The organism is Duganella vulcania (genome assembly GCF_009857655.1).
In the GTDB taxonomy this organism is placed as follows: domain Bacteria; phylum Pseudomonadota; class Gammaproteobacteria; order Burkholderiales; family Burkholderiaceae_D; genus Rugamonas; species Rugamonas vulcania.
The window spans coordinates 1-57,671 of record NZ_WWCX01000038.1 but is presented as its reverse complement, the minus strand read 5'-3'; the positions used below and the strand labels follow the sequence as shown (position 1 = coordinate 57,671).

The following is a 57,671-nucleotide window of genomic DNA, read 5'->3' as shown; positions in this document are numbered from 1 at the left end:
TTGCGGCGCGCATACGCTTTGCCTTTTTTATATTCTTTGGAGTGTGATCCCATTCCAAGGTTTCTCGGCACAATTTTCCTTGAAAGCGGAATATAATCCGAATACTCTGTTTTGTTTTTCCTTGCCTGAGTTGAATTCCCTCAACTGATCCTTCGCTGGTGTTTTCTTCAATTTCTTTTTTGGCTTCTAACATCAAAAAATCCTTTCAATTCTTTTTTTCGGAGCGAACTGAACGTGTGCCCCATTTTTCTACCCATTCTTCTGCTGCCGCTAGATTGACCCAAAGATTGCGACCCTCAAGGACTTTGCAGTGAATTCCATCTATCCATTTGGCGTCTCTTCTTCTTGAATGAACGGCCAGTTCGGTATCACCAGTCAATTCTGCGTATTTTTTAACCTTGACCCACTTCAAGCTTATGCACATATTTTCCTCATTTCTTGAGTGCAGGTGAAAGTTGATTTATGTTATCAATCGAACTTTAACTCTGCAATTGTTTTCTTAATTCTTGTTTTTCACTCTAAGAAAAACTCAACACAAGAAAGATTAACAGGTCTAAGAATAGGATTTTTCGGTTTGGAGCTGTTTCCCCAAATTTTTTAACTTTTACGATGAATTATTTTTTAAAAAAGTCGAAGATGATGTGCGATTGCTAAGGAATATGAAGGATTTGTGTTAATTAATCATTAGTGGTTCAAATGATAGAAAAGCAGTCTCGTGAACTTGCTGAGATAGGTAACGATGGTCTGGCTCAAGTGAGCAGACCAGTACGTTATAGGAGGGGATTACTGCGGAGAGGGGAAGAACAGTTCTATTTACGGCCGTGCAACTGCACGTAGACTTGCAAGAATTGAACAGCAATAGTTTGTTGCTCGGGGCATAGCTGACGCAGAAGATTGAGCGCATTAATCTCAGTGGAGTCAGGCTCGTTTTCGTACTCATCAAAGAACTTTGATATTGGCACTCTGAACAAGCCGGCCAACTTTTCAAGATGCTCTAAAGTTGGAGAGCGCTCGCCGCGTTCAATTCGAGAAATGGTAATAGGGTCCAACTGGCATGCTTCGGCTAAGGAAACTTGAGTGTATCCCGCAGCCTTGCGTAGCTCTTTCACGCGTGCTCCGATTCGCTCGCTAGTATTGGCGGATGCTCGCTGTCTTTTTACCATGATTGACCTTCAAATGTGAGGCTGCATGGTTAAACAGACGTCGATTATCGTACATATCCGTATGGCTAAATTTTCTTGACTAAACAGACTAGTCATGAGAGAGTTGCCTTGTGACAATTAGTGTCTCGCCATCTACTGTTGGGTATTTGGCACTGCAGTTTTTTGGAGTCTAACTTGAGCATTTCGTTTTCCCGCGCCCGTTCTTTCCCCGCTAAGCGTATCTCAGTCCTCGCGCTCGCCTCTGCATTAGTTGCATGTGGCGGCGGCGGTACCGCAAGCACCCCGGTTACGTCTACGACGCCCACCATGCCTACGACGCCGGTGGTGACGCCAGGCGACACCCAGACCACCGTTCCGGCGCTGACTTACGCTGCTACCAGCGAGGAATATGCCTTCGTCACGGCACTGAATGACTTCCGTAGCAAGGTTGGGCTGGGTCTGCTGGCGCAGAACACCAAGCTGGACGCTGCATCGGCAAACCACCTGAGCTACCTGATCACTAACGATGTGAATAACGGCGGCACCGTGAACTTCAACACCTACGATTCGACCACGGGCCGCTCGATGTTGCACATTGAAAACGGCGCTCTGGCCAAGTTCACCGGCATTCAGGAAGCTGACCGTGCCAAGTTTGCTAAGTACGACGGTAGCTACGTTGGCGAAGAAGTGACCTTCGGCGGTAAGCAGGGCGGCGCAGTGGCCTTTGCAACGCTGGCGCAGACCGTATACCACCGTGCTGGCCTGATGATGCAAAACGTGCGTGAAATCGGAGTGGCTGTGGGCACTGACCAATCGCAAACCGTTGTTATGGAAATGGGCCTAAAAACCAACCAGTCGGTCGCGTCTGACTATGTTGGCGTGTACCCAGCAAACGGTCAGACCGGCGTGTCTCTGCACGCTTATGTGGAAGCACCTAACCCGTTCCCTGACCTGTCCACGGCCAACTCGGACTTCCCGACTAAGACCAGCTATCCAATCAGCGTCTCGGTTGTGACCGGCAACACCATCGCCGTGACCACTTTCACTGTGACCGAAGCAGGGCGGGCGGCGCCGATGGATGCCCGTCTGTTGACTCGCTCGAACGATCCAAACGCCTACCTGAGCAGCAACGTGGCCTTCCTGATCGCGAAGGCACCGTTCAAGGCCAGTACTACCTACAACGTGAAGTTCGCTGGCACCAACAACGGCGCTGCTTTCACCAAGGATTGGTCTTTCGCCACTAAGTAATTCGCAAGTTCACTGACCACGCATCGGGAGAAGATTATGATGGACGAAATTCGAGGTGCGGTGCTTTCCGCAAGCCGAGTTGGCTACGAAGTCGGGCGCCAAATGCAGGTTGATCGCGTCATCAATGAATGGGTGCAGCATGCGAACTCGTATAAGGCTCAGCGAGACGAAGCGTGGGATGAGATCCGTTCTTTAAAAGCCAAGCTGTCTGAGACTCAAGAAGAGCGGCGGGTATTGCAGGCGAAACTGAAAGATTCGGAGACTCAATGTAAAACTTTCCGCGCTAGTGCCAATACGCTAGAGCGGAAGAATGCCAGCCTGTCCGACGAAGTAGCGCGCCTTACCAAATGGAAGCGAGATGCGTTGGCCTCGGTACAGAAGCACCTTTCGGAAGTCGAAACGTCGAAGAAAACTGAGGAGGGCGAGCGAAAAAAACTAGTGGAGAAACTGAATCTGCAAACCGCGCGCCTCACTGCGACCTGGGCGCGCTTAACGGGCGCGGAGCGAGTTTTAGGGCGCTTGGTGTCTGAACTGCTGGATCGCGCGCCGACCGTTAAGTTGGAGATGCTTGATGATGGTCAGCGGCGGTCGGTGCTTGAGCGTGCCTGGACCGATGTGGTCAAATCCAAAGCGAAATACGAACCTGCATTGAGCTTTACGTTTGAGCCGCTTCCAATCTAATTCGGCGATGATAGGCGGGGGGGAAGGAAAATTGGCGGACTTATCCATTAATACGAGAGGCAAACATGGCTAGTCCAGACCGATTAGCGCTAAGCGCTGAAGAGCTTAAGAATTTGTTAGAAACTGTTCAGAAAAACGATCTACGTTTAAAGCAGTTAAACGAAGAGAGCAGGGTGGCCAATAACCTTGCCCCCAGATCTCATACTGCTTCTGACCTTCCAAACCCTAAAGAGTAGCGTTCGCAGAAGAGTCGAATGTTCTTCGCATCAGATGTCCTTGCGCGGTATAGTCCACGAACAAGTGCATATCCGGAAAATAAGATGAATGCTCTGATTAGCTTGGATGGCGAGAGGCTTGTTGCACGCCTTGATGATGGTCGAGAACTGAAGCACATTGATGCAGAGGCGCTCGCTAATTTGCTTTGGCAGATTGGCATCCGGGTCGCAGATGTTAAAGCCGTCGACTGGCACGTCGACTTTGAAAGTGCACCTACGTCGGGCCAAAAAATCGCGATTTATTCCCGCCTTCGGATACTGGAAGGGGCAGTGCACGACGATCAGTATCAATCGACCCGAAATCGAACTATTGGAAAGTTGTTGGCAATGCCGGTCTGGATTTCGCGCCAAGAGCTCTCGCAATCGCTGCATGAGCAAGACGGCCGCGAAAGCCAGATTGATCTCTGGTTGAGTGAGCGAAAAATTTTCGCTGTCGATCAATCTGGATACCAACTCTTCGCAGCTTTTCAATTTGACGATGCGCACCGTCCGCGCTGCATTGTTTCGGAAATACTAGCCATATTGGATAAAGACGATGCTTGGGCCGTCGCTAGTTGGTTTCTATTTCCGAATGGATGGATTACTCGTCTTCAAAAAGGCATCGAAATGCCAGTGCCACCAGCCGATGCGCTCGATGAAGAAGATGCAGTAAAAGACTCCGCGCGCAAAGAACGCCAAGGAACCTATTTCGCATAGGATTAGGTGACGCGCGTCAACAACGCGGTCTGATATACCAGTCAATTCCTACAACGGCTTCAAGACAACCTTCAGTATGCGGCCGGCGAAGTGGCAGGCCGCTCGGCAGCTGGACGGCATTTGGATATCGAATTGCAGAATACAGGTGGACCACTATGCATTGGCGTGTCGCGGAGGATCTGGCGAGGCTATATCCCCAAATAGAGGTCGAGCCCAATGTTCTATTCGTCGATGAAGGAAGAATTGTGACGTCAGCTGACCGCGAGTGAACGAGCTGGCGATTGTTGCATAGAGTCGCCGCTCATTTCTTGGAGGGGGACAGCGTGTCGACTCCTGAAAATGATCGGCTATCTCAATAATTACAGGACCACGATAGAATTAATCGAACTCGGCCGCGAGCATGCCTTGGCAGACCGATAGCAGCGAAGCGCTGTAAGCGGTCGCTCCTGCGCTCGAGTCTATACAGGGGGAATCACTAGGGCAACGTACCGAAGGCTTGGGTGTTGTCGAGAAGCCGATTGGCGAAGCCCCATTCATTGTCATACCAGGCATGGACGGTAGCATGCGTGCCCGCGATCACCTTGGTCAAGCTAAGATCTACGATAGCCGAAGCGCTATCGTGCACAAAGTCACTCGACACCAGCGACAACTCATTGGTTTTTAGGATGCCGGCGAGCGGCCCGGCTTGTGCTGCTTCGCGCATAAGTGCATTGATCTCGCTGGTCGAGGTCGGGCGCCCGGTGGCAAAGGAAAGTACTAGCAGGCACACATCAACCGTTGGTACCCGGATCGAAAATCCGTCCAGCCGGCCTTCGAGTTCGGGCAGTACAAGGCCAATCGCTGCAGCGGCGCCAGTCTTGGTTGGGATCATTGAGGCGAGCGCCGACCGGGCGCGCCGCATATCTTCGTGATAAACGTCGGTGAGCACTTGATCGTTGGTGACGGCATGGATTGTCGTCATACTCCCGGCAACGATACCGATCTGGTCGTTGAGTGGTTTCGCGATGACTCCGAGGCAATTGGTGGTACAAGAACCAATGGCGATGACGCGGTGTTCAGGGCGCAGCACTTCTTGATTGACACCATATACGATGGTCGCGTCGACTTCGGCACCTGCAGGCGCAGAGATCACCACACGGCGAGCGCCGGCAGCCAAGTGCGCTGATGCAAGGTGCCTGCTAGCGAAGCGCCCGGTGCATTCGAGCACGACGTCTATACCCAACGATTTCCACGGTAGACAAGCCGGATCACGCTCAGACAAAACGGCAATCCGATCACCTTCGACTATCATGGTGTCGCCATCGACGGCCACACTACCGGGAAACTTTCCGTGCGTGGTATCAAAGCGAGTCAGGTGGGCATTGATTTCTGCACTCCCAAGGTCGTTAATGGCGACGATTTCTATGTCGTGGCGCCGGCCGCCTTCATAAAACGCGCGGAGCGTGTTGCGGCCGATACGGCCATAGCCATTGATGGCAATTCTGATTGGCATGCGACTGTTCCCATCTCAAAAAACACGATCGTAAAGGACATTTGAAAAGTTCGACATGACGTTTATCCCTCCTTTTTAGACGTAATGTTGAGCCTGGAGATTCATATTCGGTAAACAAAAAAGGAACGTCTCCGTTTGATGAACGAGCTCCAGCCCTTGCATGTGCCGTAACTCTTCAGCCTAGCAAGCCGCAGTTTTACGGGGGAATGAGTGTTTCACGATGTTCTTTCTTTCGATTCGCCTGATAATAGAGTGCATACTCTCATCGAAAAAACACTGGCTCATATTTGAGAACGACACGAACTTAACGCCGAGTCGGCGGCTGTTTTTTGAACATGCGCTGGCATATAATCTGCCGATGATTTCTTTGACCAACCGACGAGTGTTGCACGTTTGGATTGCCTTGCTGGCCATCCTATTTGGTGCGCTCGCTCCGACGGTCTCGCGCTCAATTGCGGCGAATCTCCGATATGACACCGTTGAGGTGTGTACCGCAAGCGGCTACAAGGCCCTCAAGATACCTAAGGATGGTACTGCACCGTCGTCGAAGGTCAGCATTGATCATTGTGCATTCTGCGCTAACCACGCCGGCACCCACGCGTTACCGGGGATTTCGTCTGTCAGCACTCCGCTAGTTGCTGGTCGCGACTTCTACCCATCATTGTTTTATTCGGCACCGCGTTTAATGCATGCGTGGTCAGCAGCGAATCCACGCGCACCGCCTTTCGTTGCCTGACTTGCTGACGGCTGCGTTTCGCGCAGCTGAGCGGTCGTCCATTCAAGTCTCTAGTTCCGAGCCCCGGCTCGTCCGGCGCTAGATGCCGCGCATGTGCGGCGCTCTAGGACCTGTTTGGCGCAGATTGCCATATACCTGTCGTATATCGCTAATCGCAATACGCTATTTCTTGTGTTGAAAACTGTGCGCTGCTTTAACGCAGCTGCCTTTTGTCGCACTTTTTCTATTTGGCGTCTAACTGCTTGGCACCGCTGCGCTCCTCGGAAATCAGGCTTAATCCCTTTTGTCATCCCCGCTTTATACGGCTAGGGATGCGTCCATCCCAAACGAATATATAGCGCTGAAATTCACCGTAGTCCGGCCAGTCGCACACATTCCCTTTTGACCATCGTCTGGAACGGCACGGTTTTCACGCGTCCATGAGAAAGAGAACTATGGTTCACCCGAAATTTATCCGCTCAGCGATTGTAATCGCGATCGCGGGCCTAGCATCGATAGCGCAAGCGCAAATTGAACAGGACAGCACGTTGCATGACGAGGAAGCGAAGGCGCCAACATGGGCGCCGACGCAGGTCGTCATCACCGGCAGGCGCGGAAAATATGCGGCTGCGGAGACATCATCAGCCACACGCACTGACACGCCGCTGATCGAGGTGCCGCAGTCGGTGCAAGTAGTGACACGTGCGCTAATCGAGGAGCAGGACCGCCGCACGCTTGCCGATGCCCTGGTCAATGTTTCCGGCGTGGTTCCCACACGGTCCGAGGAGCAGCTACTAATCGCGCCGCTCTTGCGCGGTTTCCCCGCCGAGGTTTATCTGGATGGTCTGCCGATCTACGCGGGCAACCAGCAGGCATTCGATCCCACTAGCCTAGTGGGCGTCGAGCGGATCGACGTACTAAAAGGGCCGAGCGCTACGCTCTATGGCGGTGGTCTGGGTACTCCGCTGGGCGGCATCATCAACATTGAATCCGCTCGACCGAACGACAAGCTGGGTGGTTTTGTGGCGATGCGTGCGGGCAGTTTCTCAACTTGGGGAACTTCTGGAGACCTCAATGTACCGCTGGCGCCGGGCATAGCTGCGAGGATCGTGGGGGAATATCAGAACAACCAAAGCTGGATCGATCAGGTCCATGGGCGACGTTGGTCCTTGCAACCTAGCCTTTCGTTCCAGATCGATTCCCGGACCGATCTACTGTTTCAAGGCCAAGCCAACCACCGCAGCCAACTGGAATACTCAGGTCTTCCGGCTGGACAAACGCTGGCGGGACAGGTTGACCGCAATGCCTTTCCTGGTTCGCCGCTTGGACAGCCGCTGACCACGAATGATAACCGGATGGCGCAGGCCACGCTACGCCACACCTTCTCCGATGACGTCGTGCTGACTGTCAGCGACCGCTATTACAAGAGCACGATCCGGGAGTATGGAAGTTTCGTAGATCCAGACATGATGCCACCTGACTTGGCCACGCCGACCGTCTATCCAATCCTTCCAATTACCATGATCACAGATACGAAAGAGGCTACGTTTGACGCTAACCTCCAAGCCAAGGTGGAAATGCTTGGGGTACCGCACACCTTCCTCGCAGGTGTAGATTATGACTGGACTCGTTCTTCCAGCAAGATGGGATTATTCGTCAGCAATACCCCTGAAGGCACGATTGACCTCGCTAGACCGGTTTATGACGTGGTCTATACGCCGCAATTGCCGGTCAACTATCTGCAAACAGACCACTATCGCACTGTCGCGTTTTACCTGCAGGATCAGGCCACCTACGGCCGGCTACATGTGACGGGTGCGCTGCGGTACACGCAACTCAAATTCGAGGAAGTCAGCAATATCGGAGTCGCCAACGAGGACACCTATCATCGCGTTTCGCCGAAGGTCGGAGCGACCTTCGATGTCGCTCCCGGCGTAGCGATCTTCGCGGGCTACGCAACGGCGTTTCGTGCGGCATTTGGCTTTGTTGGGGTGAATTTGCCCAAGCCAGAGACCTCACGCAACGTCGAAGGAGGCATAAAGCTGGCGTTACCGACAGCCGGCCTATCGGGCACGATCTCGGTTTTCAACCAGACTCGCGACAATGTCGCTACGGCGGACCCGAACAACGTGGGGTTCAACATCCAGACCGGTCGGCAACGGGCGCGCGGGGTGGAAACCGACCTTATCTGGGAGCCTACTTCGGCGCTCTCGCTGCTCGCCAATTATGCCCACACGAACACCAGCGTGACAGCGGATAATGCGATCCCGGCCGGCAGCGAATTAACCCGCGTGCCTCGCAATAGCGGACGCGTCGCTGCACACTACCGCATCCTGCATGGAGCGGCGAAAGGCTTGTCTTTTGGTGCGGGGGTTACCGCGCTCGACGCCCGCCAGCTCACGCTTCCTAACACTCTACATGTACCTGGCTACGCCCTGATCGACGCTCAGGCAGCCTATGATTTCGGACGACTTACGATTCAAGCGTCGGTGGTAAACCTGGCCGGGAGGAAATCGTTCGACACATACCAGTATTTCGCAAGCCCTCTCGTGATGCCGGTCCAGCCACGGTCCGTTTTCATCACCCTAAAAACTAAATTCTGAAAGCCGACAATGTTCATGAACCAATTCTTCAGAAAATTCATTCCCGGTATAGCTGCAGTGCTTTTTTCGGTACCAGTAACTGCGCAGACATCCGAAGTAGGTGGGCTGATTATTTCGCTCTATTCTAAGGGGGCAATCCCCTCGCTCGCCTTCCCCGAAATTCGGGAAAAGCTAGACAAGACAGGGGCGACAATGATCCGTAACGTCAGTGAGCCCACGCTTGAGTTGTTCCGTCCCACCCCCGGCCACGCGAACGGCACGGCTGTGATCGTCGCACCAGGAGGCGGTTTCGTTGGGCTAGGATACGACACCGGCGGCACAGCGGTTGCGCGGCTATTGGCGCAGCGCGGCATGACAGCGTTCGTGCTCAAATACCGCACGATTCAGAGCGATCCTGATCCAATGAAAATGCCAGAGGTCCACATGAAGGAAATGGACACTGTCATGGCGAGGGCGACGAGCGGACTTCCCTCTGAGATGCCGCATTTTGCAGGAGAGCAGCATGCTGTTGAAGATGGCGCGCGCGCCATGAGTATTGTGCGACAACGTGCACCTGAATGGGGTGTCGATCCTGAGCGTGTTGGCTTTATTGGTTTCTCAGCAGGAGCTTATCTCGCCGCAGATCTTGCGATCGGAAATAAAGTTTCGAGACCGGACTTTGTCGCCTTTTTTTACGGCGGACTTCGAGCGCCTGTCCCCGCCGATGCGCCGCCGGCCTTCATCGCTGGTGCATCAGATGACGAGTATCAGCCGAACGATCCCTTACTGCTCTACACCGCGTGGCGTCAGGCGGGATTGGCGGCTGAACTCCACGTGTATGAGCGTGGCGGGCATGGGTTTGACCTCGAGCCGAAAGGCACGACGAGTGATCATTGGTTCGACGAATTGGTTTGGTGGATGCAGTCTCGTGGCTTCCTTAGACCGGCGACGGATTGACCAAGATAGGCAGGTTTGATCAAGCAACTGCCGAGTGCCTCGTCGGGTGCCAGATCACGGGGCATACGGTCAGAACTACGGTCGTTGCCTCCGACGTCTTTGCTGCGCTACACCGACTGCAATTCAGCGAGCGAAAATCGGCAATCGACCAAATATTCCGCCGAGCCTCGCGTCGAAGCGGGGCGATATTCGACCTGACACATGAAGTGGCGGTTTATGCCTGCGGATTCAATCGGTCAACGCAACACATCGGTCAAATCGTTGAGCCGGTGTCTGGTAGTCGAGCGTCTTCCTCGGGCGCTCGTTCAACCTTCTGGCTACTTCGTCTAGTTTATCCTGTGAATAGCTCGACAGGTCCAGTCTCTTCGGAAAATATTGCCGCAGCAACCCATTGGTATTTTCATTCGACCCGCGCTGCCAGGGATTTTGCGGATCACAAAAATACACCTGAATGTCGGTAGCCAGCGTGAACCGTTTGTGCGCAGCCATTTCTTTGCCGCGATCCCACGTCAGCGATTTATAGAGCTCGTGCGGCAATCTGCGAGCGTTCTCGATCAGTGCGTTGACGACTGTCTCGGTATCCTTACCTGTCACTTTCACCAGCATGACGTAACGTGTTTGGCGCTCAACGAGGGTGGCAATCTGGCTGTTGTGGCTGCCGAACAGTAGGTCGCCTTCCCAATGCCCAGGCACGGCGCGGTCCTCCGCCGTCGCAGGCCGTTCACTGATCGACACCGCATCCTTGATTCGGCCGTGATTGTCGGTCTTCTGAGTGTGATGGCGTGAGCGACGCATGGCCCGTGAGCGCCTTAAATGCTCCAGCAGCTCCTTCTTCAGGGCGCCGCGCGCCTGAATGTAAAGGCTGCGATAGATCGTCTCGTGCGACACGTGATACTCCTCGTAGACCGGGAACAGTTGCCTGAGCCATCCAGCAACCTGTTCCGGCGACCACTGCAATTGGAGCTTGCTGGTGACCATGTTGGCCAGCATCCGGTTCTCCGCCAGCTTACAGGGTTTGGGGCGACGCGCCTGATCCCAAGCATGCTGATCGGCTTGAACCGCGCGATAATGTGTGCGGCCGCCGTTGCGTTGGATTTCTCGGCTGATGGTCGATGGTGCGCGCCCGATGCGTGCGGCGATTGCCCGAATTGATGCGCCGGCAACCACTGCACGCGATATTTCCTCGCGTTCTATCAACGTCAAGGCCAACCTGGAGCGGCATCGGGGTGCCGGAGGTATGCCACCCGTCTCGGCCAGAATAGGTTGAATCGAGGAATGGTTCCGGTCGAACAACTGGGCTATCATCTGTAACGAGTCGCCTTGCTTCCAGCGCTCCCACATCAGCGCCTTCTGGCTTTCGGTGTAATGGATTCGAGGTCGCTGTTTCATCTTCAACACTCCTGAAACCTAATGGGTTTAGGTTAGAGTGTTGCGTCGACCGATTGAATCCGCACCACTTACGTGTCTATCGATGCAGGGGTTAAGCGGGCCAGCATTGTCCCGTGCTCGGACATATTAACGCGGGTACCGCAACATAGGGACGGCTGGCTGCTCATTTCCGAGTGTAGTCTGGCGAGACCAGAGGGCCTACCTTCGGCACCGGACTCGGTGCCATTAGCGCTCGGGAAGTCGTGCTGATTTAAGGTCTGCCTCAGGTTCAATCCTTCGACTGTGTATTATAAAAAGACTGCGTAAGCTAGCAAGTGTGCTATGAAGGTGCTACTGCATCATGTTGGGTGCCGAATAAGACGCATCACAGAGCCCCGCTGTTGTCCCACCTTGCCCTGTATGCTCGTGCAGTTTTTGTACGCTGTTCTGTGATTGCGCTCGCAAGTTCGGTCACTGCCTTAAGCACGTTGACCGGTGCCTTTTTCGGATGTCCGGCATTAAACGGCGGCGCGGGATCATAAGCCATATATAACTGCAATTCTTGAGCGACGTTCTCATCGCGTAATAGGGCAACCACAACCAGCGATCCGTCAATGCCAGCGGTAACTCCGCCTGCGCTGATCATCTTGCCATCGACAACAACTCGATCATCGCACGCGATTCCCCCAAAAAATGGCAGAATACTCAGCGCGGTCCAATGTGTTGTGGCGCGTTTTCCGTGAAGAAGGCCAGCTGCGCCGCAGAGCAACGCGCCAGTGCAGACCGAAAATACATAGCGGGCGGACTTTGCTTGGCTACGTATGAAAGCAAGGACTTCTTTGTCCTCCATCAGCTTCTCCTGGCCATAGCCTCCCGGCACTAGCAATAAATCCAGCTGAGGAGCTTCGGTGATCGTCGTATCGGGTACGATGCGCATATTGCGCATATCGACCACTGGCTGTTTATCCTTCCAAATTGTGTAGAAGGTGGAGTTGGGGATACGTGACAGCGCTTCGAACGGACCTGTAAAATCGGCCTGGCCCATCTGTGGGAAAATTAGCGCGCCCACCTTCAGGTGAACGGTCTCGGGAATTGCGCTCATGGAGTGTTCCTTTTAAAGTTCCAATCTTCTGAAATTTTCTCAGCCACCCTTGTTAGATTCCCATAGCTGCATTTTTTTCCCTTGATGTACGCTTGCTACCGGTGAAAGTCAGTAGAAGCGCAACAGTCATACATAGAGCGCTGACGTAGCCGAGGTTGGCAGGGCTGCTGTACGCGACTGTAAGTGAACCCGCTCCAGCTCCAAGCGAAAAACCCAGATACATAAACGAGGCGTTCAGTGATAACACCACCGGAGCAGATTTAATACCCGCCAAACTGACCAACGTGGTTTGCTGAGCTGGATAGAATGCCCAGTGTGCTATGCCCCAGGCTATAACCGCAACAAGAGCCGGTACGATCTCCCAGGTGCGGGATAGAAGATGAGCCGACGTCGACATCAAAATAAAGGCGAGAGTCGATGTAATTAGCGCTGGAGCGATCACTGCGCGTGGACCAAGTTTTTCAATGACTTTGCCACTGATGAGCAAGCCCAGCACCGCCGATGCACCCCAAGTGAATAGGATGTAACCAATTTGCGCCCCGTGCAGCTGAGTTGCCGTGCTAACGAACAACGATAGGTAGGTATAAGTTGTGTAGCTCGCCATAGCCCACATCGACGTCACCAACAGCCTCAGTAGAATTTTCGGTTGCAGCGCCGTCTTCACTCTGTCTTCTATTGTCGCTACCCTCAATCCTTGGCCTAAGCTTTTTGGTAGGAATAAGATTAGTGCCGTAGCAGCGACCCCAGACAGTAGTGCAACGACACCGAACGTTGAGCGCCATCCCAAGCTATCGCCCAGCATTGCTCCTAGCGGAACGCCAAAAGCAATTGCCAGCGACAGACCGCCATTCACGATGGCAATCGCCATACCCCGCCGTTCAGGTGTCACGACTGCACTGGCGAGCGCGTTCGCGCCAGGGACATATAGACCTGCAGCAAACGCGAGCAACACCCGCGCTGCCATCAGTTGCCAATAATCGCGGGCAGCCCACGCCATCGCGTTGCCTAGCGCGAAGAAACCCATCGCAAAAATCAACAGGGTGCGACGGCTGATATTACCGGTTACAACAGCCAGAATGGGAGCGCTGAGCGCATAGGCGAAGGCGAATGCGGTGACCAGTTGGCCGGCAGAGGCAATGCTAACCGAAAGGTCTGCAGCCATCCCCGGTAGCAGACCTGCAACCATGAAACTCTCGGTGCCGACGGCGAAAGTCCCTAGAGCCATCCAATACAGTGGAGCGTTATTTTTAATCTGATACGTAGTCAACTGTATTCTCCGGTACTTGGCGAGCCTTTACCGATCCATGAGTCGAGCGGAGAACTCAGGCGCGCATATATTTTTCTAGACTGTTTTGCTATCAGCGAAATGGCGATACTTCGAAGGAAGCCAGTGGCTGTGGCAGCTGCTGTTGGACGTGCCTATCAACGGTGTAATTAAGCTTGATAGTCATGTCCCGCCATCCGCCTTATGCTTTGGGGAGGATGACCTGTAACGCGGATGAACGCACGTCGCATCCGTTCAGGGTCAGCAAAGCCCGCCGTGCGAGCGATGATTTCGATCGGTTCGGTGCTGCGCTCCACTTTTAAACGCGCGATTTCAACCCGCAGCCGTTCGACTGCTTTCGCTGGTGTCTCACCTGTCTCAGCCAAAAATGTTCGACCAAACTGACGCGGGCTTAGGCACGCGATGCCAGCGAGATGCTCGGTCGACAGCTCCTCCGTCAGGTGCTCGCGCATATACGTTAGTACTTGCCTAATGCGGTCGGATTCCGGCTCCATCGCCGCTATGGCGGAGAACTGTGACTGGTTTCCTGGCCTGCGGTGATATACCACTAGCATTTGCGCCGTGTATCGCGCTACCTCACTGCCAAAATCTTCCTCAATCATAGCGAGTGCAAGGTCAATCCCTGAGGTCACTCCAGCTGAAGTCCAGATCCCTTGGTCCTTTGTGAAGATACGTTCACCTTCAACCTTTACTTTGGGAAAAAGGCGCTGAAGACGTGCCGCATATTTCCAATGTGTGGTAGCGCGTCGGCCGTCGAGCAGACCGGCAGCGGCCAATAAAAAGGCTCCGGTGCATACGCTGGCGATGCGCCGACCGCCGCGCGTGGCGGCGCGGCTTAATTGGCCCGACACTTGGGGCTGCGCATATGGATCGGTCAACGTCAAACCGCCCATTACCAACAGTGTGTCATAGGGCTTGGCGCGTATTTTTCGGGTCATTACCTCGAGCCCGGCCGAACTGTAAATCCCGCCGCCGGCCAGCGAGACGACATGACAACGGTACCGGCAGTTGTCGCCACTCATGCTTGCTACTTCGAACGCGGCAAGTGGTCCGCTTAGGTCCTGGATCTGGAAGCCCGGATAGACAAGAAATGCGATATCGCGAGTGATCCCATCCTCGTCTTGCGTAGTCGGGGCTATAGGGCTAGGGAGCGGAGCTGTCACATTCATAGTCTCAATGATCCGCCAGAATTGCATTGGCTGCAATGACATATTTCCCTCAAAAAACGTCACTTGAGAAAATTGGAGTCGAGTGGCTAAAAACGAGGGAACTGCGTCCTTTGCTATGTCCGGGTCTTGGCAGAGAATTTCGCCATTGTAACTACCTTAATGAATGTCTTATGCCAATTTCCCCTCTCTCTCGTCCCAAGACGGCATCGGCTTTGGTGCTGTTAGCTGCCGTAATCGGGGCGGGCGCTTACGGCGTCCTTCGAGCCAGTACTCCCCCGCAATCATCTCAACTGGCTTTGCCCGAAGTCGATGTTGCAGTTGTGTTACAACAAAATATCACTGACCTGCAAACCTATTCAGGTCGACTGGCGGCGGTGGAGCAGGTCGACATACGTCCACAAGTTTCTGGCGCCATCGTCGCGGTGAACATCCGTGACGGTGCGCTTGTACGAAAGGGCGATCTGCTTTTCGTCATCGATCCGCGCCCATATCAGGCGGAATTTGACCGCACCAAAGGTCTTCTTGCGGTAGCACAGGCGCGTGCCGATTACCTGCAACGCGACGGCGAGCGCGCCCAGCGTCTGATCGGTGACAACGCGATTGCCAGGCGTGATTACGAAGAGAAATTGAATGCTTCGCGCGAAGCAGCTGCAAACCTTCAAGCAGCCCGGGCCGCACTAGAGCAAGCAAGAATCAACTTGGACCACACGCGAATAGTCGCCCCGATTGCCGGTCGAGTGTCCCGCGCAGAAATCACGCTCGGAAATGTCGTTAGCGCAGGTCCTAGTGCCACGGCGCTTACGAAGATTGTGTCGGTGTCACCGATCTATGCAGAATTCGATGCGGACGAACCTACTTATCTGCTATATGCGGGGCGATCTAGGCAGGGCCGCAAGGTGGTTGCTGAGCTAGGACTGGGGGGGGAGAGGGGTTATTCCCGCCAAGGAGAAATTCAATCCGTGGACAATCGCCTCGATCCATCCTCCGGCACGATCCGTATGCGGGCGCGCTTTGACAACCGTGACGGAGTATTGGTACCCGGTCTCTACGCACGTATCCGCATGGGCGGTAGTGATCCGCACTCGGCACTGCTTATCGAGGATGCTGCCGTCGGTACTGATCAGGCTAAAAAGTTTGTATTCGTAGTCGATCAGCAGGACCGCGTGATCTATCGGGAGGTCCAACTGGGCGCGCTGCGCGGCAATCTACGCGTGATTAGTAATGGCTTACGGGCGGGAGAACGTATTGTTGTTGACGGTGCGCAACGCGTCCAGCCAGACACCAAAGTGCGCGCACATCTGGTAGCGATGGGGGGCACATCAAATTCGGACCACCAGGCTGAGAGCAAAACCCAATGAATATCTCAAAGTTTTTTATTGACCGGCCAATTTTTGCCGGCGTGCTGTCGGTCGTCATTCTATTGGCAGGGTTGGTGGCGATATTCCAGTTGCCAATCTCGGAATACCCAGAGGTAGTGCCGCCGTCTGTAATCGTGCATGCTCAGTACCCGGGCGCCAATCCCAAAGTAATTGCGGAAGCTGTGGCGGCGCCATTGGAAGAGCAAATCAACGGCGTGGAAAACATGCTGTACATGCAGTCTCAATCAACCAACGACGGCAACCTGACAGTGACTGTGACGTTCAAGTTGGGTACCAATCCAGACTTGGCCGCGCAATTGGTACAGAACCGGGTGAACCAAGCACTACCGCGCTTGCCGGAAGATGTGCAGCGCCTCGGCGTGACCACCGCGAAGAGCTCTCCGACAGTGACGATGTTCCTGCATCTCCTATCTCCGAACGGTCGCTACGACATCACCTACCTGCGCAACTACGCGCTTCTTAATGTGCGCGATCGGCTAGCGCGTATACGCGGCGTCGGCGAAGTACAGCTATGGGGCGCGGGCGATTACGCTATGCGAATCTGGCTCGACCCAGCCAAAATCGCTGAGCGCAAATTGACAGCAATGGAAGTGGTGGCCGCAATACGCGAGCAGAACGTACAAGTTGCTGCTGGAGTCGTGGGCTCCTCGCCATCGGTACCAGGCGCGCCGCTTGAATTATCGATCAATGCGCGCGGTCGGTTGACGACTGAAGAAGAATTCGGCGGCATTGTGGTCAAGACAGCCGATGGCGCAGTCACTTATCTACGGGACATCGCGCGTATAGAGTTGGCTGCTGCAGAATACGGCAGACGTTCAATGTTGGATAACAAGCCGGCGATTGCGCTGTCCATCAACCAGACACCGGGCGCCAATGCGCTGCAGATCGCTGACGACGTGCGCTCCGCGTTGAAAGAACTGAGCGCTGACTTCCCAGCGGGTGTTGAATACAGCATTGTGTATGATCCAACGCGGTTTGTTAAATCAAGCATTGAGGCCGTAATACACACACTGCTGGAAGCGATCGCTCTGGTGGTGATAGTTGTGATCGTGTTCCTGCAGACTTGGCGCACTTCAATCATCCCTCTGATTGCGGTGCCGGTATCAATCGTTGGGACTTTCGCCCTATTGCTGGCCTTCGGCTTCTCAATCAATGCGCTGTCTCTATTTGGTATGGTGCTAGCGATCGGCATCGTGGTAGATGACGCGATCGTTGTGGTGGAGAATGTGGAGCGCAATATCGCATCTGGCCTCAATGCGCGTGACGCGACCTACAAAGCGATGCAAGAGGTGAGTGGTCCCATCATTGCGATCGCGCTGACATTGGTGGCGGTATTCGTTCCATTGGCGTTTATGAACGGGCTTACCGGTCAGTTCTACAAGCAGTTCGCTATGACGATTGCCATTTCGACTGTCATTTCTGCATTCAATTCCCTGACCTTGTCCCCTGCGCTGTCGGCGTTGCTGTTACGCGGCCATGGTGCCAAAGAAGATGCGCTGACGAGAGCAATGAACCGCGTCTTAGGACCATTCTTCCAATGGTTTAACCGCTTGTTCCGGCGTGGCTCGGACAACTATGGGCGCGGCGTCCAAGGTGCTCTGAGGCACAAGGGCATGATGCTGGTGGTGTATGGGGCGCTACTCGGCATGACAATCCTCGTGACTCGCATGGTCCCAGGTGGGTTTGTGCCAGCGCAGGATAAGGAATATCTGATTTCCTTTGCACGCTTGCCTAACGGTGCCTCGCTGGATCGCAGCGAACAAGTGGCGCGCGCCATGGGCGAAATTATCATGAAGCAGCCTGGCGTCGCGCATGCGGTTGCGTTCCCAGGGTTGTCGGTGGACGGATTCACGAACATCTCCAATGCAGCTGCAGTTTTTGTGCCGCTAAAACCGTTCAGTGAGCGAAATGGGAAAGATTTGTCTGCCGCCGCTATCGCGGCGTCGCTTAACAAACAGTTCAGCTCTATCAAGGGTGCGTTCATTGCTGTGTTTCCACCGCCTCCGGTACTTGGCATCGGAACACTTGGCGGCTTCAAGATGGAACTTGAGGATCATGGCGCAGTGGGATATGAAGTGCTAAACCAAGCTAAGGCGGCGTTTATTAAGCGCGCATCCTCATCACCGGAACTTGGTCCGATCTTTTCGAACTACGAGATCAATGTTCCTCAATTGAATGTCGATTTAGATCGGATCAAGGCCAAGCAATTGGGTGTTCCGGTGACTGACGTCTTTAACACGATGCAAACATACTTGGGCTCAGTGTATGTGAACGACTTCAACCGTTTCGGCCGTGTCTATCAGGTGCGTGTGCAGGCCGATGCACCTTATCGTCAAAACGCTGAGGACCTCTTGCAACTAAAGACTCGTAATGCATCCGGTGAAATGGTTCCCCTCGCTTCCCTTGCCACTGTCACTCCAACATACGGTCCGGTATCAGTAGTGCGCTACAACGGCCATATTGCCGCCGATATCAATGGTGGTCCCGCTCCAGGTTATTCGTCTGGGGAAGCTCAGGCGGCAGCAGAGCGGATCGCCGCCGAGGTGTTGCCAAAAGGCGTCAAGTTTGAGTGGACCGACCTGACCTATCAACAGGTTTTAGCTGGCAACGCTGGCATGTGGATTTTCCCCATTAGCGTACTACTGGTATTCCTGGTACTGGCTGCTCTGTACGAGAGCTTGACCTTGCCGCTGGCTGTAATCCTAATCGTGCCGATGAGCGTGTTGTCCGCATTGGCGGGAGTCTGGTTGACAGGTGGGGATAACAACATCTTTACTCAGATTGGCATGATGGTTTTGGTAGGGTTGGCATCAAAGAACGCAATCTTGATTGTCGAGTTTGCGCGCGAACTCGAACACGACGGTCGCACACCAATGGCCGCAGCAATCGAAGCGAGCCGTCTGCGGTTACGCCCGATTTTGATGACATCGATCGCCTTCATTATGGGTGTGGTCCCTTTGGTTCTATCAAGCGGAGCTGGCTCCGAGATGCGTCAAGCAATGGGCGTAGCCGTTTTCTTCGGCATGCTGGGGGTAACTCTATTCGGCCTTATGTTGACGCCGGTGTTTTACGTGGTCCTACGGACTGTTGCGGGCGGAAAAATACATGTGGCACAAAAGGATGCGCCACACTCGACGGACTTTACGAAGGTTGCCTGATGAAGAAAAAAGAAATGACGAAAAGCTTGCCGTTGCCACGGTTGGCTATAGGCGGAATGTTGCTGTCGCTGATTTCGGCTTGCTCAGTAGAGCAACCATGGAAACGACCAGAGTTGAGTGTTCCGGTGTCTTTTAAGGAGGCACTGGCAGAAGGCGCGGGTAGCTGGAAGCCCGCCGAGCCATCCGAAGACGTAAAGCGCGGACAATGGTGGACCATATTTCGTGATCCGCTGCTTGACTCTCTTGAGCATCAAGCCATAGCCGCTAACCAAGATGTGAAAGCCGCCGCCGCGCGGTTACGCCAAGCGCGGGCATTGGCGCAGGCTGCGGATGCCGCACGCCTGCTAACACTCGATGCTGGATTCGGCGCGACACGGCAACGCGCATCACCCGCATCGCAGTCTCTATCCGATGACGCGAAGGTTCCCGCCCAGACCTTGTGGCGCGCTCAAGCTGCAGCTTCATATGAAGTGGATCTATTCGGGCGTGTTAGTAGCGGTATACATGCCGCTCAAGCAGATGCCGATCGCAGTATGGCACTGTTCCATTCAGTGCTGCTTGCATTGCAGGCTGATGTGGCGCAGCACTATTTTCATCTGCGTGAGCTTGACGCTCAGTTGAGCGTGTATCAACAGACCGTTGCTCTCCGCGAAGATGCGCTGAGGCTTGTCGAACGACGCTTCAGCGAGGGAGATACCGGAGAGCTGGATGCCGCGCGCGCACGCAATGCTTTGGAGAGTGCGCGCGCTGACGCTTTGGGAGTAGCGCGCCAGCGCACCGCCGCCGAGCACAGTCTAGCTGTGTTGTTGGGTAAGGCGCCGGCGGAATTCACCTTTGCAGCTATGCCGCTGGAGCCGGTGGTCGTACAGGTACCTGCGGGCCTGCCCTCGGCGCTACTGGAACGGCGGCCGGATATCGCGGCTGCAGAACGCACAATGTCAGCTGCAAATGCTCGTGTGGGCCTAGCTAAGTCGGCATTTTTCCCCAAGCTAGACCTGACCGCTGCATTCGGATACGAGTCGGCAACCCTCGGTAACTTGTTCCACTGGTCTAGTAGGACATTCCTGCTCGGGCCGCTTGTTGGTACTGCGTTCTCGGTGCCGTTGTTCGACGGTGGACGTCGTGATGCAGCGTTGGACAGCGCGCAAGCCAGTTTGGACGAGGACGTTGCACAGTATAGGCAGCAGGTGCTCGTGGCGTTTCGCGAAGTAGAGGACAGTTTGGCTGACTTGCACCTGCTGAATATCCAAACCGCCGCACAGACATCGGCAGTAACAGCCGCGCAGCGCGCTGGACATCTTTCCCAGATCCAGTATGACGAGGGACAAGTCAGCTACCTAGAGGTTATTGACGCGCAACGACAGATTCTGCAGGCGCGACTACAACTAAACCAACTGGCCGGGGCTCAAGCCGCCGCCACCGTAAGTTTAATACGCGCGCTCGGTGGCGGTTGGGATGAGACGGTGGGCCAAGTCGCGACGCGTTGACAAGTGCGTAGGGCGCGTCAATTCAAATTGCATGCAGTGACATCGCAGTGCTCATCACGGTGACCACTGCGATAGATGTGATGAAAACCTTGCGCGCCCATCGGGTATCGTCGCGAGTTGTGAGGCCGGCTATCGCTACCGCCAGCCATCCCGCACCAGCGACCAGCATGGATAGCATATAGAGACCTCCTGCGCCGAGTGCGCCCAGCGATAGCGAGGCAATCATAAATGCGATGATGTAAAGAATGATGTGTCGCTTAGCTGTAGCGTAACCTCTCACCATAGGCAATACCGGAATGGCAGCAGCACGGTAGTCAGCGTCGCGGAATATAGCAATGGCGTAAGAGTGCGGCATCTGCCATAGACTGAACATTACAAGCAGCATAAGCGCTGTAACGTCGAAACCGCCTTGCACCGCGCAGTAGCCAACCACGGGTGGCATTGCGCCGGAAATACTACCGATAAGTGTGCCATGCACGGATTGCCGCTTCAGACATAGCGTATACAAGCCCACGTAGACGGCGTAGCCCAGCAATACCAGCATAAGCGGCAGCAGTCGCTGGGTCGCCGTGTATAGCACTCCTACCCCAACTAATAACAGTAGCGCCGCATAGCCGAGTGCTGCCGGAATTGCGACGGCACCGCTAGCCATTGGCCTCCGTCGAGTTCGCAGCATGAGCCTGTCGATGTCGCGATCAATGACGTTGTTGACAGTACATCCTGAAGCCACAATTAGCGACACCCCGCTGGCTACCAGTGCTCCTTGTTTCCAGTCAACCTGGCCGTGTGTCGCCAACAAGAAGCCGCCGGTCACGGAAATCAGATTACCTAGAACGATACCGGGTTTGGTCAGCGAGAGATAAGCTCTGCTCATTTGTAAGGCCCAGCTCATTTAGGCTCGCAGCGCAGGAGTTGCGCGTGTATCAAGCTCAAGCTCGGCAATGACCGGTCTTGCGACTTCGGGCAGGACCATTCTGGCTCTGGTGTTAAGAAATTTTTGACGACTTTGATTGGGTTTCATATTAGGTCTATTCAATTGTAAGAGTGCTGGTCGCGCAAATTCTATGACGATTCCTTGGAATAAAAAGGACTTATTTCCCTTAGTTCCCGTCGTTCCAGATGTCAGTTTTTTTATGTCTGAAATAGAGGGAAATACGACGTTTGCGATATTCAAGGTCTGCGTTAACATGCGTTCTGTATCGACTAGAGGACTAGAAATGGACCAAGCAAAGCAATTCAGCGACGATCGGTCGCAGCTTCGCAAGATGCGCTACGCATCATTACTTGAAGGCACCACGCTGTTGTTACTGCTTGGTGTCGCGGTGCCGCTTAAGCATTTAGGCGGATGCAGCGGCCTAGTCTCCATCATGGGGCCCACGCACGGACTAGTCTTCCTACTATATTTCTGGATGTTAGTGCAGACTCTTTCCAATGGCGATTGGACACGCGGCGATGCGTTGCGCATGACATTGGCCGCTCTAGTTCCGTTTGGTGCCTTCGTCAACGAACGGGCACTGGCCCGGCGCGCAGTTACGCTCTCGACCTCTGCGTGATTGGAGCTAGCATGTTGTATCTTGTCTTGAAAGCGTTGCACGTTGCTTCAGTCATCACTTGGATAGGAGGCATGCTGACAGTTGCGATTATTCTGGCTTGCAATCGTCTGCAGCACAGTCAAGTTATTTACTGGCTCAGTGGTTTGCGGGCGTGGGACCGGCGGGTGACTACTCCAGCTATGTTGCTAGCATGGGTCCTTGGACTTGGGCTAGCATCGTTAGGACATTGGTTTCCGCAGGCTTGGCTGATGGCAAAATTGGGTCTCGTCCTGATCTTGTCAGGTTTCCATGGCATGCTTGTTGGGAGACTTCGCAGCCTCTCCTCACGTCCTCTGGCGGTTGCTTTACCTGGTGGTTTCGCGACTGCCATCGGTATTATCCTAGCGGCAGCCATCATTACTGTCGTTGTCATTACGAAGCCGCATGTCTATTGAATTAATTGAGCCGACGATGCTGCTGACAGGTGCCAGTCGGGGCATTGGGCACGCTACTGTTCGTCTATTTCACGAGAATGGGTGGCGAATAATTACCGTGGCACGTTCGCCGTTCTCGTCGGACTGCCCATGGATGGGCGGCCCAGACCAGCATATAGAGGCGGACTTATCCGACCCCGATTGCTATGGCCGGGTGGCGGATGAGGTACGCCGGCGCCTGCCGCAGGGGCGCCTCTCTGCCATTGTGAATAATGCGGGAGTGTCACCCAAGTTGGATGGTGGAGCACGAATGGGTATCAGTCAAACGCATTATGCAGACTGGCTCGACACCTTCAACATCAATCTATTCGCAGCGGCGGAACTGTCGCGTCATCTTCTTCCAGAACTAAAAGCGGCACGCGGCAGTATTGTAAATATCACCTCAATTGCTTCGGCTCGCGTGCATCCGTTTGCCGGCGCGGTGTATGCTTGTTCCAAGGCCGCACTCGCGGCGCTCACGCGCGAGCAAGCATCTGAGTTCGCTGCATTAGGAATACGTGCAAACGCGCTCTCTCCTGGGGAGATCGACACAGCCATCTTATCGCCCGGAACGGAAAAGATTGTTGAAACCCAGGTTCCAATGAACCGCCTCGGTGAGCCCGGTGAGGTAGCCGAAGCCGTGCTGTTTCTTTGCTCTGAGCGTTCTTCCTACATCAACGGCGCTGAAATCCAGATTAACGGAGGACAGCACGTTTGACGCGTGGATAATATTCAAGCGGTTGTTGCGGGCGACGCTTGGTGAAGAAGATCCATTGGAATTATTTCCGATAGCTCGATTCTAGGGAAACCGCGAACTAGATCTGGGGATTCGCCATACCTTCTTAATTTGGCGAACCCAGATCGACGAATGCGACATTCATCTTGAGCGCGGAGTGCTTGCCGTTGAGGCGGAGCTTGGTTGGCCTTTAACTCGATTTCAAGTTCTTGATTAAGTCGTCGGCCGGAGTATGAAATATGCTTCGGCCGGCGCATGCTTTTTAGCACTGTTACGCAATCGGCTTTTTCACTCTGTGGAACACATCTCTGTGCCCCTCCATTTCCTGTTTCACTTGCGCGAGAAAATCTTCCGGCCCAGCTACTGCGTGTTGATATCCCCATTTTTTATGTGCCAATGCCAAGGCAAACGGAACTCCATGGACACGATCGATAATCAACAACCGGTTGCCTTGATCGTGCAGAAGCTCCCGACCATTTTGGGAATACACGATGTCGCCGCTGATCAAGACCTCGCGTATGCAGCCGAATTCTGAGATCATTTTTTTGTCATCGATAATAGAGAGTGTGCCCTTGATGAAGCACGCATCGGGAAGGGTTGCGCGGGCGACGGCATGACGGCGCAACTCGGTTACGCACTGCTCATCGCCGCGTGACCGCAGAAATATCTGATAAAGCGCCCAATCTTTGATCTGCAGTGTCTCTTGCCTGAGTAAAAACTCTCTTTGCCGATCGCCGAACCGCTGACTTGTCCTGCGGGTTTGATATTCGCGCTCAACGTCTGCCAGAAATAGTTCCCTAAAGTGGCGAGGCATCTTGTTGAGGTAAAGGGCGAATCTTCGATAACTGTGCTCCTTATCAAGATCGGAGCGTTCTTCCTGGAGGCAGTCTCGCAAGCGTTGTAGCTCCAACCTATATTCTTCCAGAACGCGCATCCGAAGTGATCTTCGAGTCATCGTGAAACTTCGCCACAAAGTAGGTTCAGGACTGTACTTGTCAGGATTGCAGTTCGCTTCAAAATGGCTTTGACGTTCAACCGTATTCTTTAGTGTTGAGAGTGCTGCGCCGAATGGCATTCGCAATTCCTGTGTCAGGAAGTCGATGGCATTCAAGTGCCTATTGCCACAGCGAATCCGCCTTGACGGCACTGGCGGCCCGCCTGAACTATCTTGGCCTGCAATCTGATATTTGGATCGCACTAAGCCTACCTTGTCGACCATCTCCTGAAGGAGAAATTCTAAATCTACAACTTGGTTATAGCGCTCAACAAAGATTATATTTTCCGCACGTTGGCTCTTCGTGAACTCTTGTTTGTTCCGAACCTTCTGAGAGATCGCCGTGTCGTATCTCCGGCCCGTAGCTTTGGAAGGCGAGGGTAATTGAAGACGCGGTAAGCGAAGTGTCGCCCTTATATCGAGCTCGGACAGCTGTTTCTGAAAGGATAGGGAAGCTCCGATCTTATTGTAAAAGGCAATTTCTTTCTGTCTAAGCACGTTCAGCTTTTCTTCCCGCCCCATCGCCTTGTACGCTTTCGGCAATCCACCAGGGAAGTATTTGATCTCCTTCGCACGGATGGAATTCCAATCGGTTATTAGAGCCATGATCGAGTCATCAGTCCTCCTTGGACTTCCGATTGCTTTATAGCTATCGGTGTCTAGAGCGGATAGATATTCTTTCTTGTCATGGTGACTGAGCGCCAAGAAAGATTCTTTAAAGACATTGTGCCGTAAGTTTATGAAGTGGTCATGCCCAGGTGGTTTTATAGCCTCATATTCGTTTGCGCGGCCTAAATTCACTGTTTTATGATTCCCGATACTTTTAAGGTGTGCTCGAAATTCTGATGTTGTGGAAATGTTTCGATCCATTATGTGACATAGGAGGGTGCTTTTAAATTGAGCCGAGTCTCCAAGAAATACGTCGCCCTTGGAACGTTGCAATATGTTTGACTGCATTGTGAAGTCGTTTCTTCCGCTATCTCTAGGGGATATTGTTCCGTATTTCCTATTCAGATACTCCTGAATGGCGTCAAAGTAGGCTATGTTATGGTTGTAATTTCCCCAGGGATTAAAAGCCTGATTGCTTAGTAAGTTAAGATTGGGAGTTATTATGTGCATGTGCGGTAACCTAATTAAGGACTTTCCGTCAGCCGTTAAAATTCTCTTTTTTCTAGGCAAGTGAATCTCGGCATAAATGTTGTATTCGTCAGGGTGATATGCTGAAAATAAAATTTTCTTTATGTCTTCTAGCATTGAGGCAAATATGGATGCGTCCACCATATCTTCTTTTAAGGAAAGGGTCATATGATGATACTTGATTCTATTTGACTTTATGCTATTTATTATTTCATCCATTAGATCAATATTTCCAAAAGGGATTCTTTCATCAAGTTCGTCTCTTGTGCTTTCTCGTCCTTTTTTAGTTCCGAAAATTAAATAATTTTTAATTCCTTTTCGAGCGCCGGTAACACGTATTAATGTCATTTTGTTTCCTGTGTAATTGTATTGATAAAATTCAAAAATCTCCATGAAGCAACTGCTGCAGTTCTTCTAGGTAGTTTGTTAGATCATTGGCTTCTGATTTCTCATGCGGCTGTAGTAGTTGGGGTATGTTTTCGACAATGAAATCCAGCTTTTGATTTATGGAGCTCAAGTAAGCTAAACGACGCAAAATGTGTTCTGGTAGGCGTTTTTCTAGTTCTGTCTTTTTAATGATTTTTTCTGCCGCCCGTGCTCGTTTTTCTAAATCCTCTGTTGATTTCATATCGGAATTAATCGTCGATAGATCATGGTCAAAAACTTTCGATCTGAAATAATCTGAAGCATCCACGCCGTGTGCCAAGGCTAGTGCTTTAAATTGATCACGCTCTTCTTCTGTTAGTCTGATGTTGACTTGTTTTGTTTTCATGTTTTCTCCAGCCACGTCAGGGGCGTAATGGGATTCAAAGGCGCAGCCTTTGGCACATAACGTATAGCAGACACGTCAGTGTGTGCTATACGTTTGGCGTGCCTGGTTTTTAAAAAATTGCGTCTTGTAACCGTGCGCTATACACTTTATTTATTCTAGTCCTTAAATCTTTGATTTTTTTCGAAAATGGCGGCAATTTCTGGAATTTTGCTTTTTGATGAATTTATTTGTGAATGCGCATGTATTTGTTGATAAATGAGAATTGAATCGCCGTACTGATCCTATTTCAGTAATGAAAGGCGGTAGTAAATCTTCTGCACTATTAAGAAAATTTTGGAGTTGGGTATAGAGATGGCCGAATAGACGGATAAAGCGCCGAGCAGCCGACATAAGATCGGTCGGAAACTGACGTGGAAGCGGCGGGACTTGCGTTAGCTGTGGCCTGAGCGTACGTAGCAGGCGTGTTTAAGGCCGCGTTGCGAAAGCTATGACGGCACTTCGCTTCTGGATAGTCTTGAGATGTCGACTGGAGATGTTAATCGTAGCCAGAGCAACTAAATATAGTTCTGAGCGAACTACGCTTATAGAACCGTATACTCGAGTTGCGGTTTTCGCGTGGGGCGCGTGGGAGAGGGCCCTCTTACGGAGCGACAACCTCGGGCTGAAGCTCACGGAAGCATGACCAAAAAGGCTTAAGGCGGGGCGTTGGTAGGGCGTGTTTCGGCGTTCGCCCTGAAATTCCTCATTAAATATGTTCCTTCTCTTTCTCAATTTCGGCGCTAGATTCAGTTAGTATCATTCCTTGCCGCATCGCGTGAGCAACCCTCACCATCGCAGCTAGAGTCTTTTTTCCGGCAAGTAGATCCCTCTGCATCCCCTGATGTCTCATCTGCGTCTTAAGCGAGTTCCAATTACGTTCAAAGCTGAAAAATTTCTCATATCTGTCAAATCCTGATATTCGATAAATCCAAGGAAATACTCTTACTCCTTTCTTCCCTTTGAAGCTTTCCAATTCATATCCTTCCAATACTATGTCTCCTGGCAATAAATTTATAACAGGTTGATTTATAATTTTCCCAGGAATATTGTGGAAATTCTCTACACGGCTTGGTAGCGGCAATGCGACGCCGTCAGAAATTAGCTTCATCCAACTTCTCTTGATCAAAAAAGAACTGCGTACCTTCCTTAGACTGAATTCGCCGTGTTCTGTAACGTAAATGTCAAAAATATATTGGTCGTGCATATTGGACTCTAAAAAGTTGAATACGATATTTAAACATATACGTGAGTCTAAAATTTCGCATCAATGCAGAGTGGGCCATAAATTTTAATTTTATGAGAAAAAATTATCCGTGGTCATGAGTTAATTACTTATGTCCGGTGTGGCTGAGCTTTGCCAAACTTCATTCGGACATCATCCATCATTAGAATTTCAATTATAAAAATCCTATTTTCCGACGAGGCTGCTTAGGCAGTTTGATGTCTGCAGCAGTAATAATGTCGCGGTTCGCCAGTAGAGCGCTGCCTATGGCGTCTGCTGCGTGTTGTTTGACAAGGCGAGGTGAGGCCAGCGCTGCCAGCGCGTCGATGGCTGAAGGGTGGAAGACCAGATCCCTGGTATCGAGTTCATCTGACAGTTGGTGCGTGATTCGGATAGCGATACGTTTTTTCACCTCGTCGCAAAGTGATATCTGGAACTCGCGAAAACGACTGCGTATCGGAGCAGAAATCAATTCTGGCCAATTGCACGTTGCAATGAAATTGTAATTCGACACGTCGACTGGGATGTCGATGCATAAATCGACAAAGCGCGTAGCGGTATGGCGCTCAAGCAGACTGAGCAAGGGGGCGCTCGGATCAGATCCGGCAATTCCTCCTGTGCCGCAACCTTTATCCAGTTCATCCAGTAGGACAAGCGGGTTCCCAGTACACTCTCCTTCATGCTCTTGCATCGACAGTAACAAGATCTTCCCGGGCGAAGAATTTACGTAAAAGCTCGATGATCCGGCCAAGTCGTAGTTGTTTTGAGCGGATGCCATATCGATCTTCTTAAAAGCAGTTCGAAGTATTTTTGATAATGAAGTTGCGAAATCTGTCTTCCCTGTCCCGGCTTCGCCAATCAGCAAAATTGGGGTCATCCGTAGTACGTTATCACCTCGACGTTTGGCAAGCATGGCTGCCCGCACGATGTACTGTATGACCTCTCCGAATTGCTCGAATTGATCTTGGAGTGCCCGAAGAGAGAAGAAGAAGTTTTCGTCTATTTGGCGTAGTTTCCTAAACCGCCCATGGACAATCAGTTTCTTTATGATCCGGAAATTGCGACTTTGAGATTCCAGGTCGCCGGCCTCTGTAGTCTCGATCGCAGCAAGCACGTCCTTTTTGTCGAAGAGTTGAACTTTGGGGCCGTCGTACTCTGCAAGCGGATCAAAGAAGTCTTCCGACAAAAGGTAGGCGAGTTCTTCTTCCGGTGAGGTCCGTTGCGCCTTTGGCTTTGGTTCAGTGGTTGTCTCCGCCACGGGAGGGAACTCAGAATCGTTATGAGTCGCGGATAGATCTAAATGACCGTGTAGACGCTCAAAAGGATCACGGGAGTGGGGGCCAGAGTCCTGAGTGGCTTGTGATTCATTGTGGATGAATTCAAGGCTGAGTTGACAATGATGTTTTTGTTCGAAGGTTTGCTGCAATTTTGGCTCCTGCCATACTAGGTAGGAGACTTATTGTAGGCATATTATTTTTGTCCGCAACAAAATTTTAAGATTTAATTCTCAACATCATTTGAAAATTCTTGCAAATTTTCTACATTCTGGTATGGGAGCGTGGTGAACCGCGACGTGACCAGCAAACGTGAAAACAAGCATTCCGCAGGCCGTCAGAAAAAAGGAACTCTGCATGTCGAAACCTCAATTTTAGTTCTTGGCCTCTTTGTTGCTTTGTTGCTTTGTAGCTTTACCCCTTTACCATTCAAAAAATCGTTGGAAGCCGCATTTTTTCGAGAAATGAGCTTCCTAAATTTTTTATAAAGTTAATATGCGTCCATTATTAAATCGTCAGCATTCGGCGTGAAATTACTGTCTCTGCAATTTTCGTTAATGTGTGACTCCCAATGCGTCGAAATTCTTTCAAGGTGTGCAATTGCTTTGATCGAGTCGCTATTGTTTGCAATATAGGAAAGAGAGATGACGCTCTGAACCATATATTTCTGATTGCTCCAGCCGACGTAATTGATGAAATATTGATTGAGCCTCTTCGGTATTGTTATCGAATTGGATGCCAGATATCTTTCATACTTGACAATTTCATTGTTCATCAAGGGAATGACATTTTGATCACCTCGAATATTCTCGTTGTTTATTATGTAAGCCAAATGCCAGTGATCATCGATAAATTTGTTTGGATCACCATGGGGAACACATCCTGAGACCGTCACAGAATCGTAAATGAGGTTTGCCATGCGCAGATTGTTGATGGCAAGATCTATTCGCGCTACAACTTGTTCTTGACGCTGCTCATCCATAAAAATTTCCTTTATGGCCAGATAATCGAGTGTCCTGTCCCCTTTTTGTGCTTGGAAGACGGTCAAGTGGGTCTTTTCCGAACAGTGCGGTTTGGCGACGTGCTGAGTATTCTTCCAATGCCAAGAGATGACTGACGGATCTACGCCGCCACGCGCCTGCTGTTTGTAATTTTTGTAGAAGAAAATTAGCAGCATTACGGCGTCACGTTGGGCGTCTGGCAGATAGATACCGCTTTTCGAGCATTGCACGACGCAATCTATGAGCTTGCCGAATGGCCCCACTTCGCCGGTCGTTTCATTAACCAGGGAATCTGGAAGATAGATTGGATCTTTAATTACACCGCCACCCCGTTTGATAAAGAAGCCTTTTTCGGTTAGCTTTTCTGCAATGTATCCGTGGTCAGATAGCCATTTCAAGGCCGTCATAGCGGCAATTTGGGAAATGCCTAAGTAGTTTTTTATAGAGCGAATTGACCATCTTGAATTGGCTTTTGCACCCTGACCACGCCTGATTAAAATCATGCATAAAACACAATTTATATCTGCAGATCGGCTTCCGATATCAAGTAGTTCGGGAAGATCGATTTTGAAGAAATTGCCAATTTGTACTTCGAGTTTTGTCATGTTCGACTTCTCATTGCTGATTCAATAGGCGTCATGCTAGCAGCGGCGAGATGGGCAAATTTTCAAAACGAGGTAGTTTTCCGAAATATTTGCATTTCAGCGTGAAATTTTTTCGGTTTCAGCGAATGATATTGTCGAAATGTTAGCAGCTGTGCCTTAGTGCGGTAGCGCCTATGGGGGCCTGAGGTCTGCAATAGCTGTTGTTGCCAGCGTTGGACAAAAAACGGCCATCACGAATGTTCACTTATGGTGTATATTTCCATGCGGGAATATTTGAGGAATGAAGATGCGGGAAATGTTAACAAAGGCATATTGCTTTGAGTACAATTTCATCGAGGAAGCAGTATCCGCTAAGAACAGGTGGTTGAGGACAAGTGAAGCTGACCATTGGTTCTGTTGCAAGTGTCGCGTACCTATCTTTCCTAAGGTTTCTTCATTGCAGAACTGTTTTTACTCTGCATTCCCGAGCCGGCCGCATGAGCCAGGCTGTCCGCATAAGAGTGTCGACACCGAACCGGGGAACGGCAAGCCTGGGACATACGTTTCCATTCCACCACCGCCTATTTTTCCTGATGTTCTTGGCCAGCCACCGGTAAAAGTCCGGCGTAAATTTGTCGAGCCCAATGAGGAAGCTCTCGCTCAGATGATAGGAGCAGCGCCTATCGCCCATATCTACGGAAATCTGGGTGACGTAGTGGATGCGTGGACTGAAATTCCCGAATCGTCGAGACCAAGTCATTCATTGGCGGTCGGCGAGTTTTTAGCGACATATGAAGACATCTTTATTAACTTGGAAAGACGTTATCAAATTCCCGATGCACAGTTTTGGCCCCAGAGAATCTACCACTTCGAGGCAAAACTGACCCCAGGCAAAGTTCCAGGTATTTTTTTTGTCAAAAGTATTGCTAATTTTGATGGCGAAAACGGTCGCCTCCCAATCACTGCACGGGTCAAGGTTACATCAGATGTCGAGGCGAAAATTCCCGGGATCGCCAATCGATTGGCAAACCTAAAGGCCGTTAAGATATTTTGGAATGGAGATGCCCCGATATTTTCTACGGCCGGCATCGGCCCGGCGTACGCGTTAGGTGAGGGGGGCTATGTTAAGTTTGATAGTTTAGCCGTCCGCGCTCGGTAGATATCCTCTAGGCGAAGTGCCGTTGAGGACGTTCTCATTACGCCGGCCTGTAAACTGCTTGCGCGAGCCAGGCGGCCATCATGGTTCTACAACGAGAGTCGAAAAGGACGCAGCCGGCATTTTACGAGCAGCGCAACGAGTCAAACAAGTCGTCTATTGTTTTATCTGTATCTAGCTGTTCGTGGCGCATTTCTTTCCAATCATCGGCCTGCTGATCAGCATACGCTTCTTGGCGCTCGATGAATTCCGCTTGCGCTTCTTCTACCGCGTGAAGAGGACCTTCAAAATCAACATTTGTAAATCCCGCTATCGCCGCTAGGCCGCGTTCCAAGGTCGAATACTCGACCTCGGACTGGCACTCCCCAAGCTCGACGCGAAAGTGACTTTCCCGGTAGTTTCTTGCCGCAGCCTCCAACAACTGGTGCAACGGCGGATCAACCTCCTCCGGCCTGATCGTCTTCAATAGGTCATGAAATTCGTCGGAAGTGCAGCCCTCACGCGCAGACGCCGCGAGCGCGAAAATGATACGCTTACGCGTTTCCGGCTTGGCGGTGTTAAATTGCACGCTGCTGGACTCGATTTTTGCGAGCAGTTCCACCCCATCACCGATATCGGCTGGCGTTTCATTCCAATCCGCAATCAGCTTTTCAACACTTGCCACGGCAACCTTGGAAAGCGACGCTGAGGACAGCACTTCGGCGACCTGCAACAGTAGGCTGACGCGGGTTTCAATGCTGTCGTCGATACGCGTGATTCCGCCGCTTACTTTCAGATACGACGGCGCGTGGAGCAGCCGTTCAAATGCGACTGCGACGCGATCCGATTCTGCCATTAGATACCGCATCACTGCCGGCGCGTCAGCGCGGGCAAAATTCCATATCCGCCGGACCTGCTCGAATCGGATGGCGCCCTCAATCATGTCGAGGGCGTTTGGCACATCGTCCAGCACTACCATGTTGAGCATATCTAAAACCGAGGGATCGATCACCTCGATCACCACCCCCGGCCGGATAAACGAGCCGTTGAGTTCCGCAAGTGCGCTGCGCCAATCTGCGGGACTGGTTGCGAAGCCATAACGTTGCGCGCGTAAGCCGTGGAGGTTTTGAAACAGTCGCTCCAATGTCAGCGGGCCAATTCTGCCGCCGACCGAATAGAGCGCCAATAGCAAGCTGTGCGCCGCGCTACTGATCTGGTGCTCATATGCGTGACGCCATATTTCAGCAGGATTGGCAAGCAGCCCCCTGACAAAATCAGCGTATTGCTCGGGGCCTACGTCCTTGACACGTCTGAACGTTGACAACCACTCGATGAGGCGCGGGTTGAATTTTTTATGCTTGACGATCTCGTGGTAGAAGCGATTGGTCAGCAGCACCGTTCGGTAGTTTTCAGGCAGATCGCTGAAGTAAACGTGGTTGTACAGGATTTCCGCCCGTTGCCCCAACGAGTAGTCACGGATCTCAAGCACACAACGGCTGCCGATCAGATCCGAATGCTTGAGTTTCTCAGATGTGGCGATTGCCTGCATCAGAATGTGTTCGCGCGTGGTCATTACCAATCGCGCGTTGGGCGAACCTTTGATCAACTCGATAAAATCCAGAATCGCCCGGTCTTCGTTGCGTGTGAAGGCGGTTGCCCGTTCACCCAGGAACGTCGCGCCGATGAAATCGTCGAAGTAGAAGATTTGCTTGCGCCCCTGGTGGAAACGCTCTCGCCCAGTCTGAAAATCGGTCAAGATCGATATGGGTTCGTACCCCTCGCTGGTAAAGTAATACAGCAGCATCTTTGCCAGCGTTGTTTTTCCAACGCCAGGCGGCCCCGAAATGATGGCGACGTGATCGTTGCTGAGCATGTTTTGTGCTCTGGGATATGCGTCACTGCTGACGTAGCGCTTGATGTCGCTATAGACGCGTTCGACTTCGAACTCGCTTTGAACGACAGACGCATTGTGGAGTGCACGATCCAAGACCGCCTTACTGGCTAGCCATAGCTTGAAGTGTCGGTTTTCTACATCGGAATGCACCGAGAGCAGATTGTTAAGATCATCCTTGCCCAGAATATCGCCAGTGGCAAGGGGGATGCCAAACATATTTTGAATGGCGGTCTTGTTGTGTGGCGACAAACCAACCGAGGTGACGAGGATATACCGGGTTGGTCGCAGCTTCGCGACTTTGCCCGCTTCACTCGTCAAGTCCCGCAACAATCTAGCCAGCCCGGATTCCGCATAATGCTTGCATTGCACAATGATGGCACCAGTGGCGCTAGCATGACGAAAATCGATGCCGTCATCCTTGCCAGACTTGAACGACTCTAAAAAGACTTGGTCTCGAGCTTGGATCAAATCCCTAGAAAGCACTTCGAAATCGTGAGGGGAAAGCTGCTTAAAGTCGTAATTGGGCATCGGTTATGTGGCGGCAAATAATTGGCATGATGACTATGGCTATTTCTGCGAGCAGTTGTCAAGTGCGTGGATGGGAATTTGGGGATTCGGATATGCTGCCCATTTACAGGTGTTCGTGCTGAGATCGAACTTGACGTCGCAGCGCCTTCGACTCTCGTAGCAGAGCATTTGCTTAACGATGAGGAAAGCTGGAGATGCACAAGGAATGGGGCGTTGGGTTCAAGACACCCAAGGGGCCGTTCTTGCTGTGACGAATCACCTCTAAGCGGAGCACCGTGGTCTGCGCGATATGGATGGATATGGCGGGCTACGCACCGATGTGATCGGCGCAATGCGTTCATCCGGACGCGTCCGCCATAATCGCTGGCGGGTATAACGGGTTCGTGCCGAACGCCTGATCGTACCTGAGCGAGCGGTAGTGGGTACGATCCTCCCAGTCGGGACAGTATAGCGCGGTTGCCGTCAGCCAGTCCTCGGCGCCGGCGATCACTTGCTCGGCATGGGCCAGCAATTGATAGGTCGAAATGATTTTGAAGCGTTCGGAAACAGGAACCGCGAGATCCGCGTGCCAGTCTTTCTCCAAGGCGGCGGCACGCTGACGCAGTTCGTGCTGCCAAGTCGCGCGCGCTGTGTCATCCAGGCATTCGACGATGTAGCCGATTAGTGGGAAGTCAAAGGCGCTTTGCTTGACGCCGCTGACATGACTCGAATAGTCGGTACGGCCGAAGTCCCACAGCAACCATCGCCGATATGCCGCGCTCCAAAGTCGCTGCCGTCGCTGTGGCGTCGCCTCAGTGCTGAACGTTAGCAGTGCGGCTGCAACGTGCTGCCGGTTCTCTTCGTAGTCGCTGAGCGACGCCACGTAGGTATCGATTGCCTCGTCGGGGGCGTCGGCGAGCATCGTCCCCATGACGTTTTGCAACTGCGGATAGCGGCCTGGGTATTCATTGAACACGGCCTGCCAGCGCGCCCATTCGTCGGGAACACCAGCGGCTTCTTTCAGCAGGGATTTCCACTCTGCCGGAAAGCTGCTTGCTCCCATCGCCGCCATGTGTGCGGAGTGAAACACCGTCCAGAATCTGAGCGTCCAGTTGTCAACGGTGGCCGCGAGCCGCAGCGATTCCGCAGCGGGCGCCTGCAGTACATAGGTGTTGACTTCGAAAAAATCGTGCTCATTTTCAAAGAAGGCTCGTAAGCTTGCCGGATGTACTCGCGCCAATGCGGCGTAAGCTTGCTGCTTGAGCGGCGACTGGAACTCGTAGGCATTTCGCTGCACGATCCACTGTAGCCCTTTCCAGTTGCGCGCGGCGGCTTGGGCGAGTATGCCGGGTATTTGGTCGGCGTCGTACCGAAAGCGCGCGGACAGACTTATGCCGTTAACACGGCAGGCTCTGACGATACCGCGCAGATCTTCAATCAAGGGTGGGGGAAAGCTGGTGGCCGCCTGACACAGCTTGTCCCAAAGCCGCCCGTCGCAGTCCATCAACGACGTCAGCGCCAGTAGCTGCTGCAGGCAGAATGGCTGTGGTAGGTCCTGCGTATCGTTTGCCAGCGCTTGGGCAAGCCATGTAAAAAGCCCGTCGTATTGCTTGCACTCGTCATCGCTCAACTCGGTATGGCCGAACCCCAGGAAGGTATAGGCGTCGCGCAGCGCTCTCCTAGTTAAGTTGAATTGCTCCGAGACGCCGTCAGCCGTCAGGTTGAAGCAGTTGGCGGGGGAAAAAGACAGCGCGCCGGCGGCCCGTCTGACGATGTCGTTGAGTAGATCGTTCCTCTTCATTTGTATTTCCAAACAAGAAATTCTGCGTCCTGGCTTTGCTGCCAGAAGTCCTCGAATGCCTGCTGCACCGGCTCAGGGTAAGCTACTTCCTGTACGATGCAGTGCTGAGCCCCTATATGGTTGATGGAAGCGCCCAGCGACCAGGCACGTGTGCGGTCGCGTCCCAGACCCGGAAAGATTAGGAAGCGGTCGTGGAAGCTGCCCTTTTCTGTGGAGCTTAGGCGATATTCCAGACGCATGCGGGCCGGTGTCTCAAAGGCCGTTTCGAGCGTGCGGTGTTGTGTCTCGATCCACTTCTGTCGCTTGCTGTCATCGGACATGTCCGGTACGCCATCGGCCTGCCTAGTTTGCGCGCCGGTTTCGTGCAGGCTGGCACCTTTGGTCGAAGTCAGCGCACGCAATTCGGTGCCTGTGTCCGTGCAAAACGTCAGAGTATTGAGAATGTCGTTAGCAGACAGGTAGGGATCCCACAAGTAGACCGCACCCTGATTGACGGTGCGTATCAGTTCCCTCAGATCCTGCAGCGCGCGCATCTGCTCGGCTTGCGCATGTGCTGTTCCTTGGCCATATTGTAGGAATCGCCTGGACTCGATCAGCTGTTTCATTTTCTCCTTCAGCTCCCGGCGTCCGCGCCAGTCGGTTTCCCTTGGAAGCATGGCCGTCCATGCGGCGCGCCCGCCGCCTGACGGCTCCCAAACAGCAACTTTATGGGTGACAATCTGCCTGCCGGGTTCTTCCACGCTGAACCGGCGGGGTTCGACTAAGGTGCTGTTGTATGACTCGATCGTTCTGGTCTTCGTGTGCACCTGGGACGGCGCTGTCGCCGCCAGCAGCATGCCGTTTTCGGTATCGTATACAGAAAATTGGAGACTGCCGGCAAGGGGAGGGATTTGCCATTGCAGATGTCCGACAGGGAGCGGTGCGCGCTGCAGACTGATCAGTCCTTCCTGCTCGACGCGATAGTCGACTGCAACCGCGCGCGGCGCGATACACGGATTCCACGCTACTTGCAGATCCACGGGTGCGCCCGGACGGCGGCGGAATTCAACCATTAAGGCATTGGCGGGCACCTGCAACACGATATCGCCGATGCGGTCGGGTACCCGCGATAGATTCAGCGGCAGCAGCGTGCCCAGCCATACAGAAAGCTGTTCCACCAGCGCGTCCCGCGTCACCAAGTCCTGTAACGTCGATTTTGCGTGGTCCTTGAGTTCGAGTACGTAGGAGCCAGACCAGAAATTGTTCTTCAGTACGCTGTTGAGAGGTATGCTGGACCACGCGTCCGGCGGACAGAACAAGGCCGGCGATGCGTGCAGTGCGCCGATGATCAGCGCGGGCATGCCAGGCGGCAGCCAGATGCCGTCGCGGCGATAGCGCTCAATGCACTCCAGCACGGCGTCGATTGCGACTGGGCGCCGGGTCACGCGGAATTGCCATCCTTTCAGGCCGCTCAGTTTTTTGCTTTTTTTTGATAAAAACGGGTCGCAGGGCGACGGCGGCATGTCGCCCTGTTCAGCGATATAGACCGAGAACACATTGTGCACTTCCTTGGTACTTGTGCCCTGAACCTCACGGAAGGCGATCAGTTCCACCGCTTCGAACCAGGTGTAGTGCCCGAGCAATCCTGGCGCCAGCAGGTACTTCAAATCGCTTACCGCTTCCTGCAGATGTTCTTTCTGTTTTGACTCTTGCATCGTGTTGTCCGACCTGTATCGGCGTTCATTGGTTTCACTGATTAAACGTCCGCCGTGCGCCGCGATGTAGGTGGCGTGCGGCATCCATAGCGGTAGCAGGGGAGGCCGCCTTGTCGCGGTGTATTACACCAGATCCTGCCGCTACTCGCAAATCGCATTGTCTTGTTTCTCGGAACGCGGCATGGCAAGGAATGGCAGCCCTCCTTCCTTGCAGGTTGTGTATTCCGGTTAAAACCAACCAGTCGTTCTTGTTCAAAGCCAGCCAAGTATTCGCCTGATGAAGGCCAACCTTGTATTACATGCGAGCCAGCAAGATGATCCATCCGCCCGTCGACGGGGATCGGGCGAGGGGCGAATTGGACGCAGGCTACGACGACATCGTCGCGAACGCCTTGGCCTTCATGGGGCTTAATCCGGGACTCGGAGCAAGCAGGCGGCCGTGCGACTAGCAGGTTACCTGAAGTCCAAGTTTTAGTGTTCTATGCCCATAGGGCGTATGCCGCAAGCGTCAAGGATGGCATCGCCCGTGATCTCAGCATTCCGCACTCTTTGTAGTAGTTGAGCCTTGAGGATCGGCGCTCAGGGCTTACCAGTCTTATTCCACTCTATCAACGAGTTATACAGATCCAACTTGATCTTCCCGAGCATTTCGTTTTTATAATTTTCTTTGTCGAAACCAAGAGCGTGCTGCTCGCTGAAGTGGAAGCGAAAGCCCTTGTTGGATACCTTGGGATTCAAAATGGGATTCTCTTTCCAGTGCTGGATGGTTTGCACGAACACCTCGAGCATGCCATGGTGTCCGACGAAACGTTCGTTGAGCAGGAATGTGTCGGCCGAATTCCTAGCGGAGGCACTTCTTTTGTCGAATTGCAGTGTGAGTCCGAAATCGGATTTTCCAACAGCGCGCTGCCGAAGGTAGGAATCGATGTCCCAGGTGAATCCGATCTCCTCAGCGTCGAAAAACGGGTGAAGGTGCTTCTTTTTGTAGAAGTCTTTCGTCGTTTTCAAGGAGCTGTTGCAGGAGTAGCAGGAGGGAACCAGGTTGTGCAGTGACAGCGCCAAGTAGGGATACTTCCCCTTCGGATAGTAATGGTCCAATGTAGGCCGGAAAGCGCCACCTTTGGGTTTTTGTACCGTGAACGAGAATGATTGCTGGCAGTATGGGCAGATGCTGTATCGTGCCTTCGCGCAAAGCTTGTAGGCGCTCCACGGCGATAGATTCTTCGCGCAGAAGGCACCATAGTCGAACACGAGCTTGGCGTCCGCAAGGAAAGCAGCTTGATCTGCATCGCTCAATCCCTTCAGAGCTGCGGCGGCCACAACGATGATCTTCTGCAACGCCGGAGGCTTTCCCAACGCAAATTCGGTTGAATTCGTCGTTAAGAACATGCCGAAGGCGTGGCCACTGAGATGTTTATACTTTCCCGCGTTCGTTTCAAGATAATGCGAGATCACCTTGTCCACATAGGTTTTGTGGTCCGTTTCGGCGTCCTCCCATACGTCGGCAATATTGATGAGCATGATTCAACCCCTGCCGCTCTGCAAGTTGCTGATGTACTTTTTGACGAGCGGGTCGTCGATGATGTCGATGTGGTACTGCGCCACTGGCTCGCCGGCCTGCAGGCTCGCGAGCACACCTTCAATATGCTGCAGCGCGAAAGCGCCCATGGTGCCCGCCTCGCCGGTCGTATTGATTATGCTCGACAGGGGGGCGCCGAAGGAGAGCGCCTTGTCGTCCCGATCGCGGAGGTTGATCGGCGTGTCGTTGAGCGGATCGTCCGTACTATCCATCTTTACGTCGAGCCTAACGATGCAATCGCGCGGGAAGTCGCTCATCAGAACGGGGGAGTGGGTCGTAAGCACCAGCTGTATGTTTTGGAACCAGTCACGGTGGATCCTCTCGACAAAGCGATTGAGGTAGTCGACATATTTCTGCTGCCAGGCAGTGTGCAAAAAAATGTCGCCTTCGTCGATCAACAGTAATAGGTGTTTGAAGGTACCACCCGTCGATATCTTTTGCTTGATCGATTCCTCTATGCTGGTGAACTGGGTCAGCAGGGAGGTGCCGCCAGAACTTAGGCCATCAAGGAAAATGCTCGAGTACTTTTTGTGATTCAATTCGGCAATTGCAGTTACTTGGGCCTCGTTGAGGACATATTCCGATTTAGTAAGGTCCTTGTCACCCAGCACGGTCCCGATCTTGGTGAGCTCATCAGTGGCTTGGGCATAGCTGCTTTGCGCCGCCGTGAGCTTCCCGGCTGGCTTGGAGAACTTGACGCCATGTTTTTGTAGAAGCCAGCGAATGAAATCGGTTGACTTATTGTGTTTGTCTATTGTGTACGACGCCGCAAGGATATTGCGACGATAGCCATTCCCCATCAGACTCTTCAGGAACTGTTCAATCGCGTTGCTCAGCGCCACACGCGCCTCGTCTTCGGCAGCACTGGCGGCAGAACCTATGTGCGCGATGATGCCGAGCGCTCTGCGGCTTTGTTCGGACGCGACGCGCTTTTCGTCGAAGTGCCCGATGGCCTCGCGCAGTTGAGGGCTTAGCGTATCGGCAACCGGTTTGCTACGCCCCAAAAGCAAAGAATGAACCTCCTTGAAAACGTCGTTGGTGGCGAAGAACCGGACGAGGACGTCGGCCTTGACACCAAAATCGGGCGCGAGGTTTTTCAATACATTCAGGTTGGGTTCCTTATGCGCTCTTTTAGGGTACATGCCGTTTTGCAGATTGATGAAGCGGTCAGTCCGGTTTGGCAGCGCGCTATTGCACGGCACCGGTGAGTAATAGACCACAAGGGTATCACTGTGGTCGGTGCGTTTACGCCCGCCACCGTCGGATTCAAGCACTGTTTTGATCATCGATGCCAGCATCCGTGTCTTTCCAGCGCCATTAGGACCGACAACCAAGGTCATCGACCTCGCCTTAAAAATATTCAAGTCGGGCTGTTCGAGCACCGCTTGCGGAATGAGCTGAATTGGGCCGGCGGAGGTCTGAACAATTTGTATCATTATTGAAGGGGGTAGTGGTGAAGGAAATTTCCTAATGGCACATTTTGCAGCACATATTTGTACAACTCAATAGCCAGGGCGATGTTTTCCCTTGGCCCCTTGTTGCCGCCGGTTCGAGGCTTAGGACTGGCGTTGAGCGGGACGACCGCAACGAAGGAATGGACTCAGCGAGGTGCTGGACACCTCAGCTATGACCTAGCCGTGTGGTTGTGGAGGTTTCGTAATGGGGGCAGATCGCCGGCGTGCTGTCTACGAATACCTTCCAAAAAATTAGCAGTTGTTATGTGCTGGAACCTGTCACAAAGAAGGGGCGGTAGACGGTTTATGTTGTTTGGTTCAGGCTGATGGCGGGACGGGATTCCGGATTATTTTGTACCGATGCATTCAAGTCGTGGATGTTACGTCTTCGCGTGCGATGACCACAGATTCAGAGGGGATAAAGTCACGATACGAATCCGAACTTTATCGAGAAGGACGTCATGTTATTTTGTAGCGTTGATTTAATGCCAATTCTTCTAAATTGCAGAATGAAAAGCATCAGCGTGTGACTTCACAGCTTGTGGCCTTTCAAAATGGGACAGGTTGGCCAAATGGGATCCAGCAGTAAAGCGTGCCTGCGCGCCCGCGTAATGCCTACACGCAATACCCGGCGGCTTTTCAAGTGCGGTGCCTCATCTCCTCGCCAGACGAACGAGGAGTTGACGCTGTCCGCAGTTCTTCGCGCCTCCCTGACAATGATGACGCCGTCGAATTGCTTGCCCTTAGCCTTGTGAAAATTCATGACTTGAAGTCCCGCCTGATCTTCAGCCCCATCAAGGATTTGCTCTTGCGCTAAGGCTTGGTCCAGCGTCGCGCGCGCGCGCGTATAAGCGCCGTCTCGAAGCCATTCGGCTGAGAGCCCTGTGGAGATCCGGTGGCCGCGCTGGAACGCCACAAGAAAATCCAGCTGGCTCGCGACTCGCTCAAGCTCGGCTTGGCCGCTGTTTCGGAGCGCTCCCTTCACTGTCAACCAATCCCGAGCAGGATCTCCAGAGAAATCGTTCAAATGCAGTTCAAGAATCGCATTGCGAAGCGCATTCGCGATGTTGATTTTGTTCGATTTGCCTACGCGGATTTTCGCCGCCTGCTCACAAAGTTTCGCGACGGCTGCGCGGGATTGGCCGGTCGCCCTCCGCGCTGCCGCGATCAGTTCCATGCTGGTTGCCACGTGCTGCTCGATGTCACCTGGCTTCGGCTCCAACAGGAACGCGGCCACTCGCGCGGACAGGAGCGCCTCGGCTTCGTCGAACAGCAGCTTGTGCCTCACTTGCTTTCCTCCTTCGGCGCCGAGCGCGTTGAGGGCATTGGATATCCTCAACGCGCTTCGGTTGTTTGCGACCAAGATCGCGATGGCTTCGATGGGTTGATCGGAGCTGTCTTTGATCGCTTGAATTAGAGCTTTCAGTGATCGGCGCAGCAAGATGTTCCAGTTCGGTGTTGGGTTCTCTGGACGGTAGAGAATGCTTGAGACGCCCTTATAGGGAGCGCCTCGGGGCGTCGAGTTCAAAATGTCATTCCCAAATGCCAGAATTTCAGAGTCTGGGCTGCGGTGATTTTGAGTTCCGAGATCGACCTCGAGAGGTTCCAGCGCAGCGCGGATGGCTTGGACTCTCTCCGGACCGACGCCGGGCAAATAGTCGAAAATTTGCTGTTCTAGATCGGCCAAACAAATGATCTGCGCGTGCGGGGCCAACAACTCGATGCATCGCCATGGAAATTGGCCTGTGTCTTGGGCCTCGTCCACGATGATGATCGGGTGCCGTTGGGCTATCGACAAAAGAATGTGCGAGCTTGCTGTCAGGAGCCGCGTAGCGTTCGGCGCGAATAGGTCGAACGCGACGCGGCCTTCTTCGTGAAACAAGCGCTCGCGTTCCTGCTGCCAAGCTTGCCAGCCTTCGTCCTCATCGGTCAGCCCGCCCGAAAGCGCCTTTTCATCTTGGGGGAGCAGAATCGACAGCTTGCGTGGCGCGCCTAGCAGGTAGGCATGACATTTTATGACATCCCAAAAAAAGGAGTGAAAGGTCTGGATAGAAAGCTGCGCCTGCTCTTCATTATTGGCTTCCTTCGTCGCGGCCCCCAAAATTCTGGACACCGCCGCCCGAGAGAAGCTCAGGAACAAAGCGGATTGTCCTGGGCGCATTCCCTGTTTGATTCGCTTGACTGCCTTGCGTAACGCGAGGGTTGTCTTTCCGCTTCCGGGGCCGCCAATGACCAACGCATGGCCTTCACAAGCTAAGATGCTTTCTCGAAGTACGCAGGCGTCGTCCATCGCGGGTTACTCGAACATGTTGGCTTGGCCGCCTTCGTTCTCGATGATCGGAGGTGGCGGCGGAAACTTGGCGAATACTTCTGCGAGGAACTTCACGGCCGTAGAGGGCAGTTCGTCAAACTCGCACTCTTCGAATAAACGGGCACACCACCCGGCACCTTTGGCGCCGCCTAGCGCGCCGCGCGCGATCATCTTAACCGCGTCGTCGTCAGGGCGTTCATCAGGGATGGCGAGGTTGCCGTTATCGTCATTGGCCTTCAGATTCCCAAGGAATGCCCAAAGCCGTTCAGCAGGAACTTCGGTCACGACGAGGTCCTCAAAGCCTTTGTAGGCATGCTCCTTGTTGATCTCAAAATTCTCAGCGAGCGCCTGGGCCTGCTCTGGCTTTCGCTTCTTTTTATAATCTAGGTCGTAGAAGGCAAACGTTCGCAAACCCAATGTCTTAAAGAACTTCCCAAACTTTGGCATGTTTGATTCGCCATCGGCATCAAAAAAAGCGACTCCTGCGATATCAAGCGGCTGCAGGTTGGGGTTTTGCTCTTCCATGCGGCGAGCGACCACAGGCATGGCATGTAGCTCGGTGACGCCCTCTACGACGATCGAGGCGCGTCCAAGCATGCACTCGGACAGGCCCGATCGGGAAAAGCGTTTGTAGTCGTTGTCTTTGAGCCCAGTAGCGTCGGAGACCTTGCGCGCGCTGACCACGCCGTGCTCACGCGTCAGCAGAAGCGTCTTGGATGGTTCGAATTTTTCAATCACAAAGGGTGAGTGTGACGTGACGAATGCTTGAGTAGTTTTCGTCAATAGGTAGTTTGCAATGCGCCGCTGCGTGTGGGGCGGCACGGCGATCTCCGGTTCCTCCATCGCGAAAATAACGGTGTCAGGTTTGAGGTCAGCGATGACCGAGAGCAGGGCGAGGACCAGCGTGTTGATCGTGCCGGTGCCGGCGTGCGCGAAGGGAACGTGTTCCTGGTCCGAAGACAGCGCTAAAAAAAACGTCATGGTTTTTCGCAAATGCTCTCTGGTGAGTTCGGACACGTGCACTTTTGTAGCGTTGCCGTTCCCTTCCAACGCGATATATCGAGCTAGCCTTTTCTCGACCGAGCGGAGAACAGGGACGAGTTCGGCAGCTTCTTCTTCGATGTCCAATCCGCGCAGGCGCGAGATTGTTTTTTCCCAAAGCGTAGTCCGGACGCCTTTTGCTCGAAGTATGATGTCCAGCAACGAGCCGCGTTCCAGACTCAGTGCGCGGGATCCGGTGCGTAGGGTGCGGAGATACAGGAAGCCGAAAAGGCGCTTGATAGGACGAGGAAGCGTGGATAGCTCCCCGTCAAGCGCGTCGGGGCTGTGGGAGAAATAAGTCTTCGCCTCAAACTCGTCCTCCTCCGGATTGTAGCGTCCCACCGTTTCAAGCCGCAGGCATGGAAGAACCAACGGCGGATTGGCCGCCTCGACTTCTCCAGGTTCAAGCAGGCGCTGTTCCGTGGTGTGCCAGAATTCGATGTGTCCGCCGCATTTGGTGGACACATCGGCGCTGAGTTCAATCACGACCGCCTCTATTCGCAGTGGAATAGGCTGTGGAGGCGCTGCTGGGTCTGTGTCCGCAACCAGGTATTTTCCATTGTAAAAATCGAATTCGTCTATCGGCGGGAAACGGTTGAGGCGGTCCGGGCCAAGCACCAAGTCCAAAGCTTCGCAAATCGTGCTTTTTCCAACATTGTTGGAGCCGACCATCAAGGCATGCCCGTCGAAATTAAGCTGGGCCGATTTGATGCCTCTGAAATTTTCTATGATTAAGCGAACGACCTTCACGCTTTCCCCCAATGCTGCAAAGTATTGCCAAGAGTATCACGTTGATGACTGTTGGTATTTTTTTTATATTTAATGTTGTAATATTTCTACAGTGCAAAGGAGTCGGTTGTGAGCAAGAAAGTGCCTAGTGGTTCCAAAGGGGAAAGAGGGGCGAGAGCTCGTCGAGCCGACATGAACCGCGAACTGAAGAGTACATCTTCGCGGAACTGGCGCCGCTGTGCCATTCTTCCGGATTCGTTCATGCTTTAGCCCGCATGTGCCTGACGGACAACATGATTGGCTAGCTTCGGCTGTTCGGGTATATGATTTCTCATTTAGAACTCTGGGATCCGAGATGATTGGCATCGATGACAACCGCTTTGTAATGTACGAAGGCCAGACTAATTATGGCCACGCGGTGTGGCCGCAACCGCAGATTTCGCGCGCGAAGATCATCGAAGCAGAATCAGATTGGAAAAATCCGCCTCACGACAACGACAGGCAATGCCTGATCTTTCGAGAGGACACGTTCGATCCTCTGACGCGTATTCGTCGAGGCCGGCTGTATAAGCCCGACCCACAGTCGAACCCAAGTTCTTGGCGCGTTCAGCCGCATCCGGCTTACGACGAGGGTAGAGCCGCCAGAGACAACGGCGGCTACTTGAATAAAATGCTCCTGACCTATGTGCCCTTCCATGAGCTTTCATTGCGTCCTGGGGGCGGAGTGGGGACCACGATATTACTTGGCGCCGGCAATGCGGCTACACCTTGGACGGTTATTGGTGTCGAGCGGAATTTCGGTGGCGAGAATTCAGTAACCCTTCGGTCGCGCTCCAATTTTGGTCGTCTCCCTGAAGTTGATGAAGTTCATGTTCCAGCGGAGACAAGGCACGAAATTCTGGAGGCAATCTCTGGCTTGTCTGATCGGGCTTTTCGTGAGAGCCCGGTTTCCCTAATCGACCGCTGCGGTAACGTGGCACAGTTCGTATTAAGTCGTTGGCTCAAGCACGTGCACAACGACGCCGGTTGCCTCACTAAAGACTTGGCTGCCGTCGCTGCTCATATCGAAAATAATTTGAAAGAACTGGTCATCCTTTACTCGTCAGTTAAGGTGCTAGCGAGACTTCATGCGCGCGGAAAGCCGAATGTGCAGACGGAAAAGAGTGTTCGTGTGCCTGGTGAGGCTGATGCTGAAACATCGTTGGCGTTAGTTTCTACTATCTTGCTCGAAATAGGGTGGGGTGTGGCCTAAGCGGTGGCGGCTTTTTATGCCCCTACTGATTGACCCTGAACTTCTCGATCCGCAGGCTCGTTCCCACCGGTTCCTTTTTTAAGGAACCTATATACCGCAGAGAGCTGCGAGTGGGCTGACCAAAAGCTACGGGATGCGGGGGCGGCCTATCGTTCAATGGCCAACTTACGTGGCGTTGGGTTATTCTCGCTGACAAGCACGAGATTATTTAAATGTACAGGATATACGGAACCAGTATATATATTTTACTGGCAGACTATTTATAGGGTTACCAAGTAAAGGAAGAATCTTGGAAATTGAATTTTGGGACGGCGGCCTCGAAGAGCAAGAAATTGAAGCAATCAAAAAGATCGGAAAAGCCTTCGCTGAGCTGCGATCTGGCGACAAGTCTCAAGTAAATAATGGCTCGATGCGCGATCAGCTTCAGGGCAAGCTTAGACGTAATAGCATGTTTCCTTGGAAAGGATATGCCGGATTTCGGTTTATCGATTCTAAGGGGAAGGAAGGCGAGTTTGACCTTGTAATCGTGACTCACTGCAACATTATCATCGTCGAGTTGAAGGACTGGAATCGTGCTCCTGTCACTGCAAATGGTGAGATTTGGTTCAAGGGTGACAAGAACATGGGACGATCACCCGTTAGTGTCACGCGAACTAAATACTACACACTCTCAAACAAGCTTAAAAAGTACAGTCATCGGTTTTCAAACAAAGGGCGGGTTCCCCACATTGAATATTTCGTCGTAATGACTGGAAATTCAGATTTCCGCGACCTCCCCGAGGTTGAGCTAAGTCACACGATTTCACTGAAAGACTTTCTAAAATTCGCTGACAAAGTAGTCTTTGATAAACATTTCCGGCCTCATCCTGATGCCCAAGTTTTGAACAAAGATTTCCTCGTATTTGATGAGCTATTTTTGGGTGGCAACACGAAGCCGAAAGCGCTAAATATTGGCGGGTACACAGCTTTTGAAGAGGTATTCGAGCATCCAAAATTCGTCTATAAGGAATACTTAGCACGTTCGGAAATTTCAAAGGATACTGAGGCTCTGCTGCGCCTCTGGAATTTCAAGAGTGTTCAGGGAAGCAAGGGGCTTACGCCTCAGGGAAGGGGCGAAATTGTATCGCGCGAGCGAGAGGTGTTGTTGTATATCAATCACCAAAATCGAGACTTGTACAACCATTGCCTGCGGTCATTAACGAGCTTTGAGAAGGATGAGGTTACATCTCAGTATGCGGAGGTGTATGAACTTCCGCCGGGGCATATTAGGTTCAACGAATTTGTGGGGAAGTATGGTGAAACCTTGCCCCCGATTGATCGACTCAACCTCACGAAACTGCTCATCGCAAAGTTTGGCGATCTCCACGAAATCAAAATCGCCCATCGGGACATTGCTGACCACAGTTTATGGCTGTCACCATCAAAGGAGATTGCGCTTTCTAATTTCATATCTGCATACCACCAGCCGATCGGAACAGTCGGCGATTATCGGAACAATCTGTCCGTAGGTGCTGTTGAAGTCAAGGAGATGCTAGACGGCTCGTCGTTGACTCCTTTCCAGCAGGATGTCCATGCTCTTGGCCTTGTTTCTTGGCATCTCTTAACTGCTCAGCGTATGTCGCCCAAAAGCTTGGCGAACATCCAGGACGATATCCTAGGAAGCAGCGAATGGTATGCAGGAGTTCTTCTTGATGCCATTACCGCCAAATTCAGCGATGCCTCTGTTTTCTTCGATGCGTTGAAGCGGTTGGAGCCTTCGAGGGAGTCTGTTCCTACTTTTGATGTGGGCGAACTGGAAGTTTATCGTCGTCCTATAAATCATTCGCGGCAGTATCGAGAAGATGGAGAGTTTATCGTTTCGACGGACGACAAGGATGTATATGTCTCTCAAGGGAGGCTTGTCAAAGCGTGGCTAAATGTCGGCGCTGAGACGGATGAGCCTAGAAATAACTTCCGGGCGCTTTCGTTTTTGAAGCGGTTGGATAAATTGGCTGCGGTAAGCCCAACCTACCTTCCGCGAATACTGGAGTACGGCTTGGCCTCTAGATCCAGCAGTATGTATCTTGTAACTGATTTCGTCTCGGGAACGACCTGGGACAAAGCAGAGATCAACGAGTCGGATAAGATGGGCACGATCGAAAAGCTGGTTAATGCGGTTGAACATTTTCATGAGCTCGGCCTCACTCATGGTGATCTTCATCCTGAGAACGTTATTTGGGATGATGCGAAAGGTGATGTGTTCCTGATCGACGTTCCAGATTTTTCTGCTAATACTGATGATGTTAAAAACCATCGATATAGCCCTGAGAATATTGACGGATGCTCGTCCGCGCAACGTGACATCTTCGCAGTTCTTCGGATGTCGTGCGAACTCCTCGGTTTAGAGTGGGGAGCCGCATCTACTGAATATCCTAGAATCGCGGATGCGGTTCAAACCGAGTTGAATGACACAGAGTTCGGCTTCAAGGATTTGGCACGATTCAAGAAAGCCTTGTCTCCCGGCGGGGGCATACGGGAGCAAAAAATCGTTGAAATCACGCTTGATAATTTTGATGGAGAGCTGACGATTCTGCCGGACAATGGTCATTTGTACGTCAAGGTAGAGCCAGCAAAGAGAAGAGGTAGCGATTTCATCGTTACTTTCTACGGCATAGGTGGAGCGTTCACGGCCTTCTACAACAAGGACCAAAGAAGTTTTGTCGGAGGGTTAGCGCCTAAAATTAGATCGGATGTTCATTTCAGGATAGTAGAGGAAAGCCAATTTGAAATGAATATGGCTATTCGAATAAAGCCTGGACGGCCTGCCCAACTATTCAATTTGTCTGAAGTTCTTCGCAATGATGAAGCCTTTCTGCGAACAGTTGAATTACTTCAGTTAGTGGAGCCAGACTCTGTTGATTCTGAGTTGAGCCAGCAACTAAAGGACGTGTTCGAAAAGGCTGAGGCTTCCGATCGGGAGGTGCGTGCTGACATTAAGTTTGAAATTTCTACGCGGGACCTTTGGAGAGCGATTCTAGCCACGGAAGCAGAATCGAGCCCCAACATCGAGCTGAACGGCTCACCAATGTGTCCATCTGATGCTGATGACGAACTGATTCTTCCATACGAGTCTGACGTGGATTCACTTGGTACATTTGTAAGTACGGATGAAGTTGAGGCGCTGATAATCGACTCGGATGGCGTGGAAAAATTTGTAGGTGAAGTTTCGCTTAAAAAATCTGCGCTGAACGAGGTGCGGCTCAACAAAGTTAAGTTTGCAGCTCATGGCCTCAAAGACGGCGACTCAGTTTTCTTTAGATCAAAGCAAGACCGGGCCTCCTATCGCAAACGGAAAGCTGCGCTTGAAAGACTACTTGATAAGGAAGGGGTTTTGCCGGACTTACTCGATTTGTTCGATCCAGCCTGCAATTCAGATGCAACGACGTTCAACATATCCGTTAGTGATGACGACTTCGCTAGGTATGATCGTGAAGACCAACATGGAAATAAAATTAGCCTCAATGTGCAACAGCGAGAAGCGTTCACTAAGCTGCTAAATTTTGGACCCCTTTCGCTTTTGCAGGGGCCTCCAGGGACAGGCAAAACCGAGTTCATTGCTGCGTTCGTGCACTTCCTCATCGAGAAGCTAAATGTGCGGCGAATTCTATTGGTTAGCCAATCTCACGAGGCCGTCAATACAGCGGCTGAACGTATCAGGAAGCATTGCCGGAGGCTGGGTACCTCGTTGGAAGTGGTTAGATTCAGCAATCGTGAAGGAGCGGTTTCGCATGGACTGAAAGACGTTTACTCCCACGCTATCACAGCGGAAAAGCGCGAGCTCTTCAACGCTGAATACCGGTACCGGGTAGCTGCTCTCGCGGGGGCCTTGGGGCTTGATGCTCAGTTCATCTCTAAGGTCGTTGATGCGGAGTTGAAGCTATTTAAGCAAATCGATCATCTCGAATCGCTGCTCAAAGGCTTCGACGAGGTTATAGATAAAGACGATATCAACTCCCTCAAGCCAATTGCAGCCGAATTGGATGAGACTATTCGTTCAAAGCTTTATTCAGAATATGGCGTCGCGCTACCTCGCGACAGTAAAATTTCGGAAGCAAAGATTTTACTGCTATCGAAACTTTGCGCAGAATTTGGAGTTCGTCCCAACGAGGTCCGCAAGGTAAGGGCATTGGCTAGAATATCCAGAGATATTCAGGATGCTCTTTCGACGGAAAGAGTCAATTGCGATGAGTTTTACGCTCGCTCACGGCAATTGGTAACGGGAACATGTGTTGGCATAGGTCAGGGACATATAGCAATTCACGACAACATCTATGATTTCGTGATTATTGATGAGGCTGCCCGTTCGATATCGAGTGAACTGGCTATTGCAATGCAATCGGCAAAACGTGTGCTTTTGGTTGGAGACCATTTGCAGTTGCCGCCACTATATTCAGATGCGCATAAGGCGGCACTAGCCCGCCGGCTCGGCATAAATGACAAGCACACGGACCTTGATGAAGTATTGCGAAGTGACTTTGCGCGCGCTTTTAATTCGGCGTATGGAAAACAAGCTAGTGCGACGTTGCTCACCCAGTATCGGATGGCTCCTCCTATAGGGGACCTCGTCTCCAAAACCTTCTACGACAAAAAATTGAACCATGGCCCTCGAACGGTGCCGGACATCTTTCAGGATGCGCCGGCCCCACTTCGCTCGCCTGTGACTTGGTTTGACACGTCTTCGCTTGGCGCTCGTGCCAACCACCAGGATGACCGTGGGTCCAGTATTTATAACCGCTGCGAAGCCGACCTTGTCATTGAGCTTCTCAAGGAAATTTCTGATAACACTGCTTTCTTGACTCATCTAGGTAGGCTTAAAGATAAGGATGAAGCAGTGATCGGCATCATTTGTATGTACGCCGAGCAGAAACGTTTGATTCGGCAGAAATTCAACCAGCTGATTTGGGGGGAAGGCTTTAAGGAACTCGTGAAAATCGACACTGTTGATAGTTATCAAGGCAAGGAAAATCGGATCATCATATTGAGTCTGACGCGTTCCGATCCGAAGAAGTCACCTGGGTTCCTAAGAATTCCCAACCGGATAAACGTTGCGATGTCGCGTGCAATGGATCGGTTGCTGATTATTGGAAACGCGGACATGTGGAGGAAGTTCAACCGGGACAAGCCTCTTGCGCATGTGGTGTCCTACATGAACGATATGGGCGAAGATGCCGGCTATAAATTCTTGTTCGCGAAAAAGAAGCATTAAGGTGACAACATTGGAAAACACAAAGATCTATCACGAGGTTGAATTCTTGTTGTCGGCGCAGCGCTTCAACATCAACTTCTCGTACATCACGCAAAAGGGACTCCCGTTCGTTCGCGAGTTCATTCTTCGGTTAATCCATTTGGCTCCTATGTCGAAGTCTCAGGTTGCGAACTTTTTTGGCTTCTCACACAATGAGATTCAGGAGGCTATTGATGATCTTGTTGAACGCGGCGAATTGACACTTTCGGAGGATGATCGGCTTGAGCTCACGGAGAAATCCAGCGGATATTTTTCTGAAATCGGTGAGGTCCCGCGTATGTCGCTGCTTCAAGACAGTACCGCTTGTTTGTCATTTGACCTGGCGACCTTTACATGTCTTGGTAAGAATATTTCGCAAGAAAAATGGAGGTTGGGGATACCGCTTAAGATCGAAGATGAGAATGCATCACATAGTGAGGCTTTGGTCGAAAAGCATTTCCAGCGTCAGTTCCATGAAATTCTACATAAAGGGTTTCTCGCAAAATCACTGAATCAGGACGGGAAAGACTCTCCGACAGTCTATACCGTGAATTCGGTCAATAAAATTAGACAGATGCCGTTCAGATTGCCAGTTCAATTCCAAATTGATTCGGATGGCAGGAGCGTTGAACGTGAGGATTTCGAGGCTCTCAATAGCTCTGACTATGTTCACGAGCGTATCTCTTTGGAGCTTGATCGTCTGGCGAAGCCGAGTAATTTTGGCGAAATAGCGAAGTCTATGCTTGAGATAGGCGACGGCGACACGCTAAAGTTATTTGATTCAAAGGGCGCCGCCATCAATCTGCAGTTCCTCGACGATCTTTCTAGGCTGGAGTTCAACGGTCAGAAGAGAAGAAAGACATTTTTGGGGCCGATCTATTCTTCGGAAAACTGGGCGCAGCTGCAGAAGCGCTTGGCTCCTATCATCAAAGCGCGGCGAGAAAGCAAGGCGGATATTGGACAGACGCCTTTCTGGTGGATTGCACCTAGCGACCCTTACTGGTGTAAGAGTAGCAAGCTCCATAGCCGGCTTAGTGAGTTTGTGAATATGGCGCGCACGAAAGAGAAGAAACTCTATTCCCCAACCATCTATTTGCCTGTATCGGGTGCTGACGACTTTAGAGGGGCTCGGCAATGGAAATGGGAACTTGATCCGTATACGGACGAGGCTAATGGGTTGCGTGAAGGCTTCCTCAGCGGGAATGTCGAGGTTATGTATTTCGAGGGAGAGTTTGTGGTCGTTGTTTATCACGTCTCCCTACCTGATGCTTACCCTGTTAGCCTTCCTCTTGGCTTCGTAAGCACTGATCAAGATGTTGTTTCTTCGATTGGACGGCTTGTAAAGGCATATATAAACGGGAATTCTGGGGCTGAACGCCCTAACGACTGCGGATTGCTTTCTAGTTTTGGGCGCAATGAAGGATCAAGGGAGAGTTAGCCTAACGTTGTTCATCCCAAGAACACCGAGTGCGTCGACGGTCGCTGAAAGCTGATGTCGGGCAGATGTTGACGTAAGCAGGCATGTGCATAGGCGTTGAAATTGACGATCGTGAATTTGGGAACATTTTGGGAACACGCCAGCTCAGCTAGGCATAGCTGAGCTCATAAAGTCCTGTAGTATTCGCCAAATCTAGATGATTTACGGGTTTGAAGCCCTGGTGGAGCAAGTTCGAAACTTGCACTTCCCACCAAGAATATCAAGTAAATTCAATTACTTACAACGCAAGCCGATCTGTCTACAGGTCGGCTTTTTTGTTGGGCGTAATTTTTAGTGTAATTTACTTCGACGCCACCACCAGCTGCGCCAGCGCCTGCTGCCGCAACCGATGTTGTTGTCGGCGCGATGCCAGCACGTTCAGCTTGCCGCGTTTGCCCGACTCTTTCTGCGCCACCAGTGGGCCCAGCCCGATTGCGCCCCCTTGCCGATTTTTCCCGCGAACGGAAGCTGATTGGTCAAGGAGGCGCGAGGATTGGATCATGCGGCATGCTTGCGAAAAATGCCAGGATAAGTGCCCGCGCCGCAAGCCTCAGGCGCTGAACGGCCCGCTCAGCAGCCGAACCCGGTCCTGCTCGTCGCCATTGTCGGTCACTGCCACGTGGAAGCGCTCGCCGCCGGGATGCACGCGGACGACCACGTGGCCGTTATGGCTGCGCATGCGGCTGGTCAGCCGGCCATTGGCCAGCAGGTTGGCCTGCATGACGGCGGTCGCGTACACCTCGCGCGGTCCGGGGTACAGCCGCTGGCTGAACATGCGTTCGAGCTGCAGCATGTCCGGATGGGCGATATGCCAGGTGGGCACCACCCACACCTTCGGCCGCAAGGCGCGCACCACCTCGGCGTTGAGGCCGTCGAACATGCCGTGGTGGTCGGCTGTGGCGACGGTGACGGGGCCGGCCGCCGCCGCCGCCGGTCCCAGCACGTCGCGCCAGGGCAGGGCGCCGTCCTCGGTATAGCTGGTCAGGTCGCCTGCGGTGAAATACGAAAAGCGGCCATAGCCGATGCGCAACGCCAGCGAACAACAGTTCTCGTTCGGCCAATCGGCGCGCGCGAGCGTCGACAGGGGCGGAAACAGCGCGCGCTTGCCGTCGCCCTGGCCGCTCCACACCTCGCCATTGCCGGCGATGTTGCGGATTTCCCAGGGCAGCGGCGCCGGCCGCTGGCCCAGCGGGGCCAGCTGCGCCGCGCTGCCCACCTGGAAGCGCTGCACCGCCAGGCCGGCATCGCGCCGCGCCCGCACAAAGGCGCGATAGTTGTCGGCGAACGGCGCCTGGAACGGCGCCGGATAGGCGTAGTCGGGATAACCGCGGTCGATCAGCGTGCCGACCGGCAGCAGCTCGGCGACGTCGGTCACGCCGCTCAAGCGGTAGCTGCCATGCGCCGAGAACGGCAGGCTGTCGTCGACATCGCCCGTGTGGTCGGGATGCAGATGGCTGACCAGCAGATAGTCGAGCTGCGCGGCCAGGCCGGCCTGCGCCAGCTGGCGCCGCAGATAGCGGGCGATCCAGACGCCGGCGCGACGGCTGCCGTCCGGCCGCGGCGGCGCCGACACGGTCAGCTCGTTGTTGGACGCGCCGGCGTCGATCAGCAGGCTGCTGCCATCGGGCAGGATGACGAAGGTGGCGTTGCCGCGGCCGGTGGCCAGATGGTGGATATCCAGCCAGCCGGGTTGCCACGGTTGCAGCGCGGCGCCCTCGCGGTCGGCCACGACGTCCTGCGGCGCGGCTTGATGCACCGCGGCCGGTGCGGCGTTCGCGCGCGCCGCCAGCGCCCATGCCGGCAAGGCCAGCAGGCCTTGCAGCAGACGGCGGCGTCCGGAAACGGGGGGCGCCATCAGAAACGCATGCTCAGGGTGACGCCAGCCGTGCGCGGCGCGCCGGCATAGCGGGCCCGCACCACTTGGGTGGAGCGGGTCAGCAGGTAGTTGGTGTCGGTGGCGTTGTGCACCCAGCCCAGCAGGCGCCAGCTGCGTTGCAGCGGTTCCCAGCCGACGCTCAGATTGCTCAAGCCGTAGCTGGGCAGTTGCAGATTGGGATCGTTGGCGGCGCCGGTGTTGTAGCTGTCCTTCCAGGCATAGCTGGCCGCGCCCACCAGGTAGCCCGAGGACAGCGGCACGCTGAAGTTGGCCGCCAGTGAATACTGCTTGCTGGGCGAATTGGACAGCGGATTGCCCGTGTTGTTGACCGTGCCGACGACGAAGCTGTCGTAACGGCCGTTGAGGCGGCCGTAGCCGGCGCTCAGGTCCAGCCAGTTGGCGGCCTTGTAGGCCAGTTCCAGCTCGCCGCCCTTGACCGTGGCCTTGCCGGCGTTGAAGATGGCGAGGATGCCGGTCTGCGTGTTGTTGACCAGTTCCTGTTTGTCGCGGTAATTCATCTGGAACAGGGCCAGGTTGGCGCGCAGGCGGTTGTTCAGCCATTGCGATTTCCAGCCCAGCTCAAAGTTGGTGACCGTCTCCGGCGCAAACGCGGTGCGGAACGCCGCCACGCTGCTGGCGTCGGCATTGTAGCCGCCCGAGGTGAAGCCCCTGGTGGCGCTGGCGTAGGCCAGCAGGCCGGCGCGCGGTTTCCAGCCCAGCACCACGCGCGGCGTCACTTCGCTCCACGTCTGCGACAGGCCGTCCACGCGGAAGCTGTTGCTGGCGCGTAGCAGGTCGCCCCGTTCCAGGCTGGCCGTCTTGCGATCCCGGGTGTAGCGCGCGCCCAGGGTCAGGTCCCAGGCGGCCGGCAGGTGCACGGTGCCGTCGGCGAACACGGCATAGCTGCGGCTCTCGACGTGCTGCCGCGCCAGCGTCGAGCTGGCCAACGCGCCCGTGCGGGCCGTCAGGCCACGCGTGCCGAGCTGGCGATCGCCATCCTCGTTCGAGTAGTACAGGCCGGTGACGAAGTCGCCGCCCTCCCATTTGGGGCTGGCGTAGCGCAGTTCCTGCGAGAAGGTACGCAGCTGGTCGTCGTCGCTGGTGACGCTCTGGCTACCCGAGCTGAGGAACGCATAGTTCGCGCCGACGCCGGAATAGTCCTCGCCCGACTGTGATTTGCGGTAGGCGGTGATGGAGGTGATCTCGCCGGCCGGCAGCTTCCACACCAGCCTGGCCGAGGCGCCGGCGATCACGCGGGCGTAGTGCTGGTCCACGCCCAGTTCGGACGTGCGCACATTGCCGTCGTCGCCCAGGGTGTCGGACGACAGGGTGCGGCCGCCATTGCGGTCGTCGCTGTAGTCGGCGCTGAGGGTGGCGCTGACCACGGGCGAGAGCCGCATCAGCATCTGGGCGCGGAAATTCTGGCTGTCGATGTCGTCCTGTTCGCGCCCGGTCAGGCGGTCGTGGCCGGTGCCGTCGCGCTGGTGCAGCGAGGTGGAGACCTGGACCGCCGCCGTCTCGCTGAGCGGCACGTTGATCAGGCCCTGGACCTGGCGCTCGCCGTAATTGCCGGCCGTGATGCGGGCCTCGGCTTCGCGTCCCGCCGTGCTGGGCTGACGGGTGTTGATGACGATGGCGCCACCGGTGACGTTGCGGCCGAACAGCGTCCCCTGCGGTCCCTTCAGCACCGCCAGCGAATCGAGGTCGAACAGCTCGAAACTGGCCGCCGTGTTACGCGGGATGAACACGTCGTCGACAAACACGCCGACCGGCTTGTTGACGCCGATTTGCGAGAAGGTGTTGCTGATGCCGCGGATGGCGATGGTCGGATTGCTCTGGCTGAAGGACGACACCAGCAGGCCCGGCGTCAGACGCGCCACACCCTGCAAGTCCTGTACCTGGTGCGCGTCCAGCGCCTTGGCGGAAAACGCGCTCATGGCGATGGGTACGTCCTGGGCCGACTGGGCGCGCTTTTGCGCGGTCACGGTGACGGTGGCGAGTTGCGTGTCGGCGGTGTCGGCGGCCGGCGCGGCGGACGTGGCGCGAAAGATGAGCACGGCGTTGGCGCCGTCGCGCCGCACCGCCAGCCCGCTCTCGGCCAGCAGCTTGTCGAGGGCCGCGTCGGCGCTCAGCGTCCCTTGCACCCCGGCCGTCTTGCGCTGTCTGACATCGTCCTCGCGGTACAACAGCTGCACGCCGGTCTGGACGGCGTACAGGTCGAGCGCGGCCTTGAGGTCGCCGGCCGGGATATTGACGGCGGCGTTGACGGCCCCGGTCTGCGCCTGCGCGGCCAGGCACAGGGTCATGGCGCCCACTGCACCGATCAGTTTTGCTATGGTCATGGTGTTCCTCAGGTAGAGATGGTTTGAAGTGCTACTACCTGTTAAGACGAGCGGTGCGGCGATTTCCGCACTGCCGCATCAAAATATTTTTCAGTAGGCGATGTCGATCTGTTCGCCGTCGCGCCGGGCGCGCAGCCCGAAGCCGCGTTCGAGCAGGCGCACAAAACCGTCGAGGTTGGTGGGCGAGAAGCTGCCGCCCACCACGATGCGGGCGGCGGCCGGATCGCTGATCACCAGCTTGCGCTGGTTGTAGCGGTTGAACTCGGCGGCGGCCTGGGCCAGCGTCATCCGGTCCAGCACCAGCCGGCCCTCGCGCCAGGCCAGCTGCTGCGCCGTGCCCTGGGGCGTCAGGCTGGCGCGCTCGATGCGGCTGGCGCTGGCGGTGGCGGCCTGGTCCGGGGTGAGCTGCACGCTGGCATCGCCGGCATGGACCAGCACCCGTCCCTGGCTCACCACCACGCGGGCGGCGTCGCCGTCACGGCGCACGGAAAAGCGCGTGCCCAGCACCGTGATGCGGCTGGCGCCCGCCTCGATCACGAAGGGATGGGCGGCGTCGTGGGCGATGTCGAAATAGGCTTCGCCGCGGTCGAGCCAGACGTGGCGCGCCGTCGCGCGCAGCCGCGTGTCGGTGTTGAGCGTCAGTTGCGATCCGTCGGCCAGCGCCAGTTGGCGGTGTTCGCCCAAGGCGGTGGCGTAGCGCGTGCCGGCGTCGCGCTGGCCTTCCGGCAGCCACAACAGCAGGCCCAGCCCGCACGCCAGCAGCAGGCCGGCGGCCAGCCGCCACTGCGCAAAGCGCGGCCAACCGCGGACGGTGCC

The 57,671-nt window shown here is 53.6% G+C and carries 41 protein-coding genes (1 of these 41 running past the window's edge); 17 read left to right on the top strand and 24 right to left on the bottom strand.

Annotated features, from left to right (window positions below; all coding sequences use genetic code 11):
• From GTP90_RS19740 to GTP90_RS19730, 3 genes are all read right to left on the bottom strand, one after another.
• A protein-coding gene (locus tag GTP90_RS19740) for a site-specific integrase (RefSeq protein WP_161085166.1) crosses the window boundary here: on the bottom strand, positions 1-193 show its 5' end (the start). Its footprint begins 1,088 nt before the window's first position; 193 of the gene's 1,281 nt are visible here — the first part of the coding sequence; it begins with the start codon at positions 191-193; the stop codon falls past the left edge of the window.
• A gap of 12 nt (positions 194-205) precedes the next feature.
• On the bottom strand, positions 206-412 hold the full coding sequence (locus GTP90_RS19735; RefSeq protein ID WP_161085165.1) for an excisionase: 207 nt from the start codon (positions 410-412) through the stop codon (positions 206-208).
• A gap of 397 nt (positions 413-809) precedes the next feature.
• Positions 810-1,109, bottom strand: coding sequence for a helix-turn-helix domain-containing protein (locus tag GTP90_RS19730; RefSeq protein WP_161085164.1), 300 nt, complete (start codon positions 1,107-1,109; stop codon positions 810-812).
• A 228-nt stretch (positions 1,110-1,337) separates the two neighbouring features.
• On the opposite strand from GTP90_RS19730, the gene GTP90_RS19725 reads away from it, so the two are divergent.
• The 3 genes from GTP90_RS19725 (at position 1,338) to GTP90_RS19715 (ending at position 4,042) form a co-directional block, all read left to right on the top strand.
• Complete coding sequence (locus GTP90_RS19725) at positions 1,338-2,390, top strand: CAP domain-containing protein (protein WP_161085163.1); 1,053 nt, start codon at positions 1,338-1,340, stop codon at positions 2,388-2,390.
• 36 nt (positions 2,391-2,426) lie between these two features.
• A complete protein-coding gene (locus tag GTP90_RS19720) occupies positions 2,427-3,071 on the top strand; it encodes a hypothetical protein (RefSeq protein ID WP_161085162.1) in 645 nt (214 codons plus the stop codon).
• A gap of 320 nt (positions 3,072-3,391) precedes the next feature.
• Positions 3,392-4,042, top strand: coding sequence for a hypothetical protein (locus GTP90_RS19715; protein WP_161085161.1), 651 nt, complete (start codon positions 3,392-3,394; stop codon positions 4,040-4,042).
• 475 nt (positions 4,043-4,517) lie between these two features.
• Here the strand turns inward: GTP90_RS19715 and gap are convergent, their stop codons facing one another.
• Entirely contained in the window at positions 4,518-5,534 is a 1,017-nt protein-coding gene (gap, locus tag GTP90_RS19710) for a type I glyceraldehyde-3-phosphate dehydrogenase (RefSeq protein WP_161085160.1), read from the bottom strand.
• A gap of 220 nt (positions 5,535-5,754) precedes the next feature.
• Between gap and GTP90_RS19705 the strand changes: the two genes are divergently transcribed.
• The 3 genes from GTP90_RS19705 to GTP90_RS19695 all read left to right on the top strand — a co-directional run bounded on the left by GTP90_RS19705 (position 5,755) and on the right by GTP90_RS19695 (position 9,788).
• Positions 5,755-6,270, top strand: coding sequence for a DUF2946 domain-containing protein (locus GTP90_RS19705; protein ID WP_254451955.1), 516 nt, complete (start codon positions 5,755-5,757; stop codon positions 6,268-6,270).
• Between the two features lie 434 nt (positions 6,271-6,704).
• A complete protein-coding gene (locus tag GTP90_RS19700; protein ID WP_161085159.1) occupies positions 6,705-8,852 on the top strand; it encodes a TonB-dependent siderophore receptor in 2,148 nt (715 codons plus the stop codon).
• 15 nt (positions 8,853-8,867) lie between these two features.
• On the top strand, positions 8,868-9,788 hold the full coding sequence (locus tag GTP90_RS19695; RefSeq protein WP_161085158.1) for an alpha/beta hydrolase: 921 nt from the start codon (positions 8,868-8,870) through the stop codon (positions 9,786-9,788).
• Positions 9,789-10,016: 228 nt separating this feature from the next.
• Here GTP90_RS19695 and GTP90_RS19690 read toward each other — a convergent pair whose 3' ends face one another.
• The 4 genes from GTP90_RS19690 to GTP90_RS19675 form a co-directional block, all read right to left on the bottom strand.
• On the bottom strand, positions 10,017-11,177 hold the full coding sequence (locus tag GTP90_RS19690) for an IS30 family transposase (RefSeq protein ID WP_161085157.1): 1,161 nt from the start codon (positions 11,175-11,177) through the stop codon (positions 10,017-10,019).
• Positions 11,178-11,541: 364 nt separating this feature from the next.
• Positions 11,542-12,258 (bottom strand): DJ-1/PfpI family protein, encoded by a 717-nt coding sequence (locus tag GTP90_RS19685; protein WP_161085156.1) that lies wholly within the window; start codon positions 12,256-12,258, stop codon positions 11,542-11,544.
• A gap of 52 nt (positions 12,259-12,310) precedes the next feature.
• Positions 12,311-13,483: an MFS transporter gene (locus GTP90_RS19680; protein ID WP_161085174.1), complete on the bottom strand. Its 1,173-nt coding sequence runs from the start codon at positions 13,481-13,483 to the stop codon at positions 12,311-12,313.
• A 209-nt stretch (positions 13,484-13,692) separates the two neighbouring features.
• The gene (locus GTP90_RS19675) at positions 13,693-14,754 is read right to left on the bottom strand and encodes a GlxA family transcriptional regulator (RefSeq protein WP_254451953.1); all 1,062 of its coding nucleotides are present in this window, start codon (positions 14,752-14,754) and stop codon (positions 13,693-13,695) included.
• A gap of 128 nt (positions 14,755-14,882) precedes the next feature.
• Here GTP90_RS19675 and GTP90_RS19670 point away from each other — a divergent pair, with 128 nt between their 5' ends.
• Genes GTP90_RS19670 through GTP90_RS19660 form a run of 3 tightly spaced genes read left to right on the top strand, consistent with a single transcriptional unit; the run spans position 14,883 to position 20,736 of the window.
• Positions 14,883-16,070, top strand: coding sequence for an efflux RND transporter periplasmic adaptor subunit (locus GTP90_RS19670; RefSeq protein ID WP_161085155.1), 1,188 nt, complete (start codon positions 14,883-14,885; stop codon positions 16,068-16,070).
• Positions 16,067-19,249 carry an efflux RND transporter permease subunit gene (locus GTP90_RS19665; RefSeq protein ID WP_161085154.1) on the top strand — a complete coding sequence of 1,061 codons (3,183 nt, stop codon included), beginning with the start codon at positions 16,067-16,069 and terminating at the stop codon, positions 19,247-19,249. The genes GTP90_RS19670 and GTP90_RS19665 overlap by 4 nt, the downstream gene beginning before the upstream one ends.
• Positions 19,249-20,736: an efflux transporter outer membrane subunit gene (locus GTP90_RS19660; RefSeq protein ID WP_161085153.1), complete on the top strand. Its 1,488-nt coding sequence runs from the start codon at positions 19,249-19,251 to the stop codon at positions 20,734-20,736. The genes GTP90_RS19665 and GTP90_RS19660 overlap by 1 nt, the downstream gene beginning before the upstream one ends.
• A gap of 22 nt (positions 20,737-20,758) precedes the next feature.
• On the opposite strand, the gene cyoE is transcribed toward GTP90_RS19660, so the two are convergent.
• The gene (gene cyoE / locus GTP90_RS19655; RefSeq protein ID WP_254451952.1) at positions 20,759-21,628 is read right to left on the bottom strand and encodes a heme o synthase; all 870 of its coding nucleotides are present in this window, start codon (positions 21,626-21,628) and stop codon (positions 20,759-20,761) included.
• A gap of 172 nt (positions 21,629-21,800) precedes the next feature.
• Between cyoE and GTP90_RS19650 the strand changes: the two genes are divergently transcribed.
• Genes GTP90_RS19650 through GTP90_RS19640 form a run of 3 tightly spaced genes read left to right on the top strand, consistent with a single transcriptional unit; the run spans position 21,801 to position 23,459 of the window.
• Positions 21,801-22,289, top strand: coding sequence for a DUF3817 domain-containing protein (locus GTP90_RS19650; protein ID WP_254451951.1), 489 nt, complete (start codon positions 21,801-21,803; stop codon positions 22,287-22,289).
• Between the two features lie 11 nt (positions 22,290-22,300).
• The gene (locus tag GTP90_RS19645) at positions 22,301-22,723 is read left to right on the top strand and encodes a CopD family protein (protein ID WP_161085152.1); all 423 of its coding nucleotides are present in this window, start codon (positions 22,301-22,303) and stop codon (positions 22,721-22,723) included.
• Positions 22,713-23,459: an SDR family NAD(P)-dependent oxidoreductase gene (locus GTP90_RS19640; RefSeq protein WP_254451950.1), complete on the top strand. Its 747-nt coding sequence runs from the start codon at positions 22,713-22,715 to the stop codon at positions 23,457-23,459. Before GTP90_RS19645 ends, GTP90_RS19640 begins: the two co-directional genes overlap by 11 nt.
• Positions 23,460-23,748: 289 nt before the next feature.
• On the opposite strand, the gene GTP90_RS19635 is transcribed toward GTP90_RS19640, so the two are convergent.
• The 4 genes from GTP90_RS19635 to GTP90_RS19620 form a co-directional block, all read right to left on the bottom strand.
• Positions 23,749-26,001, bottom strand: coding sequence for a hypothetical protein (locus GTP90_RS19635; protein WP_161085151.1), 2,253 nt, complete (start codon positions 25,999-26,001; stop codon positions 23,749-23,751).
• Positions 25,988-26,380, bottom strand: a complete 393-nt coding sequence (locus GTP90_RS19630) for a plasmid mobilization protein (RefSeq protein WP_161085150.1) — start codon at positions 26,378-26,380, stop codon at positions 25,988-25,990. The genes GTP90_RS19635 and GTP90_RS19630 overlap by 14 nt, the downstream gene beginning before the upstream one ends.
• A 745-nt stretch (positions 26,381-27,125) precedes the next feature.
• The gene (locus tag GTP90_RS19625; protein WP_161085149.1) at positions 27,126-27,623 is read right to left on the bottom strand and encodes a hypothetical protein; all 498 of its coding nucleotides are present in this window, start codon (positions 27,621-27,623) and stop codon (positions 27,126-27,128) included.
• A gap of 193 nt (positions 27,624-27,816) precedes the next feature.
• The gene (locus GTP90_RS19620) at positions 27,817-29,067 is read right to left on the bottom strand and encodes an AAA family ATPase (protein ID WP_161085148.1); all 1,251 of its coding nucleotides are present in this window, start codon (positions 29,065-29,067) and stop codon (positions 27,817-27,819) included.
• A 135-nt stretch (positions 29,068-29,202) separates the two neighbouring features.
• Here GTP90_RS19620 and GTP90_RS19615 point away from each other — a divergent pair, with 135 nt between their 5' ends.
• Positions 29,203-29,403, top strand: coding sequence for a hypothetical protein (locus tag GTP90_RS19615; RefSeq protein WP_161085147.1), 201 nt, complete (start codon positions 29,203-29,205; stop codon positions 29,401-29,403).
• Between the two features lie 2 nt (positions 29,404-29,405).
• Here the strand turns inward: GTP90_RS19615 and GTP90_RS19610 are convergent, their stop codons facing one another.
• Positions 29,406-30,521: a hypothetical protein gene (locus GTP90_RS19610; protein ID WP_161085146.1), complete on the bottom strand. Its 1,116-nt coding sequence runs from the start codon at positions 30,519-30,521 to the stop codon at positions 29,406-29,408.
• Positions 30,522-30,807: 286 nt separating this feature from the next.
• On the opposite strand from GTP90_RS19610, the gene GTP90_RS19605 reads away from it, so the two are divergent.
• Positions 30,808-31,659 (top strand): MDR/zinc-dependent alcohol dehydrogenase-like family protein, encoded by an 852-nt coding sequence (locus GTP90_RS19605; protein WP_217432005.1) that lies wholly within the window; start codon positions 30,808-30,810, stop codon positions 31,657-31,659.
• 121 nt (positions 31,660-31,780) lie between these two features.
• Here the strand turns inward: GTP90_RS19605 and GTP90_RS19600 are convergent, their stop codons facing one another.
• The 7 genes from GTP90_RS19600 to GTP90_RS19570 form a co-directional block, all read right to left on the bottom strand.
• On the bottom strand, positions 31,781-34,057 hold the full coding sequence (locus tag GTP90_RS19600) for an nSTAND3 domain-containing NTPase (RefSeq protein WP_161085144.1): 2,277 nt from the start codon (positions 34,055-34,057) through the stop codon (positions 31,781-31,783).
• A gap of 337 nt (positions 34,058-34,394) precedes the next feature.
• Positions 34,395-35,837, bottom strand: a complete 1,443-nt coding sequence (locus GTP90_RS19595; RefSeq protein ID WP_161085143.1) for a hypothetical protein — start codon at positions 35,835-35,837, stop codon at positions 34,395-34,397.
• Positions 35,834-37,615 (bottom strand): VPA1262 family N-terminal domain-containing protein, encoded by a 1,782-nt coding sequence (locus GTP90_RS19590; RefSeq protein ID WP_161085142.1) that lies wholly within the window; start codon positions 37,613-37,615, stop codon positions 35,834-35,836. The genes GTP90_RS19595 and GTP90_RS19590 overlap by 4 nt, the downstream gene beginning before the upstream one ends.
• A gap of 495 nt (positions 37,616-38,110) precedes the next feature.
• A complete protein-coding gene (locus GTP90_RS19585; protein ID WP_161085141.1) occupies positions 38,111-39,052 on the bottom strand; it encodes an HNH endonuclease in 942 nt (313 codons plus the stop codon).
• Between the two features lie 3 nt (positions 39,053-39,055).
• Entirely contained in the window at positions 39,056-40,450 is a 1,395-nt protein-coding gene (locus tag GTP90_RS19580; protein WP_161085140.1) for an AAA family ATPase, read from the bottom strand.
• 646 nt (positions 40,451-41,096) lie between these two features.
• Positions 41,097-42,854, bottom strand: a complete 1,758-nt coding sequence (locus GTP90_RS19575) for a UvrD-helicase domain-containing protein (RefSeq protein ID WP_161085139.1) — start codon at positions 42,852-42,854, stop codon at positions 41,097-41,099.
• A 6-nt stretch (positions 42,855-42,860) separates the two neighbouring features.
• Complete coding sequence (locus tag GTP90_RS19570; protein ID WP_161085138.1) at positions 42,861-44,666, bottom strand: ATP-dependent nuclease; 1,806 nt, start codon at positions 44,664-44,666, stop codon at positions 42,861-42,863.
• 334 nt (positions 44,667-45,000) lie between these two features.
• On the opposite strand from GTP90_RS19570, the gene GTP90_RS19565 reads away from it, so the two are divergent.
• The 3 genes from GTP90_RS19565 (at position 45,001) to GTP90_RS19555 (ending at position 52,598) form a co-directional block, all read left to right on the top strand.
• On the top strand, positions 45,001-45,897 hold the full coding sequence (locus tag GTP90_RS19565) for a hypothetical protein (RefSeq protein WP_161085137.1): 897 nt from the start codon (positions 45,001-45,003) through the stop codon (positions 45,895-45,897).
• Positions 45,898-46,186: 289 nt separating this feature from the next.
• Complete coding sequence (locus GTP90_RS19560) at positions 46,187-51,142, top strand: AAA domain-containing protein (protein ID WP_161085136.1); 4,956 nt, start codon at positions 46,187-46,189, stop codon at positions 51,140-51,142.
• Between the two features lies 1 nt (position 51,143).
• Entirely contained in the window at positions 51,144-52,598 is a 1,455-nt protein-coding gene (locus GTP90_RS19555; RefSeq protein ID WP_371875090.1) for a hypothetical protein, read from the top strand.
• Between the two features lie 589 nt (positions 52,599-53,187).
• Here GTP90_RS19555 and GTP90_RS19550 read toward each other — a convergent pair.
• From GTP90_RS19550 to GTP90_RS19540, 3 genes are all read right to left on the bottom strand, one after another.
• Complete coding sequence (locus tag GTP90_RS19550; RefSeq protein WP_161085135.1) at positions 53,188-54,492, bottom strand: ComEC/Rec2 family competence protein; 1,305 nt, start codon at positions 54,490-54,492, stop codon at positions 53,188-53,190.
• Positions 54,492-56,855 (bottom strand): TonB-dependent receptor, encoded by a 2,364-nt coding sequence (locus tag GTP90_RS19545; protein ID WP_254451949.1) that lies wholly within the window; start codon positions 56,853-56,855, stop codon positions 54,492-54,494. Before GTP90_RS19545 ends, GTP90_RS19550 begins: the two co-directional genes overlap by 1 nt.
• A 90-nt stretch (positions 56,856-56,945) precedes the next feature.
• Positions 56,946-57,671, bottom strand: a 726-nt coding sequence (locus GTP90_RS19540) for a FecR family protein (protein WP_161085134.1), incomplete at its 5' end; no start/stop codon positions are given.

Excerpts from the sequence above, each read along its gene's own strand:
- GTP90_RS19680 (WP_161085174.1), bottom strand. The coding sequence starts at position 13,483 with ATGGCTCTAGGGACTTTCGCCGTCGGCACCGAGAGTTTCATGGTTGCA.
- GTP90_RS19595 (WP_161085143.1), bottom strand. The coding sequence starts at position 35,837 with ATGAAGAGGAACGATCTACTCAACGACATCGTCAGACGGGCCGCCGGC.
- GTP90_RS19675 (WP_254451953.1), bottom strand. The coding sequence starts at position 14,754 with ATGTCATTGCAGCCAATGCAATTCTGGCGGATCATTGAGACTATGAAT.
- GTP90_RS19635 (WP_161085151.1), bottom strand. The coding sequence starts at position 26,001 with ATGGAGATTTTTGAATTTTATCAATACAATTACACAGGAAACAAAATG.
- GTP90_RS19700 (WP_161085159.1), top strand. The coding sequence starts at position 6,705 with ATGGTTCACCCGAAATTTATCCGCTCAGCGATTGTAATCGCGATCGCG.
- GTP90_RS19605 (WP_217432005.1), top strand. The coding sequence starts at position 30,808 with ATGCGGGAAATGTTAACAAAGGCATATTGCTTTGAGTACAATTTCATC.
- GTP90_RS19545 (WP_254451949.1), bottom strand. The coding sequence starts at position 56,855 with ATGACCATAGCAAAACTGATCGGTGCAGTGGGCGCCATGACCCTGTGC.
- GTP90_RS19645 (WP_161085152.1), top strand. The coding sequence starts at position 22,301 with ATGTTGTATCTTGTCTTGAAAGCGTTGCACGTTGCTTCAGTCATCACT.
- GTP90_RS19565 (WP_161085137.1), top strand. The coding sequence starts at position 45,001 with ATGATTGGCATCGATGACAACCGCTTTGTAATGTACGAAGGCCAGACT.
- GTP90_RS19695 (WP_161085158.1), top strand. The coding sequence starts at position 8,868 with ATGAACCAATTCTTCAGAAAATTCATTCCCGGTATAGCTGCAGTGCTT.
- GTP90_RS19580 (WP_161085140.1), bottom strand. The coding sequence starts at position 40,450 with ATGACCTTGGTTGTCGGTCCTAATGGCGCTGGAAAGACACGGATGCTG.
- GTP90_RS19630 (WP_161085150.1), bottom strand. The coding sequence starts at position 26,380 with ATGAAAACAAAACAAGTCAACATCAGACTAACAGAAGAAGAGCGTGAT.
- GTP90_RS19610 (WP_161085146.1), bottom strand. The coding sequence starts at position 30,521 with ATGACAAAACTCGAAGTACAAATTGGCAATTTCTTCAAAATCGATCTT.
- GTP90_RS19670 (WP_161085155.1), top strand. The coding sequence starts at position 14,883 with ATGCCAATTTCCCCTCTCTCTCGTCCCAAGACGGCATCGGCTTTGGTG.
- GTP90_RS19640 (WP_254451950.1), top strand. The coding sequence starts at position 22,713 with ATGTCTATTGAATTAATTGAGCCGACGATGCTGCTGACAGGTGCCAGT.
- gap (WP_161085160.1), bottom strand. The coding sequence starts at position 5,534 with ATGCCAATCAGAATTGCCATCAATGGCTATGGCCGTATCGGCCGCAAC.
- GTP90_RS19600 (WP_161085144.1), bottom strand. The coding sequence starts at position 34,057 with ATGCCCAATTACGACTTTAAGCAGCTTTCCCCTCACGATTTCGAAGTG.
- GTP90_RS19625 (WP_161085149.1), bottom strand. The coding sequence starts at position 27,623 with ATGCACGACCAATATATTTTTGACATTTACGTTACAGAACACGGCGAA.
- GTP90_RS19685 (WP_161085156.1), bottom strand. The coding sequence starts at position 12,258 with ATGAGCGCAATTCCCGAGACCGTTCACCTGAAGGTGGGCGCGCTAATT.
- GTP90_RS19705 (WP_254451955.1), top strand. The coding sequence starts at position 5,755 with ATGTTCTTTCTTTCGATTCGCCTGATAATAGAGTGCATACTCTCATCG.
- GTP90_RS19715 (WP_161085161.1), top strand. The coding sequence starts at position 3,392 with ATGAATGCTCTGATTAGCTTGGATGGCGAGAGGCTTGTTGCACGCCTT.
- GTP90_RS19690 (WP_161085157.1), bottom strand. The coding sequence starts at position 11,177 with ATGAAACAGCGACCTCGAATCCATTACACCGAAAGCCAGAAGGCGCTG.
- GTP90_RS19575 (WP_161085139.1), bottom strand. The coding sequence starts at position 42,854 with ATGGACGACGCCTGCGTACTTCGAGAAAGCATCTTAGCTTGTGAAGGC.
- GTP90_RS19550 (WP_161085135.1), bottom strand. The coding sequence starts at position 54,492 with ATGGCGCCCCCCGTTTCCGGACGCCGCCGTCTGCTGCAAGGCCTGCTG.
- GTP90_RS19720 (WP_161085162.1), top strand. The coding sequence starts at position 2,427 with ATGATGGACGAAATTCGAGGTGCGGTGCTTTCCGCAAGCCGAGTTGGC.
- GTP90_RS19590 (WP_161085142.1), bottom strand. The coding sequence starts at position 37,615 with ATGCCGCACGCCACCTACATCGCGGCGCACGGCGGACGTTTAATCAGT.
- GTP90_RS19660 (WP_161085153.1), top strand. The coding sequence starts at position 19,249 with ATGAAGAAAAAAGAAATGACGAAAAGCTTGCCGTTGCCACGGTTGGCT.
- GTP90_RS19650 (WP_254451951.1), top strand. The coding sequence starts at position 21,801 with ATGACGATTCCTTGGAATAAAAAGGACTTATTTCCCTTAGTTCCCGTC.
- cyoE (WP_254451952.1), bottom strand. The coding sequence starts at position 21,628 with ATGAGCTGGGCCTTACAAATGAGCAGAGCTTATCTCTCGCTGACCAAA.
- GTP90_RS19665 (WP_161085154.1), top strand. The coding sequence starts at position 16,067 with ATGAATATCTCAAAGTTTTTTATTGACCGGCCAATTTTTGCCGGCGTG.
- GTP90_RS19585 (WP_161085141.1), bottom strand. The coding sequence starts at position 39,052 with ATGCTCATCAATATTGCCGACGTATGGGAGGACGCCGAAACGGACCAC.